We start from the raw sequence: 55986 nt of genomic DNA, 5'->3' as shown, positions 1-55986 counted from the left end.
GGCCGCCGTGGGGCTGACCGTGCACCGGGTCATCGGGCAGGCGATGGCCAACGCCGCCCAGCACGCCGCCGGGGCACCGGTGCGGGTCGACGTCGTCGAGGGCAGCGGCGTCGTCTGGCTGGACGTGGTCAACGGCCCGGGCGAGAGCCGCGGCACCGGCACCGGCACCGGCGTGCCGGGGATGCGCGAGCGGGTGGCCGTGCACGGCGGCGTGCTCTCCGCCGGCCCCACGGACGACGGTGGCTACGCGGTGCGCGCCGCCGTCCCGGCCGGTGCGCCGGCGGATGCACCGGTCGACCCGGCCGCCGGTGGGGCGCGGGGTGTCTGAGCCCACCGTCCGGGTGCTCGTCGTCGACGACCAGGCGATGGTGCGCGAGGGGTTCGCGGCGCTGCTGGCGGCCCAGCCGGACGTCGAGGTGGTGGGCACCGCGGCCGACGGGCAGGCCGCCGTCGAGGTCACCGCCGAGCTGACCGCCGCCGGTCGCCGTCCGGACGTCGTGCTGATGGACGTGCGGATGCCGCGGCGCAACGGCATCGAGGCGACCACCGACCTGCTCGGCGACGAGCGGTTCGCCGGGCTGCGGGTGCTGGTGCTCACCACCTTCGACCTCGACGACCACGTCTACGCCGCACTCCGGGCCGGGGCCAGCGGCTTCCTGCTCAAGCACGCCCCCGCCGCCGACCTGCTGCACGCGCTGCGGGTGGTCGCCCGCGGCGAGGCGCTGCTGGACCCGGAGATCACCCAGCGGCTGATCGACCACTTCGTCGCCGCCCGGCCCGCGGCGCTCACTGACGTCGCCCGCCCCGCCCGGCTGGCGGCGCTGACCCCGCGGGAGACCGAGGTGCTCGCCCTGGTCGCCCGCGGCTTCTCCAACGCCGAGATCGCCACCCAGGTGTACGTCGCCGAGCAGACCGTGAAGACCCACGTCAGCCGGGTGTTCACCAAGCTCGGGCTGCGCGACCGCGCCCAGGCCGTGGTGCTGGCCTACGAGACCGGACTGGTCACCCCCGGCGGCTGAGCGCAGCGAACGCGTCAAGGACCGGCACGGCACCGTCAGGACGGCGTCAGGACCCTCGTACCGGTGGCCGCGCGGGCGTCGGATGAGGGCGTGACCGAACTGATCGTCGTCCTCTGGGGAGTCCTGGCCATCGGCGTGAACACCGCCGTGGGCCGCTGGTGCCGCGCGCACCCGGGCCGGGGAGACACGCGGTGACCGCGGACGCGCGGTGGACGGGGCCCGGGGTCACCCGCCGGGGGGTGTCTTGACGCGATCCTGACGCGCGGCGGGCCCGAACCGTCCGCGACCGGGGTGATCATGGAGGACATGGCCCGCGGGACGCTGCGCATCTACCTGGGCGCCGCCCCCGGCGTCGGGAAGACCTTCGCCGTGCTCGGCGAGGCCCACCGGCGCCGCGAGCGGGGCTGCGACGTCGTCGTCGGTCTGGTCGAGACCCACGGCCGGCCGCGCACCATCGCCGCCCTGGAGGGGCTGGAGGTGCTGCCCCGCGCCCGGGTCACCCACCGTGGCGTCCCCCTCGACGAGCTCGACGTCGACGCGCTGCTCGCCCGCCGCCCCGAGTGGGTGGTCATCGACGAGCTGGCGCACACCAACGTGCCCGGCAGCCGGCACGAGAAGCGCTGGCAGGACGTCGAGCAGGTGCTCGACGCCGGCATCAGCGTGCTGACCACGGTGAACGTGCAGCACCTGGAGAGCCTCAACGACGTCGTCGAGCAGATCACCGGCGTCCCGCAGCAGGAGACCGTGCCCGACGCGGTCGTGCGCCGGGCCGACCAGATCGAGCTGGTCGACATGAGCCCGGAGGCGCTGCGCCGCCGGCTGGCGCACGGCAACGTCTACGCCACCGAGCGGGTCGACGCGGCGATGGGCAACTGGTTCCGGATCGGCAACCTGACCGCGCTGCGGGAGCTGGCGCTGCTGTGGCTGGCCGACCGGGTCGACGAGGGGCTGCGCAGGTACAAGGCCGAGCACGCCATCGACCACGTCTGGGAGGCCCGCGAGCGGGTGGTGGTCGCCCTCACCGGCGGCCCCGAGGGCGAGACGCTGGTCCGCCGCGCGTCCCGGGTGGCCCGGCGCAGCGGCAACGGCGTGCTGCTCGCGGTGCACGTGCTCTCCGGCGACGGGCTGGCCGGCGCCTCCTCCGGTGCGCTGCGCGCCCAGCGGGCGCTGGTGGAGAGCCTGGGCGGCAGCTACCACCAGGTCGTCGGGGACGACGTCGCCGAGGCGCTGCTGGAGTTCGCCCGCGGCGCCGACGCCACCCAGCTGGTCATCGGCACCAGCCGGCGCACCCGGTGGGCGCGGGCGCTGCGCGGCGGGATCGGCGGGCGGGTGATCGCCGGGTCCGGCGAGATCGACGTGCACATCGTCACCCACTCCGCCGCCGGCTCCCAGGGCTGGCGGCTGCCCCGCAGCCAGGGGGCGCTCACCGCGCGGCGCCGCGGGCTCGGGTGGCTGGTCGCCGCGATCGGCGTCCCGGTGCTCGCGCTCACCTGCATCGCCGCCCAGGCGGCACTGTCGCTGGCCAGCGTGCTGCTGGTCTTCGTCCTGCTGGTCACCGCGGTCGCCATCGTCGGCGGGCTGTGGCCGGCGCTGGCCGCCTCGCTCGCCGGCGGGCTGGTCGCCAACTGGTTCTTCACCGACCCCACCGGCCGGCTGACGGTCAGCCAGGTCGACGACGTCGTCTCGCTCTTCGGTGGGGTGGTCGTCGCCGTGGCGGTGGCCGCCGTCGTCGACCGGTCCGCGCGCCGGGCCACCGCCGCGGCCCGCTCCCGCGCGGAGACCGCGATGCTCGCCTCGCTGTCGCGCTCGGTGCTCGCCGGCGACCGCGGCCTGCCCAGCCTGCTGGAGCAGATCCGCGAGGCGTTCGGCCTGCGCTCGGTCACCATGGTGGAGAGCACCGAGGGCCGTGAGCACACCGTGGGCACCTGCGGCGAGCACGGCGCCGACGAGCAGGTCGACGACGTCGCGGTCACCGACACCCTCACGCTGCGGCTCTGCGGTCGGGCGCTCCCCGCCGGTGACCGCACGGTGCTGGTCTCCTTCGCCGAGCAGGCCGCCGTCGCCCTGCAGCAGGGCCGGCTCGCCGCCCAGGCCGCGGAGGCCGCCCGGCTGGCCGCCGGCAACAGCATGCGCAACGCCCTGCTGGCCGCGGTCAGCCACGACCTGCGCACCCCGCTGGCCGGGATCAAGGCCGCCGCCTCCGCGCTGCGCACCGAGGAGCTCGCGCTCAGCGACGAGGACCGCGCCGAGCTGGTCGCCACCGTCGACGAGTCCGCCGACCGGCTCACCGGCCTGGTCGACAACCTGCTGGACATGAGCCGGCTGCAGGCCGGCGTGGTCACCCCCGCTGCCGTCCCGGTCGACGTCGCCGCGGTGGTGGGCCGCGCGCTCACCTGGCTGGAGCCCACCGAACGGCGTCGGGTGACCCGGCCCGACTCCCCCGACCTGGCCCCGGCGCTGGCCGACCCCGGGCTGCTGGAGCGGGTGGTGGCCAACCTGCTGCTCAACGCCGCGGGCCACGCGTCCGGCGCCCTGCACGTCGACGCCGCCCGCGTCGAGGGCCGGGTCGAGCTGCGGGTGGTCGACCGCGGCCCGGGCGTGCCCGCGCGCGACCGGGCGCGGATGTTCGCCCCCTTCCAGCGGCTGGGCGACTCCCCCGCCGGGCAGGGCGTCGGCCTGGGCCTGGCCGTCGCGCGCGGGCTGACCGAGGCGATGGACGGCACGCTCACCGCCGAGGAGACCCCGGGCGGCGGGCTCACCATGGTCGTCTCGCTGCCGGCCGCCCCGGTCGCCACGAGCAGGCCCCGACTGACGGCGGCCGAGGCGTGAGCCGGGTGCTGGTCGTCGACGACGACCCGCAGCTGCGCCGCGCGCTGCGGATCACCCTGCGCGCCGCCGGCTTCGACGTCGTCACCGCCGAGGACGGGCGCACCGCGCTCGCCGAGGCCGCGTCCGCGCACCCGGACGTCGTCCTCCTGGACCTGGGGCTGCCCGACCTCGACGGCACCGAGGTGCTCGCCGGGCTGCGCCCCTGGTTCACCGGGCCGGTGGTGGTGCTGTCGGCCCGCGGCGACAGCTCCGACAAGGTGGGCGCGCTCGACGCCGGCGCCGACGACTACGTGACCAAGCCCTTCGACATGGCCGAACTGCTCGCCCGGCTGCGGGTCGCGCTGCGCCGGGGCACCGCCGAGCCGGGGCAGGCGCGGGTGGTCACCGACCACTTCACCGTCGACCTGGCCGCCAAGCAGGTGACCGTGGACGGCGTCCCGGTGCGGCTGACCCCCACCGAGTGGGCGCTGCTGTCGGAGCTGGTGCGCAGCCCCGGCCGGCTGGTCGGCCAGCGGGAGCTGCTGCAGGCGGTGTGGGGCCCGGCCTACGAGCGGGAGACGAACTACCTGCGGGTCTACCTGGCCCAGCTGCGTCGCAAGCTCGAGCCCGACCCCGCGCACCCCCGGTACCTGCACACCGAGCCCGGCATGGGCTACCGCTTCCTGAAGGACCCTCCTGCCCCCCACCCCTCGCAGGCTCGGGGCGGGCCCCTGCAGGAGGGCCACGAACCACCGGCCGCGGGGTAGCGCACAACGGATCGCGCGTAGTAAATTTGCTACATGCCACCGCGCAAACGCTCTGATGAGCCAGAGCTCTACAACAGGCTCGCCCTGCTGCGCACCGAACGCGGCATGTCCCGCCAGGAGCTGGCCGCCGCCGTCGGCGTGCACTACCAGACGATCGGCTACCTCGAACGCGGCGAGTACAGCCCCAGCGCGACCCTCGCGCTGCGGCTGGCCGCGGTCTTCGGCCTCCCGATGGAGGCGGTCTTCTCGCTCACCCCGTTCCGCACCCTGTCCGAGCAGGTCTACGGCACCCAGGAGTCCCGATGAGCACCCCCACCCGCACCCAGCGTCGCATCGAGCGCCTCGACGACCCGCGCTTCGAGCGCTTCCGCACCCCGCACGCCCGACGGCTGCTGGTCATCGCCCTCGGTGGCCTGCTGGTCGTCGAGGCAGCACTGTTCCTGCTGATCGAAGCGGCCCCGATCCCGGCGGTCGGCGCCCTGGCCGTCGTCCTCGTGGCGTTCGTCTTCTGCCTCGGCACGCTCAAGGCGGGCACCCGCGGCATCGAGGAGCTGCCCGCCGACGCCCTCGACGAGCGCCAGTGGCAGCTGCGCGGTGAGGCCTATGCCGCCGCCTACCGGATCGGGTTCGGCCTGCTGGTCCTCGAGCTCGCCGCCGTCGTCGTCTGGCTCGTCGCCGAGTGGAGCGCACCGGGCACCGGCGTCCTCACCGCCGCCGTGCTGCTGCCCTTCCACGTCGGCCTGGTGCTGCCGACCATGGTCGCCGCCTGGTCACCGCAGGCCTGAGGCCGGCCGCTCGCGCCGTCGCGTCCGGGGATGACCCCGGACGTGGCGGCGCGGACCGCTGGGGTCAGAGCTCGACGCCGCGGGCGCGCAGCCAGCCCACCGGGTCGACGCGCTTGCCGTCCATGCCGCCGGAGTGCACCTCGAAGTGCAGGTGCGGGCCGGTCGACTGGCCGCGGCTGCCGAGCAGCGCGATCTGGTCACCGGCGCTGACCACGTCACCGGCCTCGACCTGGATCTTCTCCATGTGCCCGTAGACGGTCACGTCGCCGCTGACGCCCAGGATGTACACCGCCAGGCCGTAGCCGCTGGCCGCACCGGCGCGCAGCACCACGCCGTCCTCGACCGCGTACTCGGGAGTGAGCATCGGAGCGGCGAGGTCGATGCCCCAGTGCATGGTGCCCCAGCGCTGGCAGAAGCAGCTGGTCAGCCGGGCTCCCTTGACGGGCGCGACCACCTTGGGCCGGGCGGCCTCCGCCGCTGCCTCCGCCGCCTCGGCGGCAGCCGCCTGCTCCTGGGCGACCCGCTCGGCCCGGGCGGCGCGCGAGGCCGCGACCTCGGCCAGCCGGGCGCGCGCCTCGACCTCGGTGATCGCCAGCTGCGGGCTCAGCTCGGTCTCCATCAGGCCCTCGGCGTCCGAGCCGAGCAGCTCGGCGGCCACGACCGACTCGCGGGCGTCGGCGGTCGGCAGGGTCTGCGACCCGATCAGCGCGACCGCGGCGCCCACCACCAGCGCCGCGAGCAGCGCCGCGGGACGACGGCGGGCGACGGCACGTGGGGCGGGCGGCAGCACGATCGGCCACGACCCGGACGACGGCGAGCCGGACGGCTGCGGACCGGAGGCCTGCGGACCCGCGGACTGCGCACCCGAGGTCAGCGGCCCCGCGGACGACGAACCCGGAGACGACCAGCCCGAGGGCAGCGAGCGGGGCGAGGTCAGCGAGCGGGGCGAGGTCAGCGAGCGGGGCGAGGTCAGCGAGCGGGGCGAGGGCGACCCGGTGGACCGGGAGCTCGAGGACGGTGCGACCGCACGTCCGCGGGTGCGGACGGTGGTGCCGGCGTGCCTCGAGCCCATCTGCCTGCCTCTCGTCACCTCCGGCGTCCCCCACGGCCCGGATCGGTTCGGCAGCCATCGAAACACCAAGTGACAGGCTTGTAATTCGTTGCTCGGCGTGTTCGCCGGGACACGCCGTGAAGTCGTTCGGCAGACGGTCAGAAACGGGTGGGATCGGGCTCGAACGGGAGTCCGTTCGGGTCCGGGTCGACTTCTCGACTCGTCGACAGGTCAGTGTGCGGCGGGCGCGACGGACACCGGCGCCCCGGCCCGGGCGTCGTCCCGGAACCGCCGGGCGGCACCGGCCCCACCGATCACCAGACCGAGGCCGACGGCCACCAGCACCGCCACCGCCGCGCGGGCCAGCAGCTGCGGCCCGGTGGCCAGGGCGTGCGCGGTCCAGAGGACGTCGACGTCGGGCAGGCCCTGCACCAGCAGCAGCCAGCCGACCACCACGGCCATCAGCCCGGCGAGCACACCACGCTCCCGCAGGGCGGCTCGCACCCCGATGACCGCGGCCAGCAGCACGAACAGCGCCGGCAGCAGCGCCGAGCCGATCGCCCCGGCGTGCGAGGAGACGGTCGCGGGCGGCACCGGCGTGGTCAGCGCGTGGTACAGCGAGGCGACCGCCGCCAGGGCCAGCACCCCGCCCAGCGGCCGGGCGGTGCGGGCCAGCCACCCGGCGGCCACGGTGCCGGCCAGCAGCAGGGCGTAGACCGGCCAGATCAGCCACCCCGGTGGCGGCGGGCTCCAGGTGAGCACCCCGCGCACGCTCACCTCGGTGCCGCCGAGGGCCATCGGCACCGTCCACTCGGCGACCGTGTGCGACCGGTCCGGTGCGGCGGCCACCAGCGGCGGCAGCTGCCCCTCGGTCATCCAGTGCGTGCGGTGGTCGTGCCAGGCGTACGCCGGCTCGGTCGACACCTGCTCCCAGCGCGGAGCCGCCACGATGTCGACGTCGTCGGGGATCGCGGTGCGGCCGTACCGGTCGAGGTTCAGGTACGTCGCCGGGCTCAGCGCGTTGCGCCAGACGCCGTCCGGGCCGATCCGCAGGTAGGGCTCACCGGAGTAGCCCGGCACGGTCAGCTCGGTGCCGGTGTCGTTGACCACCTCGAGCTCGTCACCGAACTGCAGCACCCGCACCGTCACCCCCGGCAGGTCCGGGGAGACGGAGCCGAGCGCGGCCGCGAAGTCGCTGCCCGCCGCGCCACCCCCCACGTGCGCCGACGCGGGCCCGGCGACGGCCAGGGTGGCGAGCAGGCCGAGCAGCACGACCGCTGCCCGGCCGGCCGCCGTCCGGAGCCGGGCGCCGGTCACTCCGCGGCGACGAGGGCCAGGTCGTGGGCGATGTCCTTGGCGGTGTTCCCCGCGTTGAACGCGACGTCGGCCTCGCCGTCGGTGCCGTAGAGCAGCAGCATCGTCGAGTGCTGCTCGCCGTTCGCCTCGGCCTGCGGGACCCCCGCCGCCAGCTGCGCCTGGTCGATCTGCGCCTGGTCACCGGTCAGCCCGACGAAGGAGGTCGGCAGGTCGGCGTCGAACCGGCCCAGGTACTCCCCCAGCACCTCGCCGGTGTCCCGCGCCGGGTCGGTGGTCACGAACACCACGTTGGTCTGCTCGGCGAGCGCCGGGTCGACGCTGCGCAGCGCCAGCGCCACGTCGGCCATCGTCGTCGGGCAGATGTCCGGGCAGTTCGTGTAGCCGAAGAACAGCAGGGTCGGCCCGTCCGCCGTCCGCGCGGCGAAGTCGAATGGCGCGCCGGTGCTGTCGGTGAGGGTGAACTCCGGCTTCTGGTACGGGTCGGCCAGGTGCAGCCCCTCGTAGCCGCCGTCGTCCTCGGCGAGGGTCGCGGGCGGGTCGCCGGAGTGGTCGTGCCCACCGGCGTCCGCCTCGGCGTCACCACCGCAGCCGGCCAGCAGCAGGCCGGCGGCGAGCAGGAGCGCGGGGACCCCGCGCCGGGCCGTACGGGTCGCAGAGCTCACGAGGACACGGTACGTCGGCGGGCGGCCAGACCGAGGAAGAGACCGCCCAGCCCGGCGAGCAGCCCGAGCACGGCGAGCACCAGCGCGGTGCCGTCGCCGTCCTCGTCCGCACCGTCGGCCGCCGCGGTGTCGGTCGCGCCGTCGGCGGCCGACGAGTGCGTGCCGCCGTGCGCGTCGGTGGCCCCCTCCTCCGCCAGGGTGAGCACCGGCTCGGGGTACGCCGGCTCCGCCTGGCCGTCGACGGTCGGTTCGATCCAGGCCGCCTCCGAGCCGTCGCTGTAGGTCTGGACGGCGTTGAAGGTCAGGCTCTCGGCCTCCGGGAACGGCCCGCCGGACAGCGCGAACTCCTGGAACTGCCCCGGCGCGATGCCGCCGCCGGCCTCGGCGCGGTACTCCACCACCGAGACGACCTGGTCGATGGTCCGCCCGTGCGACTCGACCGGCGGGTCGAGCCGGGCCTGGGTCAGCGACACCGTCCAGCCGGGCACCGGCTGGGCGCGCAGCGAGGTCAGGGGGGTGTCGGTGGGCACCTGGATGCGCAGCGCGACCGTGCTCGCCACGTCGCTCTCGTTGGGCACCCGGAAGGTGAGCTTGCCGTACCCGCCGGCGGCCGCGTCGGCCGAGGAGACCGTGACGTGGGCCGAGGCGACCCCGCCGCCGACGGCGAGCAGGCCGGTCAGCGCGACCGCGCCGGACAGCAGGACGACGGCCGGACGGCGGCCGGAGCGGGACAGGTGCAGGGACAACGGATCTCCTCGATCGGGGTTTCTCAGGGGGTTCAGCGCACCGGGAAGGCGGTGCTGGCGGTGACGGCGGTGAACTCGTCCAGCCGGACCGTGACCGCGAGGGTCCAGCTGCCGGCGGTGGGCAGCACCGGGTCGGCGACGTAGTGGCCGGGGCCGGCGGCGGCCAGCTCGACGTCCAGTGGGCCGATCTCCTGCGCCAGCTCGGTGAGGGTGACCGAGATCTGCTGCGGCTGGGTCAGCCGGCCCTCGGCGTCGTACAGGTAGACGTGCATCGAGGTGGGGCCCGGACGGGCCGGGTCCAGTGACACCTGCACGGTGCCGTTGCCCGCCGTGCCGGCCGAGGACTGCAGCGGCAGGGTGGCCTCGACCGGGACGGCCAGCGCGGCCGCGGCCGGCGGCTGGCTCACCAGCACCGCCGACAGCGCCAGGACGACGACCGCGCCGGCCAGCTCGACGAGCACCGAGCGGCGCAGCACCCCCAGGTGCGCGGGCTGCTCCTCGACCGGGGCGTCCGCGTCGGCGGCGAACGCCTGGGCGACCACCCGCCGGCCGGGGCGGCTGCGGGCGCCGAGCCGCTGCTGCACCCAGTCGCGGCTGACCAGGGCGGCGACGAACACGACGAGCACCACGGCGAGCTTGGCCAGCAGCACCCACCCGTAGGTGGTCTGCACCAGGCCGGCGAACGAGCCCACCTCGCGGACCGACTGCAGCACGCCGGTGACCACCAGTGCGCCGATCAGGCCGGCGGCCAGCTTCGACCAGCGCGGGAGCGCGGCGAGCAGCTCCGCGGCCGGGGTGCCCCCGCGCAGCGCGCCGCCGAAGAGCGCGGCCAGCCCGCCCAGCCAGCCGCTCATCGCCGCGACGTGCACGGCGGCCACGGCGACGGCGAGCACCGGCGTCGCACCGGCGACCGGGTGACCGACGGCCGCGACGGCGACCACCAGGCCGGCACCGAGCACACCGGCGGTGGCCAGCACGGGGACGCCGGGAGCACTCCGGCGCCGCCAGCCGAGCGCGAGGACGACGCCGAGCAGGGCCGCGAGAACCGCGCGCAGCAGCAGGGTGCGCCCGTACGTGCTGCCCAGCGTGGAGCCCAGCAGCTCGGGGTCGAGCACCGAGCCGATCCCGGCGCCAGCCGCGTAGGGCCCCTGCAGCAGCACCGACAGCGCCGCGCCGGCGACGACCGCGGCCGACCCGCCCAGGGTGGCCCGCCGCAGCAGCGGCACCCGCCAGCCGCCCGGCCAGCAGGTGGCCAGCGTCAGCGGCACGCCGAGCCCGAGCGCCAGCCCGAGGTAGCCCAGCCAGCGGGCGGTGGGCAGGGCCGCACCGATCACCGGGTCGACGTCGTCGGTGACGTCCACCGACCCGGCGGCGACCGGTTCGGCGTCCCCGACGACGAAGGAGAAGGCCCCGGAGACCGGGTGGGAGTCGGCGGAGACCACCCGGTAGGTGACCACGTAGCCGGCGTCGGGCAGGTCGTCGCGCAGCGGCACGGTGACCGTCGCGTCGCGCACCTGCGCGGCGCCGGTGTCGACCCGCTCGCCCGAACCGTCCAGCACCCGGGCGTAGCCGGCGCCCAGGGACACCGACTCGTCGAACGAGATGGTGACCTCGGCGGGCACCTCGTCCAGCCGGGCGCCGTCCGCCGGCGTGGTCGTCGTGACCGTCGCGTGCGCCGACGCCGGGCGGGCGGTGAGCACGTCGACCACCAGGCCTGCCGCGAGCAGCGAGAACAGCAGCAGGACGGCGGGCAGGAACCGCCTCACCCGGTCACCGGTCCCTGCTCGCATCGTCTGACGTGCACGCAGGGACAGTCGTCCGCCGACGCCGTCCAGTTCCCGGGACCGCCGAGGCGGGGAGTGACGAGCCCCTCGTCCTGCCCCCTCCCCGTCCGGGCAGACGTCGGCTAGGAAGGTCGGTGTGACCGAGCCCCCGCCTCCGCCGGCGGGAGCTCCCCCGGCGCGCCCCGCCGAGACGGTCGCCCTGGGCACCGCGCGCGGACGGTGGGTGGTGCTGGCCACGGTGCTCGCCTCCGGCGTCGCCTTCCTCGACGCGACCGCGGTCAACGTGGCCCTGCCGACGATCGGGGCCGACCTGGGGGCCTCGCTCGCCGCGCTGCAGTGGACCGTCAACGGCTACACGCTCACCCTGGCCGCGCTGATCCTGCTGGGCGGTGCGCTGGGTGACCGCTACGGACGCCGCCGGGTGTTCGTCGTCGGTGTGGTCTGGTTCGCCCTGGCGTCCCTGCTGTGCGGCCTCGCGCAGGACACCGCGCAGCTGGTGGCCGCCCGGGCGCTGCAGGGCGTGGGTGGCGCGCTGCTCACCCCGGGCAGCCTGGCGATCCTGCAGGCCTCCTTCCGCCCGCAGGACCGCGCCCGGGCCATCGGGCTGTGGTCCGCCCTCGGCGGCATCGCCGGCCTGGTCGGGCCCTTCGTCGGCGGGTTCCTGGTGGACGCGGTGAGCTGGCGCTGGGTGTTCGGCGTGAACGTGCCGCTGGCCGCCGCGGTGGCCGTCGTCGCCGTCCGGCACGTGCCGGAGAGCCGCGACCCGGACGCCCACGGGCGGTTCGACGTGCTGGGCTCGATCACCGGCGCCGTCGCGCTGGGTGGGGTGACGTACGCACTGATCGCGGCCGGGGACGACCCGGGCACCGCGGCGGTGTGGACGTCGGCGGTGATCGGTGTGGCCGCGGCGGCGGCGTTCGTCGTCCGGGAGCGGCGGGCCGCCGCCCCGATGCTGCCGCTGGGCGTCTTCGCCGACCGCCAGTTCACCGGCGCCAACCTGAGCACCCTGGCCGTCTACGGCGCGCTGGGCGGCTTCTCCTTCTTCCTGGTGCTGCAGCTGCAGACGGTGCTCGGCTACGGCGCCACCCTCGCCGGCGCGGCCAGCCTGCCGCCGAGCATCCTGCTCACCCTGCTCTCCGCCCGGGCCGGCGCGCTGGCCCAGCGGATCGGCCCTCGGCTGCCGATGACCGTGGGCCCGCTGGTGGCCGCCACGGGGCTGGCCTGGCTGTCGGCCGTGGACGCCGGCAGCGGTTACTGGTCGGCGGTGTTCCCGGGCTCGGTGCTCTTCGGGCTGGGGATGTCGCTGCTGGTGGCCCCGCTGACCGCGACCGTGCTGGCCGCCGCCCCCGACCACCTGGCCGGCGTGGCCAGCGGGGTGAACAACGCGGTGGCCCGCGCCGCGGGCCTGCTGGCGGTCGCCGCGCTCCCGGTGGCGGTGGGGCTGTCGGCCGGTGGGGAGCTCGCCGCGACCGACTTCAGCGCCGGCTACCAGCGCGCCCTGCTGATCTGCGCCGGGCTGATGGTCGCCGGCGCCGGAACCGCCTGGGCGACGATCCGGAACGACGTGCTGCAGGACTGATCCCACTGCGTGGGAGGTCATTCCACACAATCCCCACCAAAGTGGTAGACATGCCGTCGTGACGACGACGGCCCTCCTCGCGCCCGCCTCCCCGGGCGAGCTGCTGGTGAGCCGTCTGCACGTCGACCTGCTCCGGGTCGCCACCGCAACCTGTCCGGGCCGCTGACCCGAGCGCCGTTCGCGGCGCCCCTCGTCCAGCCAGCCTGACGCGCTCCGCCGCGCCCGGCGCCACGACCCCGGAGCACCCCCCTCGTGAAGACCTTGATCCTGCTCGCCCTCGCCGGCCTGGGCGCCCAGCTCGTCGACGGCAGCCTCGGCATGGGCTACGGCGTCACCTCGACGACCCTGCTGCTGGCCATCGGCACCAACCCGGCCGCCGCCTCGGCCACCGTGCACCTGGCCGAGATCGGCACCAACCTGGCCTCGGGCCTCTCGCACTGGAGGTTCGGCAACGTCGACTGGAAGGTCGTCGCCAAGATCGGCGTCCCCGGAGCGGTGGGCGCCTTCGTCGGGGCCACCGTGCTGTCGAACGTCTCCACCGCGATCGCCGGCCCGGTGATGTCGCTGATCCTGCTGGGCCTGGGCCTCTACCTGCTGGTCCGGTTCACCCTGCGCGGGCTGGACAAGCGCCAGCTCGGCAAGCCGATGCGCGCCCGGTTCCTCGCCCCGCTCGGCCTGACCGCCGGCTTCGTCGACGCCACCGGTGGCGGCGGCTGGGGGCCGGTCAGCACCCCGGCGATCCTGGCCAGCGGCCGGATGGAGCCGCGCAAGACGATCGGCTCGGTCGACACGTCCGAGTTCCTCGTCTCCCTGGCCGCCAGCCTGGGCTTCCTCTTCGCCCTCGGCAGCCAGGGCATCAACCTGTTCTGGGTGCTCGGCCTGCTCGCCGGCGGCCTGGTCGCCGCACCGCTGGCCGCCTGGCTGGTGCGCTTCGTCCCGCCGCGCCTGCTCGGTGCCGGGGTCGGCGGCATGATCGTGCTGACCAACACCACCAGCCTGCTGGGCAGCGACTGGATCGACGCGAGCGACCCCGTCCGCCGCGTCGTCCTGGCCGTGGTCTACCTGACCTGGGCGGCCGCGGTCGTCTGGTCGTTCCGGGAGCACCGCCGCGAGCGGGCGCAGGAGCGGGCCGAGGCGCTGGCCGCCGAGGCCCGGGCGCTCGCCGCGGACGCCGGGCCGGTCGCCGTCGGGGAGCGGGGGGCCTCCGCGAACGCCGTCGCGCCCCTCGACGACGGCGTCGCCGCCGGCCACCGCCGGGCCTGACCCCGGCCCACCGGCCGCCGGGCCCGCGAGTCCTGCACACGAACGGTCCCACCGCACCCAGCACGCTGCGGTGGGACCGTTCTGCGTCCGGGCCTCGTCGGGTGCGGACGGGTGGCCGACACCACCGCTTTGCCGCTTCGGCAATCTTCCTTGTCACTCGCGCACTCCCCGGCGCACTCTCGACACCAGCGGGCACCCACCGGTGGCCGCGGGGGCGAGGGCGAGGAGAGCAGCCGTGGACGAGCGGTACGACGTGGTGGTCATCGGCGGTGGGGCGGCCGGGCTGAGCGGGGCGCTGGCCCTGTCCCGGGCCCGCCGGTCGGTCCTGGTGGTGGACGGCGGCGCCCCGCGCAACGCCCCGGCCGCCGGGGCTCACAACTACCTGGGCCACGAGGGCATCGCGCCGCGGGAGCTGCTGGCGATCGGCCGCGGCGAGGTGGCCGGCTACGGCGGGCAGTTCGTCGACGGCGAGGCGGTCTCCGCCGCCGTGGTCGACGGCGGCTTCCGGGTGCAGCTGGCCGACGGGCGGTCGGTGCACGGACGGCGGCTGCTGGTCACCACCGGCCTGGTCGACGAGCTGCCCGAGGTCCCCGGCGTGCGCGAGCTCTGGGGCAGCTCCGTGCTGCACTGCCCCTACTGCCACGGCTGGGAGGTGCGCGACCAGGCCATCGGCGTCCTGGCGACCAGCCCGATGTCGGTGCACCAGGCGCTGATGTGGCGACAGTGGAGCGAGGACGTCACGCTCTTCCGGCACGCCCGGCTGGAACCCACCGACGAGGAGTGGGAGCAGCTGGCGGCCCGCGGTGTCTCGGTCGTCGACGGCCCCGTCGCGGCCATCGAGTCCGACGGGGACCGGCTGACCGGCGTCCGGCTGGCCTCCGGTCAGGTGGTGCCCCGCGACGCCCTGGTCGTCGCCCCGCGGTTCACCGCCCGGTCCGCCCTGCTGGAGTCGCTCGGCCTGCCGGTCGAGCCGCTGGAGGTGATGGGCCACGTCGTGGGCAGCGCCGTCCCCTCGACCCCGGTCGGCTCGACCGACGTCCCCGGCGTCTGGGTGGCCGGCAACGTCACCGACCTGATGGCCCAGGTGATCGGTGCGGCCGCCGCAGGGCTCAGGGCCGGCGCCGGGCTCAACGGCGACCTGATCGCCGAGGACACCCGGCTGGCCGTGGCGGCCCGGCGGGCGGCTCCGGCCCGGCCGGTGTTCTCCCCGGCCAGCGAGCGGGAGCTGTGCGACCAGGTGCTCGGCGACCGCCGGCACGGGATCTGAGGAGGAACGGTGCACGACCACGAGCACACCCAGCAGGCCGACGGCCACGACCTGGCCTCATGGGAGCAGCGCTACCGCGACTCCCCCGCGCTGTGGAGCGGCCGGGCCAACGCCGCGCTGGTCGCCGAGGCCGCCGACCTCCCGCCGGGCCGCGCGCTGGACGTCGGCTGCGGCGAGGGCGGTGACGCCCTCTGGCTCGCCGGCCGGGGGTGGCAGGTGACCGGGCTGGACTGGTCGGAGGTGGCCCTCGCCCGGGCGGCCGAGCACGCGGCCGCGGCGGGCGTGACCGACCGCGTCGAGTGGGTCCGCGGCGACGTCGTCACCTGGCGGCCGCCGGCGCAGGCCTACGACCTGGTCACCGCGCACTTCCTGCACCCGCAGGAGACCCTGCGACACGAGCTGGTCCCGCGGCTGGCGTCGGGCGTCGCCCCCGGCGGCACGCTGCTGTGGGTCGGCCACCCCTACGACGAGGAGCGGGCCGCGGTGTGGGGCGGGGACCGGTTCAGCACCGCCGCCCAGGTCGCCGCCGACCTCGACCCGGGGCAGTGGGAGGTGCTGACCGCCGAGTGCCGACCCCGGGCCGGCGACCAGAACAGCCACCACCACGCCGACGAGGTCCTGCGGGCCCGCCGCCGGGGTTGAGCCGCGCTCGGGAGGGTGGAGCCGCAGGCGCACGCGGCTCCACCCTGCTCCGGCCGGGTCAACCCGCGGCGGCGAGCAGCGCCTGCTCCAGCTCGGCGGGCAGGCCGGGGAGGCTGCGCCCGGCCGGCGGCTCGGGGCGCGCGGCGGTCTGCATCCACGCCCAGGTGTCGGCGACCGAGTCGCGCACCGGGCGGGAGGGCAGGCCGAGCTCGCGGGCGCGGGTGGTGTCGACCTCCCAGGCGGTTCGGGCGGTGCTCGCCTGCAGCCACAGCGGCAGGTGGGTCCACTCCTGGACGCCGGCCGCGAGCAGGTCGGCGTCGGCGACCGGCACCCACTCGGCGTCGCTGCCGGTGACCTCGCGGCAGGTCTCCAGCAGGCCGCCCAGCGTGGTCATGCCGGCCGGCCCGGTGGCGTTCACCGGCCCGCCCTGGCCGCGTTCGGCCATCTCCACCAGCCAGCCGGCCAGGTCCCGGGCGTCGACCAGCGCGATCGGCTGGGGCAACGAGTCGGCCGGGACGACGACCCGGCCACCGACGGCGATCCGGTCCAGCCACCAGCCCAGCCGGTACAGCGGGTCGTGCGGGCCGACGATCAGACCGGCCCGCGCGGTGAGCAACCGGTCGCCGAGGGCCGCGGCGAGCACCCGCTCGGCGTGCGCCTTGTCCGGTCCGTAGGCGTCCTCGTCGGTGTCCCAGGTCGGCTCGTGCTCACCGGCGATCGGCCCGGGCGGCCAGCTGCGGTAGGCGTTGAGGCTGCTGACGAAGGCGTATCCGGTGACCTCGGCGAGGGCGGAGGCGGCGTGCTCGGCGGCGGCCCGGGTCTGGCAGGAGGTGTCGACCACCAGCTCCGGGGCCCAGCCGTCGAGCGCGGCCGGCAGTGCGGCGGGGTCGTCGCGATCGCCGATCAGCACCCGGGCGCCCTCCGGCGGCGCACCGGAGACCCCGCGGGTGAACGTGGCCACCTCGTGACCGCGCGCCAGCGCCGCGGAGACGACGTGCCGGCCGAGGAAGTGCGTGCCGCCGAGCACCAGGAGTCGCATGCCCCGACCTCAGCGCAGCGGCATGGCCGCCGTCCAGCCGGTTCGCTCCCGGCGCAGCGTCCGGTTCCCGTGCGTCAGCCGGCGCGGACGCCGGTGAGCGGGACGACCTGCGGCCGTGAGCCCGTGGCGACGAGCCCGCGCTGCGGGTTGGTGTCCTCGCGCAGCCCGGCCAGGCGCAGCGCGCGGACGCCGGTCAGGGCGTCGGCCTCCGGCGGGACGACCAGCAGGTCGACCCGGCGCTCGCCGTCGACGGTGAGGGAGACCAGCTGCTGGTCCATGCTGGCGAAGCCGCCGGTGCGCACGGTGCGGCCGCCGATCAGCACCTTGCGGGCCGGCGCCTCGTCCCAGGCGCCCACGGCGTAGGTGAAGCGGTCGATGCGCACGCCGAGGCTGTCCAGCGCCGCCACCAGCTCCGGCAGCTCGACCGACAGCAGCCGGCTGCGCGGCCACCAGGCGCCGTCGAACGTGCCGTCGGTCGGGGCCGTCGCCGGGCGCAGCCGCACCCGCACGTCGATCCCGTTCCGGAAACCTGCTGCTCGCTGGACCGTCATCGGTTCCCCGACCACCTCTCGCGCCCGTCCCCCAGGTGCCCTCGGCCTTCCCCAGCCGAGCCCACCTCTCCGGACCGGAACGTACGACCGCGGGTGCGACACCCCGGCGCGCCACGAGGAAGCATCCGGCGACTCCTCGGTGCGCTCGGCCGGTCATCACGATGTGTGATCGAACGGCAACTGATGACACACGGGCCCCACCCGTCTCGTCAGTCCTCGTGCGCGCGTCGTCCCGAGACGACGAACGCCGCCGTCCCCGGCAGGGACAGCGGCGTCGTCAGTTCGCCTGGTCTCGGCCCGGCTGCAGGGGCTCACGCCGAGGCTGCGAGGCGTAAGGTGCAGCGGGGCCCTCCGTCAGGGCTTGGGCTTCCGGTTCTTGGCCCGCCCGCGGATCGTCTGGTCCAGCTCCACCTTGCGCACCCGCACAGCGCCCGGGGTGACCTCCACGCACTCGTCCTCGGCGCAGAACTCCAGCGCCTGCTCCAGGTTGAGCAGCTTCGGCGGGATGAGCCGCTCCAGCTCCTCGGAGGTGGACTTGCGCATGTTGGTGAGCTTCTTCTCCTTGGTGATGTTCACGTCCATGTCGTCCGGACGGGAGTTCTCACCGACGATCATGCCCTCGTAGACCTCGGTGCCCGGCTCGACCATCATCTGGCCGCGCTCCTGCAGCGAGAACATCGAGTACGTCGTCGCCACACCGCTGCGGTCGGCGACCAGCGAGCCGGTCGGGCGGGCGCGCATGTCACCCAGCCACGGCTCGTAGCCCTCGAGGTTGTGGTTCAGCACGCCGGTGCCGCGGGTCTCGGTGAGGAACTCGGTGCGGAACCCGATCAGGCCACGGGACGGGACGATGTACTCCATCCGCGCCCAGCCGGTGTCGTGGTGCACCAGGTTCTCCAGCCGCCCGCGCCGGGTGGCCAGGGCCTGGGTGAGCGTGCCGACGTACTCGCCGGGGGTGTCGATGGTGACCCGCTCGACCGGCTCGTGGAGCTTGCCGTCGATCTCCTTGGTGACCACCTGCGGGCGGCCGACGGTGAGCTCGAACTCCTCGCGGCGCAGCTGCTCGACGAGGATGGCCAGCGCCAGCTCACCGCGGCCCTGCATCTCCCAGGTGTCGGGGCGCTCGGTGTTGAGCATGCGCACCGACACGTTGCCGACCAGCTCCTGGTCGAGGCGGTTCTTGATCAGCCGGGCGGTGAGCTTCTTGCCGCTCTTGCCCGAGATCGGCGAGGTGTTGATGCCGATGGTGATCGAGATCGACGGCTCGTCGACGGTCAGCGGCGGCAGCGGGCGCGGGTCGTTCGGGTCGGCGAGGGTGTCGCCGATCATGATGTCCTCGATGCCGGCGATGGCGACCAGGTCGCCGGGGCCGGCGCTGTCGGCCGGGGTGCGGGTGAGGCCCTCGGTGACCAGCAGCTCGGTGATCTTGACCCGCTGGATGGTGCCGTCGACCTTGCACCAGGCGACCTGCTGACCGCGCTTCATCTCGCCGGAGTGGATGCGCAGCAGCGCGAGGCGGCCCAGGAACGGGGAGGCGTCGAGGTTGGTGACCTGCGCGCGCAGCGGCTCCTCGGCGTCGTACTCCGGCGCCGGGATGGTGTCCAGCAGCGTCTTGACCAGCGGCGCCAGGTCCGGGCTGTCCGGGACGGTGCCGTTCTCCGGCTTGTTCAGCGAGGCCTGGCCGGTGCGGCCGTTGCAGTAGACGATCGGGAACTCGAGCGCGTCGGCGTCCATCCCGGCGTCCTCGAGCAGCTCCAGGAACAGCTCGTAGCACTCGTCGACGACCTCTTCGATGCGGGCGTCGGCGCGGTCGGTCTTGTTGACCGCGAGGATGACCGGCATCCCCTTGCCCAGCGCCTTGCGGAGCACGAAGCGGGTCTGCGGCAGCGGGCCCTCGGAGGCGTCGACGAGCAGGACGACGCCGTCGACCATCGACAGGCCGCGCTCGACCTCACCGCCGAAGTCGGCGTGGCCGGGGGTGTCGACGATGTTGACGACGACGGGGTTGCCGGCCTCGTCGGCCAGCCGGATCGCGGTGTTCTTGGCGAGGATGGTGATCCCGCGCTCGCGCTCCAGGTCCATCGAGTCCATGACCCGGTCCTGGGTCGAGTCGTTGTCCGTGCCCTCGCCCTTGGCACGGCCCAGGGCACCCGCCTGCCGGAGCAGGGCGTCGACGAGGGTCGTCTTGCCGTGGTCGACGTGGGCGACGATCGCCACGTTGCGCAGGTCGTTGCGGGTGGGCATGCGGAGAGGCACCTCGGGGTCGCGTGGGGGGTCCGCGCGCTACGGCGCGCGACAGTCGTAACGGCCCAGGCGGCCGAGACCTTCCCATGGTAGGGGACGACTGGCCCCCGACCGGCCCGCTGTGACCGGTCCCCCACTCCGGAGGGACCTCGGCCCCCTCGTCCCCCGCAGGCCCGGGACGGACCTCTGGACCGAGCCGCAGGCCTGGGCCGGACCTCTGGACCGAGGCCTCAGGACACCCCGCGGTCGGCGACCGCCCAGGACAGCGCCGCGGCCAGCACGGTCACCAGCCCGACGGCCAGCCAGGCCGGCCAGCCGACGCCGAGGGCCAGCACGTGGGCGAGCACGAACGCGGCGACGTAGGCGACCGCCAGCCCGGCGGCGACGGCCAGACCGCGCCGGCGGTACCAGAGCCAGCCGGCCGCCAGGCCGCCCGCGGCGAAGACGACCCCTCCGAGGGCGCGGACGCCGGTGGCCTGGGCGACGCCGAAGCCTGCGGCCAGCCCCACGGCGACCGGGACCGCCGACGGGAGACGGGTCTGCACGCGGGCGAGGGTGGAGGTCGACATGCCGCCCAGTGTCCCAGCGCCCGGGGTCGCCGTCCGGGCGGTCGGGTCCTGGTCGGTCAGTTCCAGGGCGGGGCCCACGGGGCGATCGCCCAGGCACCGCCGTCGGCGATGTCGAACGGTGCCGCTCCCCCGCCGTCCAGCTCGGCGGCGACCAGCGTGCTCGACGCGTCCAGCGCGACGGTCACCGCCTGCGGGGTCTCCAGGTCGGCCCACCCGCCGTAGCTGCGCCAGGTGAGCAGCGCGATGGCCGTACCGCCCGGGGCGACACCGACCCGCTGCGCCTGGGCCGGTGCGCCCTCCGGGGTCTCTCCCGGGCCGACCTGCAGGGCGAGCGGCCGGCCACCCTGCAGCAGGACGACGACCGGCACGCCCTCCAGCCAGCACGCGGCCGAGCCGTCGTTGGTCGCCTCGACCGCGGCCGCCCGGGCGCCCATCGCCGCGTCGAACCCACCGACCCGGAAGGTGAGGTCGGACTGCGCGCACGGCTGCTCGGCCACCACCGGCTCGGGCGTCGGCTCCGGCTCGGGCGGCGGAGCCGGGGCCGGACTGGGCGTCGGCGGCGGGACCTCCTCGGCCGGCGGCGGCGACACCGTCGGGGCGACGGGCGCCGCCGGGGTCAGCAGCTCGACCAGCAGCAGCACCCCGGCGGCCAGGACGGCGCCCCCACCGGCCACCGACGGCCAGGCGGGACGCCGCCCGAGCCGGCGCAGGGCGCGCTGACCCAGCACGGCGAGCGCCACGACGACCGCGTCGACGACCGGCGGCACGGTGACCGACCCGGCGTCCGACAGCTGCCAGGTCAGCACGACCGCCCCGACACCGAGACCACTGACCAGCAGCGCGGCCAGCCAGTCCTGCCCGGGCACGGGCAGGAGCGAACGGGCCACCCGGCCGGCCAGCAGCACCGCGGCCGCCTGGGCCAGCCAGGCCACGGCGAGCGCGACGACCAGTGCGTGCGCCCCTCCGAAGGCGGCGATCAGCACCGGGAAGCCGGCCAGCAGTGCGGCGCCGAAGGCGATCAGGCCGGCGAGGAGCGCGTGCACCGGCGCGGGCAGCGGCGCCTGCTCTCCCCGGTGCGGGCGCGTCGGCGGGAGCGTCCAGGCGAGCAGCACCGCGGCCACCGCCAGGACCGCCAGCCCACCGGCGACCGGCCACCACAGCCACCGGAGGGCCCCCGCCACCTCGGCCGCCGTGCACTCCCCGGCCAGCTCGCACGGCGACCGGGACTCCAGCCAGACCGGGGTGTACCGGCCGGCCCGCAGCGCGGCGGCGCACGCGACCAGCCCGCCCAGCAGCCCGACCGCCAGGACGACGGTGCGCGCGCGGGTCACCGGGGCAGCCTGCCCCACCCGGCGGCACCCGTCGCGGCACCCCGCCGGGCACCACGACCGCCGGGCAGCGACCGCCCACGGGTGTCAGCCCTGGGCGGCGGCCTCCACCGCGGCGGTGATGCCCTCCGGGGTCAGCTGGGTGCTGTTGTCCAGCGGCTCCCCGTCGACGAGGACGGTCGGGGTGCCGGTCACGTCGGCCTGACTGGCCGCCTCGGTCACCTGGGCGACCCAGTCCTCGAACCGGAGGTCGGTGATCCCCTGTTCCACGGCCTCCCCGGTGGCACCGGCCTGTGCGGCGTACTCGATCAACCGGTCGTCGCCGAGCCCCTCGCCGCCCTCCTCGGGCTGGTTCGCGAACAGCAGGTCGGAGAACTGCTCGAACGCCTCGATCCCGGCCTCGTCGGCCACGACGGCGGCCGCGTTGAGCGCGCGGGTGGAGTAGTCGGTGGTCGAGAACCGGTCCAGGATCGCGATCGGCCGGTGCTCGAGGACGATCTGACCGTCGGCGACCAGCTGGTCGAGGGTGTCGCCGTTGGTCTCCTCGAAGCGCTGGCAGACCGGGCACTGGAAGTCGGCGTACACGCTCACCGTGACCGGGGCGTCGGCCCGGCCGACCGGGAACGCCGTCCCGTCCGCGACGGTCCCGGCCGGGGCGGCGGCGTCGGCGTCGGTCGACGTCCGGGAGGACTGGACGACGAAGACGACGACCAGGGCGATCACCAGCACCGCAGCGGCGGCCACCCCGCCGAGAACGGTGCGGCGGCGGCGCTCGGCCGCCGCCCGGGCGGCGGCCTCGGCGGCGCGCTTCTCCGCGATCCGCCTGCGGGCGGCCTCGCGCTTGGACTCACCGGACATCGGCGTGCTCCGTTCGATCGGGGGTGCCCAGCGCCAGCCGGGACGACGGCCAGCGGGCCAGGGCGAGGGCGATCAGCAGCAGGGCGGTGTCCCGGGCGATCTCGCCGGGGTAGCCGGTGTCCTCGGCGGCGACCTCCCCGCCACCGCCGAAGCAGCCGCAGTCGATCTGCAGTCCGCGGGCCCAGGCCGAGCCCACGCCGACGAGGAACACCACCATCAGCGCCGCGGAGGCGATCGCCGCCGTCCGGACGAACACCCCGGCGAGCAGGGCGAGGCCGACGGCGATCTCCAGCACCGGGAGGCCGAAGGCGACCGGGCTGACCAGCGCCTCGGGCAGCAGCCGGTAGGCGCGCACCGCCCGCTCGGCGGCCGCCGGGTCCGGGACCTTGAGCGCGCCGGCGACGACGAGCACGACGCCGAGCAGCAGTCGGGCGGCGGTCGCGGCCCACGGGCGGATGGTCTGCACGCCGTCACTGTCCTGCGCAGCGGCCCTGTGGTTCCCGCACGCCGGCTGTGAGTTCACTGGCAGTCCCCGGACGCACCGAGGGCCCCGGCGCGGTGCGCCGGGGCCCTTCGGCCCCCTCGCAGGGTCCCGCCACGCGCGGAGCGTGTGGCGGGGGGCGAGGGGGTCCTTCGTCAGGCAGCGCGGAGCACGGCCTCGATCTCGAGCTCGACGTCGATCTTGTCGCCGACGACGACGCCGCCGCCGTCCATCGGCATGTCGATGTCGACGCCGTACTCCTTGCGGGAGATGGAGGTCTTGCCGGAGAAGCCGGCGCGGGTGCCGCCGTAGGCGTCCGGCCCGAAGCCGTTCAGCTCCAGCTTCAGCGTGACGGGCTTGGTGATGCCCTTGATCGTCAGGTCGCCCTCGACGACCCAGTCCTCACCCTCGTTGCGCACGCCGGTGGAGCGGAACTCCATCTCGGTGTGGTTGCCCACGTCGAAGAAGTCGGCGGACTTGATGTGCGCGTCCCGCTGCTCCTGGCGCGTGTCGATCGAGTCCATGTTGATCTTGGCGTGCACGGTGGACAGCGCCGGGTCGGCGGCGGTGACGATCTCCCCGGAGAACTCACGGAAGTAGCCGCGGACCTTGCTGACCATCATGTGGCGGACGGAGAAGCCGACGGTCGAGTGCGACGCGTCGATGTCCCACGTGCCGACGACGTAGCCGGGGATCTGGGTGGTGCTGGCCATGGTGGACTCCAAGTGGTTGAGCGTTTGACTGCCTGCGTCGGGCAGTAGCGTAGTTGAAGACTTGAGTATTCCGCCAGTACCCTCGTCCACATGACGAGTGACGTGTCGTCCGCCGCACCGACGACGGGCGGCGACATCCCTGCGGTGCCCGCCGAGCCGCGCTGGCTCGACGCCGCCGAACAGCAGGCGTGGCGGGCCTGGCTCTACAGCTGGATGCTGCTCGACGACCGGCTCGACCGCGAGCTGACCCGGCAGACCGGCATCTCGCACGCCTACTACGAGATCCTCGTCCAGCTGTCGGAGACCGAGGGCCGGCAGCTGCGGATGAGCGAGCTCGCCGAGCGGTGCCTGTCCTCCCGCAGCCGCCTGTCGCACGCCGTCTCCCGGCTCGAGGAGCGCGGCTGGGTGCGCCGGCAGGTCTGCGCCGAGGACGGCCGCGGCCAGCTCGCCGTCCTCACCGACGAGGGCTTCGCCGCTCTGGAGGGCGCCGCGCCGGTGCACGTGGAGAGCGTGCGCACCCACCTGTTCGACCAGCTCAGCCCGGAGCAGGTCGCCGCGATGCGCGACATCGGCGAGACGCTGCTCCGCCACCTGAACGACCAGTGACAGCTCAGCGGGCTCACCGCCGGCGGAGAGCCCGCTGAGCTGTCACTCGCCGCACGGGAGGGGCGGGACGGCGTCCCGCCCCTCCCGGGGTCAGGCGGCGGGGGCCAGTGCCGGGTCCAGGAACAGCTCGCGGGTGAGGACGCCGGTGTCCGGGTTGTCGGTGAAGATGCCGTCCACCCCGGCCTCCCAGAAGCGCAGCTGCTCCTCGATCGCCCGGCCGTAGGCCGCCGGGTCGGTGCCCTCGTCGAGGTCGGCGGGCAGGAAGGCGTTCTCGTTGCGGAACGTGTACGGGTGCACCAGCAGGTCCACGGCGTGCGCGTCGGAGACGAAGGACGTCGGCTCACCCAGCGTGCCGTCGTCCTCCAGCGGGATGACCTGGGACTTCTCCGGGCCCACCCCGTCGGCGTACTCGGCGATCGCGGCCAGCCCGGCCGCGGTGGAGAGGTCGGCGTAGGTGCGCGGGTCACCGGCGGCGACCAGGTCGGCCGGCGCGCCGCTGGCCGACAGCAGCTGCACCAGCGGCACCCGCACCCGGGCGGCGTCCAGCTCGCGGAGGTTCGCCGTCTCGAACGACTGCAGGAACACCGGCGAGTTGCGCCGGTCCAGCCGCGCCTCCCGCAGGTCGGCCAGCAGCGGCTCCTCCAGCGACAGGCCCACCCCGTCGAAGTAGGTGGGGTGCTTGGTCTCGATGTAGACCCCGATGTCGCGGCGCAGCTCGCGGCTGAGGTCGGCGCGCAGCTCCAGGAACTCGTCCAGGGTCGGCACCGCGAACAGCCCGTCGTAGAGGGTGTTCTCCTCGCGCAGCTCCGGCAGCCGCTCGACCGCCCGCAGCGTCTTGAGCTCGGCCAGCGTGAAGTCCTCGGTGAACCAGCCGGTCAGCTCGACGCCGTCCACGGTCTTCGTCGTCCGCCGGTCGGCGAACTCCCGCCGGTCGGCCACGTCGGTGGTGCCGGAGATCTCGTTCTCGTGCCGGCAGACCAGCACGTGGTCGGCGGTGCTGACCACGTCGCACTCGATGTGGTCCGCGCCCATCCGGGCGGCCAGCTCGTAGGAGGCCAGCGTGTGCTCCGGGCGGTAGCCGGAGGCGCCGCGGTGCCCGATGACCAGGAGGTCCTCGGCGTCGGCGCCGTGGTGCCCCGCGCCGCCGCGCGACGGGGTGGCCGAGGACGCCGGGGCGACGACCAGGGACAGCAGGACGGCGAGCAGGGCTGTCAGCGCAGCGGCGGACAACCGGGACGTACGGCTCATCGGGACCCCCACGGGCTCGGACGGCGACCCTCGCCGACGGCCCGCCCACCCAGCACAGTGCGACCTCAGCCGGCGCACAGGCAAGGCCCGGCGAACAACGGGTGAAGCCGATCGCCGAGACCGGCGAGTCGCCCGGCGCGTCGCGGGCCCACGCCCACCGAGTGACGGCTCAGCGGGCTCCTCCGACCGGGCGAGCCCGCTGGGCTGTCACTCGCCGCGCCAGACCGGGGTGCGCTTCTCGGCGAAGGCGCGGGCGCCCTCCAGGGCGTCGGCCGAGGCGAACACCCGGTCGGCGAGCTCACGCTGCGCGTCCAGCGCGGCCCGGTCGGTCCAGCCGACGGAGCCGGCGATCAGCTGCTTGCTGGCCCGCACCCCCAGCGGCCCGTTGACCGCGATCCGCGCGGCCAGCTCACGCGCCCCGGCCAGCGCCCCACCGGGCTCGGTGAGCGTGTTGACCAGCCCGAACCGGTGCGCCTCCTCGGCGGTGAGCGGGTCACCGGTCAGCGCCATCTCCATCGCCCGCTGGTAGGGCAGCGCCTTGGCCAGCCGCAGCACCCCGCCGCCGGCGGCGAACAGCCCGCGCTTGACCTCGGGGATGCCGAACCGGGCGTCCCGGGCGGCCACCACCAGGTCGGCGGTGAGCGCGAGCTCGCAGCCCCCGGCCAGCGCCCAGCCCTCCACCGCGGCGATCAGCGGCTTCCCCGGCGGCGCCTCGGTGAGGCCGGCGAACCCGCGGCCCTCGATCCGCGGCCGCTCACCGCGGGCGAAGGCCTTGAGGTCCATGCCGGCGCAGAACGTGCCCCCGGCGCCGGTGAGCACCAGCACCGCGACGTCGTCCCGGGCGTCGAACTCGTCGACCGCGGCGGCCAGCGCCTGCGTGGTCGCCAGGTCGACGGCGTTCTTCGCCTCGGGGCGGTTGAGGGTCAGCACCCCCACCCCGTCGGTCACCTCGGTCAGCACGGGTGCGGTCATCCCACGTCCTCTCTCCGTCGAGTGGTGCGCTGTCGGTCAGCCCTGCCAGACCTCGGCGACCCGGGCGGCCACGCTCGCCGCCTGCGCCCGGCCGGCCCGGGCCGAGGGCTCGCGGGCGGCCGGGTCGAGCACGTTCTTGCCGATGGCGCGCAGGCTCGCCTGGTCCGGCGAGACGACGGCGACCCGGCTGACCAGCCCGGTGACCTGGGCGTCGACGCTGGTCATCGGCCCCATGCCGCGGGGCAGCGGGGCGATCACCACGATCCGGTCGGCGTCGGCGGCCAGGTCGGCGTTGGCCGGGGAGCGCATGCCGCCGTCCATGTAGCGGTGCCCGTCGATGGTCACCGGCGGGTAGACGCCGGGGACGGCGCAGCTGGCGCCCACCGCGGCCAGCAGGTCGACCCCCGACGACCGGGTGAAGGTGGTGAACTCCCCGCTGTCGGCGTCGACGGCGGTGACCACCAGCGGGCGGTCGGGCCACTGCGCGTCGGGCAGCCGGGAGGCGATGGCGGCCCGCCGCTCGTCCTCGGGAGGGGTCTTCCCGGTGTCGGCCGCGCGCCGGGCCAGCTCGCCGATGCGGCGGCGGAAGGCCGCGTCGTCCCGGCGGGCGAGCAGCATCGCCAGCCCGTAGCGGGCCAGCGTGCCGCGGCCCAGTCGTGCGACGCGCTCGGCGCCGGCGGGCTCGAGCTGCCGGGCGTAGAGCTGCTCGACGTCGGTGCCGCTGCGCAGCTGGGCGCCGACCACCGACCCGGCCGAGGTGCCGACGACGAGGTCGGCGGTGGACAGGTCGACGCCGGCCTCGGCGAGCCCGGCGATGAGCCCGATCTCCCAGGCGATGCCGGTGATGCCGCCGCCACCGAGGACCAGGGCCGTGCGCTGGGGGTTCATCCCGCCATCCTGGCGCACGCCCGATCACTCGACGCAGGGGGTGACGTGGGCCACGCTGGGGGCTCGGCAACGACGCCGGACGAGAGGACGACGATGACCGCGACGCAGGCGCCCGGCTCCACCCAGCCCTCCGCGTGGCCGCCGAGCCTCCCCCGCTCGCTGGAGTACCCGGACGTGCCGGTCGGGTCGGTGCTGCGGGCCGCGGTGCGCCGCTGGGGTGACCGCACCGCGTTCGTGCACCACGACGTGGAGCTGTCCTTCACCGAGCTGGGCCGCCGGGCGCACGCGATCGCCGCGGGGCTGGCCGCGCGCGGCATCGGCCGGGGTGACGTGGTGGCCGTGCACCTGCCCAACTGCCTGCAGTACCCGGCCGTCTACTACGGGGTGCTGCTGGCCGGGGCCACCTTCTCCCCCACCAACCCGCTGCTGCCGCCGGCCGCGCTGGCGCACCAGCTGGCCGACGCCGGCGCCCGCGCGCTGGTCACCTGGGAGCCGGTGCTGCCCGCCGTCCGGGTGGCGCTGCCGGCCACCGGCGTGCAGACCGTGGTGGTCACCGGGCCGCAGCAGATCGCCGACCCCGCCGCCGCGGTCGAGCTGACCGACCTGCCCGGCGCCGCCTCCCTGGCCGACCTGCTGGCCGCCGATCCCGCCGACGCGCACCGGGACGCCGACCTCCACCCGGCCGACGACCTGGCCCACCTGGCCTACACCGGCGGCACGACCGGGGTGAGCAAGGGCGTCGAGCTGCCGCACCGGGCGGTGGTCACCAACGTGCTGCAGGCGGCGTGCTTCAGCTCCGGCTCGGTGCCGGTGCTCGACGAGGCGGGCGACGTCACCCTCGACCAGGTGGGCAGCGTCGCGGAGCACCCGACCCGGCTGGGCACCGCCACGCTGATCAACCTGACCCCGTGGTTCCACGCCATGGGGGTGATCGGCTACCTCAACGGCCAGGTGATGGCCGGGGCGACCGTGGTGGTGCACGACCGGTTCGACCCGGCGCACTACCTGGCCGACGCCGTCCGGTACCGGGTGACCAGCATCGGCGGCGCCCCGCCGGTGTTCGTCGCACTGCTGCAGGTGCCCGGGATCGCCGAGGCCGACCTGTCGAGCGTGCGCGGCTTCGCCAGCGGCGCCGCCCCGCTGCCGGTGCCGCTGATCGAGCGGATGCGGGCGCTGGCGCCGGGTGCGGTGATCGCCGAGGGCTACGGCCTCACCGAGGTGACCATGCAGGCCACCGGCAACCCGCCGCACACCTCCGGGCTGCGCAAGCCCGGCACGGTCGGCGTCCCGCTGCCGGACACGGAGGTGTCCATCCGGCCGCTCGGCGGCGGTGACCCGCTACCGGCGGGCGAGCGCGGCGAGGTCTGCATCCGCGGGCCGCAGGTGATGCGCGGCTACGCCCGGCGGCCGGACGCCACCGCGGAGGCGATCGACCCCGACGGCTGGTTCCACACCGGAGACGTCGGGGTGCTCGACGCCGACGGCTACCTGGCCATCGTCGACCGCACCAAGGACATGCTGCTCTACAAGGGCTACAACGTGTTCCCCCGCGAGCTGGAGGAGCTGCTGTTCGGCACCGCGGGAGTGGCGGCCGCGGCGGTGGTCGGCCGCCCCGACCCGGAGGCCGGTGAGCTGCCGGTCGCCTACGTGGTGCGCCGGGCCGACGACGCCGGCGCCGCGCTGACCGCCGAGACGGTCATGGCCGGGGTGAACCAGCAGGTCACCCCGTACCAGCGGCTGCGGGACGTCGTCTTCGTCGACGCCCTCCCGGTGTCACCGGCCGGCAAGGTGCTCAAGCGGGAGTTGAGCGCCCGCGAGCGAGCCGGCGCGGCCACCACCAGTTGACGTCGCCGAGCAGCGCGACCAGCGCCGGGGTGAGCACCCCGCGGACGACGGTGGCGTCGAGCAGGATGCCCAGCGCCAGCGTGGTGGCGAAGATCTTCACGTCGACCACCGGCACCGTGGAGAGCGCCACGAAGGCCAGGAAGAGGATCAGCGCCGCCGAGGTGACCAGCCGGCCGGTGTACCCGACGCCGTGCACGGTGGCCTCGTCGGTGGTCATGCCGGCGTCCCGGCCCTCCCGGATCCGGGACAGGATGAACACCTCGTAGTCCATCGACAGCCCGAACAGGAACGAGAAGGCGGCCACCGGCACCCAGAAGGTGAGCGTGCCGGTGGCGGTGGCGCCGAACAGCAGGTCGGTCAGGTGCCCCTCCTGCCAGATCCACACGGTCATGCCGTAGGCGGCGGCGATGGACACCACGTTGAGCAGCAGCGCCTTCACCGGCAGCCAGATCGACCGCAGGGCCGGCGCGAGCAGCGCGAAGGTGACCACGACGACCAGCGGCAGCACCCACCAGGCGTTGCCGTAGATCGCCTCCACCGAGTCCGCGTCGCCGGCCGCCGTGCCACCGACCCGCGCGCCGTCCAGCCCGTCGGCGGCCCCGCGCACCGCGGTGAGCGCCTCCCGGCCGGCAGTGGACGACGGGTCGTCGGCCAGGACGACGTCGACCACCCCGGCGCCGCTGCCCTGCCACGCCTCCCCCTCGGGGGCCAGCACCCCGGCCACCCCCTCGACCGCCGCCAGCTGCTCGACCGCGGCGGCCCGGTCGTCGGTGAGCACCTCGACCGGGCGGGCCAGCCCGGCGGGCAGGCCGTCGCCGGTGAGCTCCTGGAACGCGGTCGCCGCCGGGGACGACCCGGTGGCGGTCGCCGACACCTCGGGGCTGCCCAGCCGGATGCCCAGCACCGGAGAGGCGAGCAGCAGGAGCAGCACCGTGGCGAGCGCTGCCGCGACCCAGCGGTGCCGCACCACCGTCGTGCCGATGCGGTGCCAGGTGGGGCTCTCCGCGCCGCGGAGGCGGCGGCGGGGCCACTCGAGCCGGCGTCCGGCCGAGGCCAGCACCACCGGCAGCAGGGTGAGCGCGACGAGCACGCTGACCAGCGGGATGAAGAGCCCGCCGAAGCCCACGGCGCGCAGGAACGGCAGCGGCAGCACCACCAGCGACAGCAGGGAGATCGCCACGGTGACCCCGCTGAACACGACCGCGCGGCCGGCGGTGGTCATCGCGGTGCGCACCGCGGCCAGGTCGTCGGCGCCGGCGGCGCGCTCCTCGCGCCAGCGCATCACCACCAGCAGCGAGTAGTCGATCGCCACGCCCAGGCCGATCAGCCCGACCAGGTACTGCACGATGAAGCTGACGTCGGTGAGCGTGGTGAGCCCGAGCACCAGCAGGAACGTGGTGGTGATCGCGACCGCGGCGATCAGCAGCGGCACCAGCGCGAGCAGCGAGCCGAACACCAGCGCCAGGACGACGATCGCGCCACCGGCGCCGAGGGCGATCTCCACGATGATCGGCCGCTCGTCGCCGCCGCCCTCGGCCAGCACCGGCGTGCCGGTGACCACCGGCTCGACGCCGGCCACGGTCACGCCCTGCAGCGCACCCTCCAGCTGGGGCAGCGCGGCGGCGTAGGGCGCGGGGCCCTCGACGGCCGGGGGCCAGACCAGCGCGACCGCGGTGCCCTCGGCGGCGAGCACGCCGGTGCCGGGTGCGTCGTCGTCGGGGGTGGCGACCCGCCAGCCCGGCTGGCGGAGCCGCTCGAAGGCGGCGGTGAGCTCGGGACGGGCCTCGTCGACCGTGGTGCCCTCCGGCAGCGCGACGGTCACCACCAGCGGGTCGACGCCCCCGCCGGTGCCCACCTCCTCGACGATCGCCTGGTTCGCCTCGTAGGCGGGCTGGCCGGGGGTGGAGAAGTCGAAGCCCAGCCGGTCGATCGTGGTGGGGGCCAGCACCCCGCCGACGACCGCGACCGCCAGCCAGCCCAGCACCACGAACCGGCGGTGTGCGAGCACCCAGTCGGTCAGCCGCCCCATGTCCGTCCCCCTCCAGCAAGAGCATCAGGAGACTGATGCTCGATGGGCACCCTACGGTGTCCCTTCGTGGAGCACCCATCGGACGGAGGCGGGCAGGAACCGCCGCTGCCCGCCTGGCTGGCCACGGGCCCGACCGGGATCACCGCCTACGCCCTGGCCCGGGCCGGGGCGGAGATGAACGCCGCCTTCGCCCGGCGGCTGGCCACCGTGGGGCTGCGCCCGCACACCTTCTTCGTGCTGGTGCACCTGGCCCGGGAGCCCGCGCTGACCTCCGCGGAGCTGGCCCGCCGGCTGTCGATGACGCCGCAGAGCATGTCCGCCCTGCTGCACGGCCTCGCCGACGCCGGCTGGGTCGACCGGCCGGGGGGTGCGCGCCGCGGTCAGCGGATCGACGTCCGGCTCACCGCGGCCGGCCGGCAGGCCCTGGAGGCCGCCGGGCCGGTGCTGGCCGAGCTCGGCCGCCCCGAGGCGATCGGCCTGACCGCCGAGGAGGGCGCCACCCTGCACGCCCTGCTCGACCGCGTGCTCGACGCCCTCGCCGCAGCACCCGAGGACAGGTGAGGCGGCCGGTCGGGCCGCGCCGCCCGACCCGGACGGCTATCGTCCCGCCGGTGACGGGAGACCGGCCGGGCCGATGAACGACGACCACAGCGGCGTCCACCTGCCGCACACCGAGGAGTCCCCCGCGCGCCAGGTCTGGCGGCGGGTGGTGATCGCCGCCCTGGTGCTCGTCGCCACCGTGCTGATCGTCTACCTCGACCGGGACGGCTACCGGGACGCCAACGGCGGCGGCGAGATCAGCCTGCTGGACGCGACGTACTACGCCACCGTCACCCTCTCCACCACCGGCTACGGCGACATCGTGCCGGTGGACCCGGGGGCCCGGCTGGTCAACATCCTGGTGATCACGCCGCTGCGGGTCACCTTCCTGCTCATCCTCATCGGGACGACCCTGGAGGCGCTCACTGCGCGCTCCCGGGAGGAGTTCCGGATCCGACGCTGGAGGTCTCGCGTGCGCCAGCACGTCGTCGTGTGCGGTTACGGCACCAAGGGCCGCAGCGCGATCCGCGCCCTGCTCAGCACCGGCACCGACGCCGAGCACATCCTCGTCGTCGACCCGGACCCGCGGGCCATCGAGGAGGCCACCTCGGCCGGGTTCACCGGGGTGCTCGGCGACGCCGGGCGCACCGACGTGCTGCGCCGCACCTCGGTCGAGAAGGCCCGGGCCGTGGTGGTCGCCGCCGACCGCGACGACGCCGCGGTGCTGATCACCCTCACCGTGCGGCAGCTCAACCCGACCGTGCCGATCACCGCGAGCGTCCGGGAGGAGGAGAACGCCAGCCTGCTGCGCCAGTCCGGCGCCGACTCGGTGATCACCTCCTCGGCGACGTCAGGGCGACTGCTCGGCCTGTCCACCGACCAGCCCGGCGTGGTCGCCGTCGTGGAGGACCTGCTGACCAGCGGGCGGGGCCTGGACCTGCAGCAGCGCACGGTCACCCCCTCGGAGGTGGGGCTGGGGCCGCGTCAGCTGCGCGACGTGGTGCTCTCCGTGGCCCGCGGCGGGCGCACGCTGCGCTTCGACGACCCGCTCATCGGCACGCTGCAGAGCGAGGACGTGCTCGTCGTCGTCAAGGCGCACCGCTCCGCCGTCGAGCAGGGCTGAGCCGGCCGGCCCCGCTCAGGCGTCGCGGATCGCCGCGGCCACCGCGACGTCCACCGCCGGCATGTCCGGCTCGGCCTTGTCGTGCGCGTGCGCGGCGTGCACCCGGCCGTGCGCGAGCAGCTCCGCGACCGTGGGCGCGCGGAAGCTCGCCCCGCAGCCGGGGACGACGTCGGCGCAGTCGAACTCCTTCACGCCGCGGCCGCCGGGGCGACGTCCCGGATGAGCGACCGGGTGGCCGCCTCGATCTCCGGGGTGTAGTCCTCGCCGTGCACACCGTGGTGGACAGCGGCGTGCACCCGGCCGAGGGCGATGATCTCGTCGGCCGTGGCGGCGCGGAAGCCCGCCCCGCAACCGGGGACGAGGTCGGCGCAGTCGAACTGCTTCATCGGGACGCTCCTGAGGTCAGTGCCGGCACGGCGGGTACCGGGCCGGGGGTCGGGTGGGAGGCGGTGAGCTCGGTGCCCGCGCCGCTGTAGAGCTCGGCCAGGCGCAGGGTCATCCGCTCGGGACGCACCAGCCCGAGCAGCCGGCCGGTCTCGTCGACGCACAGCACCGGGTCGAACCGGCGGGCGGCGACCCGGGTCATCGCCCGGGTGATCACCTCCACCAGCTGGGCGGCGGGCCGCACCCGCAGGCTCACCGGCACCAGCTGCACGTCGGTGCCGGCCTCGGTGTCGCGCTGGCCGGGGCGCACCAGGTGCACCGGGCAGCCGAGGTCGTCGACGGCGACCACCAGGCCCAGACCGGGGTCGGCGGCGAGCAGTCGGGCGGCCTCGGTCAGCGCCGCGGGGTCGCCGGCCGGGTCGCCGGAGCGCACCGTGGGCACGGCCTCGACCAGCGCGGCCACCTGGTCGGCGGCGGCGCTGCGGGCGGCCATCGCCTGCAGCTGGGCGGACACCCCGGGGCGCAGCGCGGGCCAGCCCGGCCCGGGCTCGGCCAGCAGGTAGCCCTGGGCCAGCGGGACGCCGAGTCGGACGAAGGCCTCCAGCTCCTCGACCCGCTCGATGCCCTCCACCAGCAGCCAGGCGTCCAGCCGGCCCGCGTAGGTGCCCAGCAGCTCGGCCAGGGCGAGCTTCGCCTCGTCGCGGTCGGCGTGGTCGACCAGCGCGCGGTCCAGCTTCACGAAGTCGGGGCGCAGCCGGGCCAGCTGCTGCAGCCCTGAGTAGCCGGAGCCGGCGTCGTCCAGGGCGACCGCCGCGCCGACGCTGCGCAGCCGGTCGAGCAGGGCGACCAGCGGCTCGGCGTCCTCGACGGGGACGTGCTCGGTGAGCTCGAGCACCAGCCCGGTGAGGTCGTCGGCGGCCAGCAGGACGCCGGCCAGCTCGGGCTCGGTGAGCAGGTGCGGGCTGACGTTGACGCTGAGGAAGCAGTGCTGCGGCAGCTCGGCTCGCACGGCGAGCGCCGCGGTGACCACCCGGGCCTCCAGCCGGGCGCCGAGGCCGAGCTCGTCGGCCGCGGCGAACCAGCGGTCCGGACCGCAGCCGGCGGGGCCGTCGAAGCGGGACAGCGCCTCGTACCCGGCGATGAGACCGCGGCGCAGGTCGACGATCGGCTGGAAGACCAGCCGTGGCCGGGCGGGGTCGGCGAGCACGGCGTCGAGCGCGGCGGCCCAGCCACCGTCCGGCTCCGTGGCCGGGCGTGCGTGGACGACGTCGTCGGCTCCTGCCCGCACGTCGGTCACCTCCTGCTGTCGCACGCCCGCTGCGCCCGTCCGTGGACGCGCGGTCGTGGTGCTCACCTTGTCGATCACCCATCGGCAACGGGAGGTGGTCGGTTGAGCAGGTCACCCAGGAGGGGCACGTCGCGCGCTGCGGTTGCCGCGCCCGGGACCCCACCTGAGACTCGGCCGGTGGACCAGCATGATCAGCGAACCGGCTCGCCCGCGGGCGAGGACACCGCACTGCGACGGGCGGTGAGCGGCAAGCTGCTCTACCTGTTCATCCTCGGCGACGTGCTGGGCGCGGGCATCTACGCCCTGGTCGGCGAGATCGCCGGCGAGGTCGGTGGCGCGCTGTGGGTGCCGCTGCTGGTCGCCCTCGGGCTGGCCATGCTCACCGCGGTCTCCTACGCCGAGCTGGTCACCAAGTACCCGCGGGCGGGTGGCTCGGCGGTCTTCGCCGAGCGGGCGTTCCGGCGTCCGGTGCTGTCGTTCCTGGTCGGGTACTGCATGCTCGCCGCCGGCGTGACCAGCGCCGCGGGCCTGGCGCTGGCCTTCGCCGGCGACTACCTCGGCGTGTTCCTCGACGTGCCGGCCGTGCCGGCCGCGCTGGTCTTCCTGCTGCTGGTGGCGCTGCTGAACGCCCGCGGCATCCAGGAGTCGGTGCGGGCCAACGTGGTGATGACCGTGGTCGAGGTGTCCGGGCTGCTGCTGGTCGTCGTGCTGGGGGCGATCGTGTTCGGCCGCGGCGACGGCGACCCCGGCCGGGTGGTCGAGTTCCCCGAGGGCGTCTCGGCCGGCTCGGCGGTGCTGGCGGCGGCGATCCTGGCCTACTACTCGTTCGTCGGGTTCGAGACCTCGGCCAACGTCGCCGAGGAGGTGCGCGACGTGCGCCGGGTGTACCCCCGGGCCCTGTTCGGCGCGCTCGTGACCGCCGGCGTGGTCTACGTGCTGGTGGGCCTGGTGGCCTCGGTCGTGCTGCCCGCCGACGAGCTGGCCGCCTCCTCCGGCCCGCTGCTGGCCGTCGTGCAGGCCACCGGGATCGGCGTCCCCGACCAGCTGTTCAGCGCCATCGCGCTGGTCGCCGTGGCCAACGGGGCGCTGCTCACGATGATCATGGCCAGCCGGATGGTGTTCGGGCTGGCCGAGCAGCGGCTGCTCCCGCCGGTGCTGGGCCGGGTGCTGCCGGGGCGGCGGACGCCGTGGGTCGCGATCGTGGTGACCACCGCGGTGGCGATGGGGCTCACCCTGATCGGCGACCTGGGCGCGCTGGCGAACATCGTGGTCCTGCTGCTCCTGCTGGTGTTCCTGAGCACCAACGTCGCGGTGCTGGTGCTGCGCCGCGACCGGGTGGCCCAGGAGCACTTCACCGCCCCCGTCGTGCTGCCGGTGCTGGCGATCGCCTCCCGCCTGCTGCTGCTCTGGCAGCAGGAGGCCACGACCTGGCTGCGGGCCGGGCTGATGCTGGCCGTCGGGGTGCTGCTGTACCTGCTCGCACAGGCGCCGTGGTGGGGTGGGGCACGCACCCGGGAGAGCGAGCCGGCACCGCGGGGGTGACACTCGGGAGCGGGTCGACCCCCGGGGCGTGACGTTCTGGTGAACTCCGCCCGTCACCCCCGGGTCCCGGGTGAGGATGCCGACGACCGGCGAGAGGAACGGACCTGCAGATGACCGTGTCCCAACCGAGCGCGGTGGAGATCGGGCTGATGTCCGGCCGCGCCGGCTACGTGCTCCGGGCCAACGACCGGGGTGCGTTCACCGTCGCCTCACCCACGCTCTACCCGCACATGTGGAGCTGGGACGCCGGCTTCGTCGCCCTGGGCATCGCGACGGTGTCGGTGCCCCGCGCGCTGGCCGAGCTGCGCAGCCTGCTGTCCGGGCAGTGGGCGACCGGGATGATCCCGCACATCCTGTTCCACTCCCCCAGCGACTACTTCCCCGGGCCGGAGCGGTGGCGCACCCAGGTGGCGGCGGCCCGCCCGGCCGGGGTGGCCACGTCGGGCATCTGCCAGCCGCCGATCCACGTCATCGCGCTGTCCCGGATCCTGCACGACGCCCGGCGCAAGGGCGGTGCCGACCAGGAGCTGGCCGAGGAGTTCGTGCGGGAGACCTTCGACCAGTGGCTGGCCTGGCACCAGTACCTGGCCACCGCCCGCGACCCCTACTCCTACGGCCTGGTGGAGATCCACCACGGCTGGGAGTCGGGGATGGACGACTCGCCGCGCTGGGACGAGCCCTACGCCAACGTGCACCCGCAGCCGGACATGCCGCCGTTCGTCCGGGCCGACCTCGCACACGTCGCCGACCCCTCGCAGCGGCCCACCGACGCCGAGTACGCCCGCTACCTGTGGCTGCTCGAGCAGAAGGTCCGGGTGCGCTACGACGACGCGGCCTACCGGGCCAGCGGTGACTTCGTGGTCGGCGACGTCCTGGTCTCCGCGCTGCTGGCCGCGGCCAGCGACCTGCTCGCCGACATGGGCGAGGAGCTGGGCATCGGCGGGGGCACCGCCGGGGGCGTGGAGCAGTCCCGGGCGATCGCGCGGCGGTTCCGCACCGGCGTGCTGCGCTCGGTGGACCCCGGGACCGGGCTGGCGCGCGACCTCGACCTGCGCACCGGCCGGTGGCTGGACGTGGAGAGCGCCGCCGGGTTCGCCCCGCTGCTGTGCGGTGGGGACGACGCCCTGACCCGCCGGCAGCGCGACCTGCTGCTGGGCCCGCGCTGGTGCGGCCACTCCCGGCTGCGCTGGCCTGTCGTCCCCTCGGTGTCCCCGGCGTCCCCGAGCTTCCGGGAGCAGACCTACTGGCGCGGCCCGCAGTGGCCGGTGCTGAACTGGCTGATGGCCTGGGCGTTGAACCGGTCGGGTGAGCCGGAGGCGGCCAACCAGCTGCGGCTGGCGGGGCTCTCGCAGCTGATCGACTGCGACTTCGCCGAGTACTACCAGCCGATGACCGGAGAGACCCTCGGCAGCCGCGACCAGTCCTGGACGGCGGCGATCGCGCTGGACTTCCTCGCCGCCCGGCGGCCCGCCCAGCGGCGGCCGGTGCGCTGGCTGACCAGCGAGCTGCCGCGGATCACCCCGGCGCAGGCGCAGCGGCACGCCGGGCAGGCCGCCCACCGCCCGCCGCCCACCCGCGGGCCGGCGACCCGGCCGGAGAACCGCATCCCCTGACCGCTGCCGACCTGCCGGGATGACGGGTTGGTGACGTCCGGCGCCCGCCCGGTGTCACCGCCGGTCCGCCGGGAACCACGACGCGGACCGGACACGACCCGTCGAGGAGCACCCCGTGAAGCGTTCCCCCGTCCTGCCCGCCGCTGCCCTGCTGCTCGCGCTCGCCGCGTGCGGCGACGACCCAACCGGCGCGGGCGGCAACTTCACCGCGGACGAGCCCGAGATCACCGAGCAGCCGGAGGTGCCGGTCGAGGAGACGGTCGACCTGCTCGACCCCGAGGGCACCCGGGTGGGCAACGTGACCTTCACCGACACCGGGACCGGCGCCGAGGTCGCCGTGCGGGCCAACGGCCTGCCGCCGGGCGACCACCCGCTCGAGCTGTACGGCACGGCCTCCTGCGAGGCGCCGGCCACCTCGGCCGACCCGACCGACGTCGGCACGTGGAGCGGGCTGGGCGACCCGCTGCCCGACACCGACCTGCCCGACCTGGTGGTCACCGACGACGGCGTCGGTGAGGTCAGCTCGCTGGTCGGCTCGCTGGAGCTCGACGCCATCCTGGACGAGGACGGCACCACGCTCATCGTCAGCGCGACCTCGGCCGACCCGTCCGCGACGGCCGAGGCCGGCGCAGGCGAGGTCACCGGCATCGCCTGCGCCGCCGTCACCGGCTGACCCGGAGCCGGGGTGGGGCCGGTCGGCCCCACCCCGGCCAGCCGGTCAGGGGCGCGGGTTCGGGCTCTTCGTCAGCGCCGGATCGGTGTTGGCGACAGGGGCGAGCACCTCGTCGATCCGCCGCTTGACGTCCTCGTCGAGCCGGACGCCGGAGGCCTTGACGTTGTCGGTCACCTGCTCGGGCCGGCTGGCGCCGATGATCGCGGCGGCCACGTTCTCCTCCTGGAGCACCCAGGCCACCGCCAGCGCGGCCATGGACAGCCCGAGGTCGTCGGCGATCGGCTTGAGCTCCTGCACCCGGGCCAGCACGTCGTCGTCCATCCAGCGGGCGATCATGCCCGCGCCACCGCCCTTCTGGTCGGTCGCCCGCGAGCCCGCCGGGGGCTCGGCGCCGGGCTGGTACTTGCCGGTCAGCACCCCCTGCGCGATCGGGGAGAAGACGATCTGGCTGATGCCCAGCTCGCGGGAGGTCGGGATGACCTCGGCCTCGGGCACCCGGTGCAGCGCGGAGTACTGCGGCTGGTTGGACACCAGCGGGACCTTCAGCTCGTCGGCCAGCGCCTTGCCCGCGCGGATCTCCTCCGCCCGCCACTCCGAGACGCCGATGTAGAGCGCCTTGCCGCTGCGGACGACGTCGGCGAAGGCCTGCATCGTCTCCTCCAGCGGCGTCTCGTAGTCGAACCGGTGCGCCTGGTAGAGGTCGAGGTAGTCGGTGCCCAGCCGCTCCAGCGACCCGTCGATCGACTCCAGCACGTGCTTGCGGGACAGGCCGCGGTCGTTGGCGCCGGGGCCGGTCGGCCAGTAGACCTTGCTGAAGATCTCGATGCCGCTGCGCCGTTCGCCGGCCAGGGCCTTGCCCAGCACCGTCTCGGCGCGGCCCTCGGCGTAGACGTCGGCGGTGTCGAAGGTGGTGATGCCGGCGTCCAGCGCCGCCCGCACGCAGGCGGTGGCGGCGTCGGCCTCCACCTGACCCCCGTGGGTGATCCAGTTGCCGTAGGTGATCTCGCTGATCTTCAGGCCGCTGCGGCCGAGGTGTCGGAACTCCATGGCCTGTTCCTACCGTCCCGGGAGCGCTCCCACGCCTGCGGGGAGGTACAGCCTGCGCCACCACCGTTCGGCCTGCCTGCAGGATCGGTCCGGGAGCCGGGCCGGATGAGGCTGGGGTGGTCCGAACGACCGCCTGGCCCGAGGAGCTCCCCGTGTCCGTTCCCCCCGAGACCGTGCCCGCCCGTTCGACCACCTCGCTCTCCCGCCGCACCTGGGCGACGCTGCTGGTCGCCGCGGCCGCGGTGACCACCGTCGGCACCACCGGCCTGCTGAGCCCCGACGCCGCCGAGGCCGGCGGCGGTCCCCGTCCGGCGCACGCGGTGCAGGACGAGCTCGACGCGCTGGTGGCCGAGGACGGCTTCCCCGCCGCGCTGGCCGCCGTCCGCGGTGCCGACGGGCGGGTGCACGACCTCACCGCCGGGGTCGGCGACCTGGCGACCGGCGAGCCGGTGCCGGTCGACGGCGAGGTGCGGATCGCCAGCAACACCAAGACCTTCGTGGCGACCGTCGTCCTGCAGCTGGTCGAGGAGGGCCTGGTCGACCTGGACGCCCCCGTCGAGAGCTACTTGCCCGGCCTGGTGCGCGGCGAGGGGATCGACCCGAACGCGATCACCGTGCGCCACCTGCTGCAGCACACCAGCGGGCTGCCGGAGTACACCGACGTCGTGGTCGCCGACTACCTCGCGGTGCAGCACCGCTACGTGGAGCCGCACCAGCTGCTGGACATCGCCTTCGCCCGCCCGGCCGTGTTCGCGCCGGGCACCAGCTGGGGGTACAGCAACACCAACTACGTGCTGGCCGGGCTGCTGGTCCAGGAGGTCACCGGCCGGCCGGTCGGTGAGGAGATCACCACCCGGGTGATCGAGCCGCTGGGGCTGGAGGACACCTACTGGCCGCACGAGGGCGAGCAGGAGCTGCGCGGCGACCACCCGCACGGCTACCACGCCACCGCCCCGGGCGCGGAGTACGTGGACGTCGACGTGCAGGACCCGGCGTTCGGCTGGGCCGCCGGTCAGCTCGTCGCCACCCCCTCCGACCTGCTGGAGTTCTTCACCGCGCTGGTCGACGGGGAGCTGCTGAGCCCGGAGATGCTCGCCGAGATGCAGACCACCGTCCCCGCACCCACGTCCTCGCTCAACGGCATCGAGTCCTACGGCCTGGGGCTGCAGACCTTCACGCTCAGCTGCGGCGGCACCGCCTGGACCCACGGCGGTGACATCCCCGGCTACGAGACCCGCGGCGCGGTGACCGAGGACGGGCGCGGCGCGATGGTCGCCGTCACCGCCCTGCCCACCGAGGAGGAGGCGGCTGCGAACGTCGAGGCCACCGTCGACGCCGCGATCTGCGGCTGACGAAGGACCCCGCTGCCCCCCACGACTCGCACGCTCGCCGTGGACCCCTGCAGCGGGGCCGAAGTCGCGACTTCGGCCCTGAGATGGCCATCTCAGCGGAGGGGCGCGTGGCCCTGGCCCTGCTGACGCAGGGTCGGGGCCGCGTCACGTCCGGCGGCGGACGTCGTCCAGGTAGCGGAGGACGGCGGTGACCCGGCGGTCGGCGCGGTCGTCGGGCGGCAGGTCGAGCTTGGCGAAGATGCTGCGGATGTGCTTGTGCACCGCCCCGTCGGTGACCACCAGCCGCTCGCCGATCGCGGTGTTGCCCAGCCCCTCGGCCATCAGCGCCAGCACCTCGCGCTCCCGCGGGCTGAGCCGCTCCAGCCGGGTGTCGGTGCGGGTGCGGGCGAACAGCTGGGCGACCACCTCCGGGTCGATCGCCGTCCCGCCGTCGGCCACCCGGTGCAGCGCGCCGAGGAACTCCGTCACTCGGCCGACCCGCTCCTTGAGCAGGTAGCCGAGCCCCGCGGCGCCGCCGGCGAGCAGCTCGGTGGCGAAGGACTGCTCGACGTAGGCCGACAGCACGAGCACCGCCAGCTCGGGCTGCCGCCGCCGGGCCTCGACGGCGGCGACGATGCCCTCGTCGGTGTGCGTGGGCGGCATCCGGACGTCGACGATGGCCACGTCGGGCCGGTGTTCGTCCAGCGCGGTCAGGAACTCCGCCGGGGTGCCGGCGGTGGCGACGACGTCGAGCTGCTCGGCCCGCAGCAGCAGCGCCAGGCCCTCCCGCAGCAGGGCGTCGTCCTCGGCGATCACGATCCGCACGGCAGCTCCGCGGTCAGGGTGGTCGGGCCACCGGGTGGGCTGGTCAGGGTGAGCGTGCCGTCGTGCGCCTCGACCCGCCGGCGGATGCCGACGAGCCCGGAGCCGCGCCCCTCGACCGCACCGCCGGTGCCGTCGTCGGTGACGGTGACGTACAGCCGCCCGTCGCGGGCGTGCACGGTGACGTCGACCCGGCCGGCGCCGCTGTGCCGGGCGGTGTTGGTGAGCGCCTCGGCGACCAGGAAGTAGGCGGTCGCCTCCACCGAGGCCGCGCAGCGCACCGGGACGTCGACGTCCACCCGGCAGGGCACCGCCGAGGTGGCGGCCAGCCCGCTCAGCGCGCCGGCCAGGCCGCGGTCGGCGAGCACCGGGGGCAGGATGCCGCGGGCCACCGTGCGCAGCTCGGCCAGCGCCTGCTCGGCGGCGGCCTGCGCCTTCTCCAGGATCTCCTCGGCGGCGGCCGGGTCGCGGGGCACCGCCCGGCGGGCCGCGCCGAGCAGCACGGTCACCGCCACCAGCCGGTTCTGCGTGCCGTCGTGCAGCGAGCGCTCGATCCGGCGCAGCTCGGTGGCGTGCGCGTCGAGGGCGGCGGCGCGGGTGGCGGTCAGCTGGGTGACCCGCAGCGACAGGTCCGACGGGGCGGTGTCCAGCAGCCGCCGGCCGCGGGTGGCCAGGTACCGGGCGATCGGCCGGATGAGCAGCGCGCCGAGCGCCGTCCACAGCAGCCCGAGCAGGACGACGAGCCCGACCCCGCCCCAGTCGTCGACGTACCAGAAGGCCAGCGAGTCGGTGGCGGCCTCGCGCGGGACGGCCCACCACCACAGCGGGAAGCTGAGGTCGCGGAAGGCGTACAGCGGCAGCAGCACGCCGAGTGCTGCCAGCAGCAGGCCGACGGTCGCGTGCCCGGCCAGCCAGCGGACCTCCCGGCGCAGCGCCGGGTCGGCGAGTGCGGCGCGCAGCGGTTCGGGCAGCGGGCCGGGGCCGACCAGCTCCGGCCCCCAGCGCGCCAGCCGGCCGCGCTCCCGGTCGGCCACGGCGCGCACGCCGCGCAGCGCGGTCGGCAGCGCGAGCAGCCCGACCCCGACCAGGCTGGTGGCGGCGACGACGACCAGGAACACCAGGGCGCCGAGGGCGAGCAGGCCAGTGCCCAGCGCACCCGGCAGCTGCTCGAGGGAGGCGAGGGTCGCGGCCGCGGCGCGGGCCACGGCGCCCCGCTCCCGCGTCGTCCCCTGCTGCCCCGTCGTCCGCACGGCTGCCGACGGTAGGGCGCGGGAGCGGCCGGGGACAGTGAACCGGCCCAGGAGTACAGCCTGCTGTACCCCGGAAGGGGTCAGACCAGCCGCAGCGTCATCCGCTTCAGCCGCACGATCAACCGCATCGCACCGGACCGGTACAGCTCCTCCTGCCGCTCCTGCAGCTGCCGGCCGAGCTGCTCGAGCCGCTCGGCACCCAGCGCGTGCGACTGGGGGAACATCCGCTCCTCCTCCTCGAAGGTGTGGTGGTGCAGCGTCGCGGACAGCATCCGCACCTCGGTGCCGAACTCCGGGTCGTCCACCGGCGTGCGCATCACGGTGGCCAGCTGGTCGTCGATCTGCCGGTGCTCGGCGTGCGCCAGCGAGAGCAGCGGCGACACGTCCCGCACCGCGGGGTAGAACAGCTCGTCCTCGATCTGGGTGTGCACCTCCAGCTCGCGCAGCAGCTCGTCGCGCAGCCGGCTGCGTTCCGCGGTCTGGTCGTCGGTCGTCTCGGTGAGCTGCCGCAGCAGCCCTCGCAGCACGTCGTGGTGGGCGATCAGCACCTGGTCGGCCCTCATCGGGACGCCTCCTCGATCGTCGTGGTGGCGGTGGGGCCCCGCCAGTTCCCCCGCCGGCGCACCTCGACCCGGCCGTCGCGCCGCCGCACGTCGAAGCACGGCAGCGGCGCGGTGGACGGGCCCTGCGCCGGTTCCCCGGTGGCCAGGTCGAACCGCGATCCGTGCCACGGGCAGACCAGCTCCCCGCGGTGCAGCCACCCCTCCCCCAGCGGCCCACCCAGGTGCGGGCAGGTGCCGCCCACGGCGTGCACCTCACCGTCCTGCGCGACCAGCACCACCGGGACGCCGTCCACGGTCGCCCCGACCGGCTCGCCGTCGACGAGCTCGGACTCGGCCAGCACGGGGGTGAACCGGCGCGGCGCCGGGCTGCGGTCGGCGTGGTCGGTGCCCAGCCCGTGCCGGTAGGACAGCGCCCCGCCCAGCCAGCTGCTGGCCAGCGTCAGCGCGAAGCCGGCCGCCGCGGTGACCCGGGCCCGCCCCGGCCGGCGCCGCCCCCGGTCGGCGAAGGACCAGACGTAGAGCGCCAGCGCGGTGCTGTTCAGCCCGGCATGCACCAGGCCGACCCGGCGGGCGCCGTCGTGCGCGTGCTGCCAGTCGGTCAGCCCGCTCGCCGCGGACGCCACCGCCCCGACCACGCCGACGCCGACCGCCGTGCGGGCCGCCGCGCCGGGGCCGGGGCCGCCGCGGCCGGTCGCGTCCAGGCCGTCGAGCACCAGCGCCGCCGTCCAGGACCCCACCGGCACGGTGACCAGCGCGGGGTGCAGCGGGTGGCCCAGCCACACCCCGTGCAGCAGGTCCTGCAGCGGCCGGGCGTACCGGCCGGTGAGCAGGTAGGTGAGGGCGACGCCGTGCTCCAGTTGGTAGCCGGGGCCGTCCAGCACCTGCAGCCGCTCGACGGCCCCCAGGGTGCGTTCCAGTCGGCTCCGCACGCTCATCGAGCAGCTCCGGTCATGGTCGTCCGGTGCCCGGGCTCCGAGGGTCGAAACGGCGTCCCGGACCAGCGGCTCAGAGGTCCCGGCGGACGTTCTCGGCGCGGTCCTCGACGGCCCCGTGCCGGAGCAGGCTGACCACGGCCAGGGCCAGCCCGCCCCAGATCACGGTCATCGCCACCACCATCATCACGATCGCCGCGGTGCTCATCGGGGTCCTCCCTCGTCGTGCCCGGTGGTGGTCGCGCCCAGCGGGGTCGCCGGGTCGGAGCCGGGTGGCGGCCCGTCCAGGTGGGTGCCGGCGCGCCACGGCAGCCGGGCGACCAGGAAGCCGACCAGCGGCAGGGCCACCACCATCGCCCAGCCGAAGACGAGCAGCAGCCAGGTCGGGTAGCCCTCGTAGGCGGCGGCGATGTCCTCGCGCAGCGACAGCACGAGGACGACGGCGAGGGCCGCCGGGGCCACGATGCTGGTCAGCACCCGCCAGCCGGAGCCGACCCGGGGCCGGCCGTGCACGTTGAGGTGGTCGCCGAGCCCGGTCAGGGCCCGCAGCGCCCAGGCGACGGCCAGCATGCTCACCAGCGCGACGACGAGGATCCCGTACTGGTTGACGAAGTGGTCGACGACGTCGAGCACGTAGATGCCACTGGTGGTGCTGAACAGCACCAGGCTGAGCACCGCGGCGGGCACGCCGACCAGCAGGGTCGCGGTGAGCCGGCCGGTGTCGAGCTTGTCGCGGACGGCGGAGATGACCACCTCGATCACGCTGACCAGCGAGGTGATGCCGGCGAGCACCAGGCAGCCGAAGAACAGCACGCCGAGCAGCGCCCCGGCCGGGGCCTCGCTGATGATCGCCGGGAAGGCGACGAAGGCCAGGCCGATCCCGTCGCTGGCCACCTCGTCGACGGCCACCCCGTTCGCCTGCGCCATGAAGCCCAGCGCGGCGAAGACGCCGATCCCGGCGAGCAGCTCGAAGCCGGAGTTGGCGAAGCCGACGACCAGGCCCGAGCCGATCATGTCCTCACGCCGGCCCACGTAGGAGGCGTAGGTGATCATGATGCCGAAGCCGATCGACAGCGAGAAGAAGATCTGACCGAACGCGGCGGCCCACACCGGTGCCGAGCTGAGCGCCGACCAGTCCGGGGTGAACAGCGCGTCGAGGCCGGCCCCGGCGCCGGGCAGCAGCAGCGCCTGCACCACGAGGGCGGCGAAGGCGAGCACCAGCACCGGGATGAACACCAGCGAGGTCGCCCCGATCCCGCGCTGCACGCCCAGCGCCATGATCACCAGGACGGCCAGCCAGACCAGCACCAGCGGCACGAGCACCCCGGGGACGACGTCCGCGGTGACCCGCACGTCGCCGGCCTGCAGGAACTCACCGAAGAAGAAGCCCTCGGGGTCGGCGCCCCAGGCCTCGTCCAGGGAGAAGAAGGTGTAGCGCAGCGCCCAGGCGATGACCGCGGCGTAGTAGACCGCGATGACGAAGCAGATGCCGACCTGCCACCAGCCGAGCCCCTCCGCCCCGCGGCGCAGCCGGGCGAACGACAACGGCGCGGAGCCGCGGTTGCGGTGGCCGATCGCGTAGTCCAGCAGCAGGAACGGGATGCCGGCGGTCAGCAGCGCGACCAGGTAGGGCAGCACGAAGGCGCCGCCGCCGTTCTCGTAGGCGACGTAGGGGAAGCGCCAGATGTTGCCCAGCCCCACCGCCGACCCGATCGCCGCCAGGATGAACACCCGCCGGGAGCTGAACCCGCCCCGGCGCCGCTCCTGGTCGGGCTGCCCGGTGGCCCGCCCGTCCGTCGTGCTCATGCGACCTCCCGCGTCGTGGACCACCGGACCGGCGCACCGGTCGGCGTCCTGCCGTCGAGGAGAGGATGCCAGCACCGTGCCCGCGCCGGTCCCGCACCAGGCCCGGTCGTGGTCGGGACGGGGACGCACGAAGGGCCCGGTCAGCTGACCGGGCCCTTCGTGGTGGAACGGGGGCATCACCTTCGGGTGCACCGGACAGCCGTCCGAGGACCAGCTCTCCGGGGAGCACCCCGCGGTGGAGGCGGCGGGAATCGAACCCGCGTCCTGCGACGCATCACCAGGGCTTCTCCGAGCGCAGTTCGCTCTGCCTCTGCTCGGCCCTCCCGATCTCACGAACGAGTCGGGATGACGGGCCCAGTCGCTGTTTGGTGTCCCGCACGCAACCGCGACCGATGCGTGCGGTGAGTCATCTAGCTGATGCCAGGATCCGGGCCGATGACGAACCCGGGCTGACAGACTCGCCTAGCTGCCGTCAGGCAGCGAGAGCGAAGTCGCGCTGATTGGAATCGGCGCTTGTGTTTTTGCAACGCATGGTTAACGAGGTCATCGTTGCCTTCCTCGGCTCGCTTCCCCTGGTCAGACGACCGCAGTCGAGACCAATCGCCCCCCTGTGTAGTTGTCCGGCCAGTCTAACCGGATCAGCGTCCCCGGTGTTCCCCAGCGCGCCCGGCCCGCGGCCGGGCTCCCCCTAGATCCAGTCGCGGCGCTTGAAGACGACGTACAGGGTCACGCTGACCATGGCCATCAGCACCAGCGCCATCGGGTAGCCGTACTGCCACTCCAGCTCGGGCATCGTCGCGAAGTTCATCCCGTACACCCCGCCCACCAGCGACGGGGCGAACAGGATGGCGGCCCAGGCGGAGATCTTCTTGACCTCCTCACCCTGCGCCAGGCTGGTCACGGTCAGCTCGCGGATCTCCTCGTTCTGCCGCTGGGCGACCAGCGTGGCGTTCACGGTGAGGATGTCGCGCAGCTGCAGCCGGAAGCCCTCCACCCGCTCGGTCACCGAGGTGACGTGGTCGGCGACGTCGCGCAGGTAGCTGCGCAGCTCCTCGTCGACCCCGTACTTCTCGAAGCCGGCGGTGATCGCGGCCAGGATCCCGCTGAGCGGCTGCACCGCCCGCTGGAAGTCCACGACCTCCTGGGACAGCTCGTAGATGCGCCGCGACACCTGCGGGTCGCCGCGGAAGACCTCGACCTCGATCTCGTCGATGTCCTTGTCCAGCCCGGCGACGACCGGTGCGTACCCGTCGACGACCGCGTCCAGGATCGCGTAGAGCACCGCCTCGCTGCCGCGGGCCAGCAGCTCCGGTGAGCTCTCCAGCCGGCGGCGCACCCGCGACAGGTCCGGGGACTCGCTGTGCCGCACGGTGATGGCGAAGTCCTTGCCCAGGAACAGGTGCAGCTCGCCGAACTCCACCTCCTCGGCGGCGTCCAGGTACCGGGCGGCCTTGAGGACGACGAACAGCGTGTCGCCGTAGCGCTCGAACTTCGGCCGCTGGTGGGCGTGGATCGCGTCCTCGACGGCGAGGTCGGGCAGGTCGTACTGCTCGGCCAGCTCACCCAGCTCGGCGGGCTCCGGGCGGTACAGCCCCAGCCAGACCATCCGGTCGTCGAAGCCCTCGGTCAGCCACTCGTGGCTCTCCGCGGCCGACGCCGGCGTGGCGATCCGCCGCCCGGCGGAGTAGACCGCGTTGTCCACCATCCGCGACTGGCGGGCCGGCACGACCTCGACCGGCACCTGCTCGACCGATCGCGGGACCGCCGGCCGCGGGCGCGGACGGAGGGTCAGGGTGGACAGGGCGGTACGGCGACGGTCGGACACGACGGACTCCCGGGAACAGCAGGGCTGAGGGCACCGGAGAGGTCCCCGCGCGCCGCACCCACCCCGGTCAGGGGCGGACCGGGGGGCGTCAGCGGGAGGGGACCTCGGGACTGTGACTGGGGGGCTCGCTGCGCATCTGCCCGGTCACCTCCCACCGTCCGTCGACGGCCCGCGGCGCTCCGCAGGCCGTCGTCCATCGTGACACGCCGGAGGCCGGGTCGGCACCCCTGCCGCCCCGACCGGGTGGTGAACAACGCGTGGCCGGCTCAGCCGGCGACCTCAGCCGCCCCCGACAGCTCTCCCCCGCGCCGGGGGTGCAGCACCTCCGCGGCCGGCCCGTCCTCGTCGACGTCCGGCAGCCGGTCACGCCCGGGCGAGGACGCCGGGTGGGAACGCGCCAGCGGCCAGCAGCCGACCGGTCAGCGCACCGCCGAGCTCGGCGACCCGCTCGGTGCGGGCCACGCCCAGGTGCACGAACGGCGCCGCGGAGAGCGCGTCGGTCTCCTGCTCAAGCGCGGTGCGCAGCTGCTCGCCGGCCGCGGTGAGCGCACCGTCGGCGACCAGCCCGCGGTCGGTGAGCCCGGCCAGCGCCGCCGCCCACTCCTCGTCCGACCAGCCGCGGGACAGCTGCGCCGACTCCTGGGTGAACCCGCGGCCGGTGAGCGTGTGGGTGACCAGCGCCTCCAGACCGGTCAGCCCGTGCCGCACCACGCTGAGCACGTGCCCGTCGCCGCGGTGCTCGCGCAGCAGGGTGACCGCGTGCCAGACCTGCAGCACCGGCTCGTCGGGCCAGGGCAGGTCGGCGTGCGCGGCGTAGAGCGGTCGCCCCTCCGGGGTCAGCGCGGTGCACGCCTCCCGCAGCAGCTCGGCGAGCTCGGCCAGCTCCGGGCCGTCGACCCCGCCCAGCAGCCGGGTGAGCGAGGCGCGGGTGGCCACGGTGCGGGCGGTGAGCACCTGCTCGGGCGAGGCGAGCGTCCAGGCCCGCGGCAGGTGCCGGGCCACGATGGCGGGGGCGAAGTTGGCGAAGGTCGCCGTCACGACGCCGGGGCCGACCGCGCCCATCGCGGCCGTACGGCCGGCGAAGTACACCATCCGGCCCGGCCGGATGCCGATCGCGGTGAGCTGCTCGTCGGTCTCCGGCGCGAAGTAGACGTGCGAGTGCAGTGGCTCCAGGCGCCGGTGGGCCCGGCTGACCAGTCGCAGGTCGGGGGCGTGCGGGACGGCGGGGTGATCGACACTGACCATGCCGGGCACCCTAGCCAGTCAGCGCGGCGCCCCCGGGGTCCACGGTGCCGCACCGTCGTCCTGCGGCAGCGCGCACGAGTGGTCGTGGTCCAGGTCGTCGACGACGTACTGGGTGAGCACCACCTGGCCACCGCCGACCAGCGGTTCGTCGCGGCAGTTCTCCACCGCGCCCACCCAGCTCTGCGCGCCGGCCAGCCAGCTGTCGAGGTCGTAGAGGCTGCTCCACCGCGGCACGTCGCCGACGATCCGGCCCCACTGCCAGCCGGTCGAGTACAGCCCGACCTCACCACCGGTCGAGGTCAGGTGGTCGGCCATGCCCTCGAGGGTGGCCCGGTTGTTGCGCCGGGCCTGGGCGCCGTCGGTCTGCCAGGTGTTCATCGTCTCGACGTCCAGCCACCAGCGCAGGCCCTCGAGGCCGGCCTCGGTGACGGCCGCGTCGCCGGGGAGGTCGCCGAGGGTGTCGAGCACCATCGCGACGTCGTCCTCGGCCCGGTCGAGGCCGTACTCGTAGGAGCAGGCGGCACTGTTCCCCCCGTCGCACACGCCGTACCGGTTGACCCCCGACCGCGGCCAGGTGCTCACCTGCTCGCGCACCTCGCCGGGGTTGGCGGTGTTGACGTACAGCTGCGCGCGCGGCTGGGCCGAGACCGCACCGGAGGAGCTGGTGGCCCACTCCCACTGGTCGGCCAGGCAGGGGTTCTCGGTGGTCGCGATGCCCCCGTTGACCCCGATGACGGCGTAGGCGGCGTCGTCGGGCAGCTCGGTGTCGCACTGCGGGTACGAGACGTCGTAGCCGACCGTGGAGGGCGCGGTCTCCTCGGCGGCGCCGGCCGGCGACGCGACGGCGAGCACGCCGAGCGCAGCCGCCACCGTGAGGGCCGCCCGCCGTGTGCTCCGCATCACGACCACGGTACGCGCCCATCCCTCCCCTGCGGCCATGTCGGCCACCACGGCCGCGGGCGCGGCGCGTCGTCCGGGGCGGCGGACCGACTCGTCACCCGGTCAGGGGACGGAACGAAGTCGGACGCAGTGCGAACTTGTACTCAGTTCAGTTTTCGGTCTACGTTCTCCCCATGGCGAGGTCGGCGAAGGCAGCGAGCGCACCGCGCTGCCCCGTGGACGTCGTCATGGGGCTGCGGGAGCGCAAGAAGCTCGCGGCCTGGCGCACCATCCGCTCCACCGCGCTGCGCCTGATCAGCGAACGCGGGTTCGACGCCGTCAGCGTGGAGGACATCGCCGCCGAGGCCGGCGTCTCACGCACCACCTTCTTCAGCTACTTCCCCAGCAAGGAGGCCGTCGCCTTCGAGTTCGACCCGCTGGAACTGCAGCGGTGGCGCACGCTCCTCGAGGACGACGCCGACGACGACCGCCCGCTGTGGGAGGCGCTGACCGACCTGTTCGTCGACGTCGCCCGGATGCTCCCCGACTGGCTGCCCGTGCAGAAGCAGGTGGTCGCGGACTGTCCGAGCCTGGCGAACTCCGCGCGCGGCAGCTGCGACAGCTTCGCGCCCGACCTCCGCGCCTGGATCTCCCGCCGCCTGCCCGACGGCGACGAGCTCCGGACCGCCCTGGTCTTCAACACCGCCCTGGCCGCGTTCATGACCGCGGTCGAGGCCTGGGACCCCGACGACCCCTTCGACGAGCTCCTGGAGCTGGTGCGGACCTGCCTGCGCTGGGCCGGCGCAGGACTCGCCCACCCCGTGAGCTGACCGCTCCCCCGGCCGGCACCGACGCCGGCCACCTGCCCCGACACGACCGTGACCGCACGGTCGTGCGACCTGACTCGTCATGACGTCGACACGACTGCGCACCGGTGCCGGTCGCGCCGCTCCTCCCACCCCTCTCCTCTACGCACTGCGCAGGAAGGACGGCTCCGCCATGCCCACAGACAGCACCCTGACCCCGCCGGGGGCCGGCGTCCCCGACCTCCCGCCACCGGCGGCCGCGGCACCCGCCGCACCGATCACCTCGGTCGTGCCGTCGACCACCCCGCACGTCGGCCCCGACCCCCGGCGCTGGCTCGCCCTCGCCGTGATCGCCGTCGCCCAGCTGATGGTCGTGCTGGACGCCTCGATCGTGAACATCGCCCTCCCCGACGCCGGCATCGACCTGGGCATCACCGCCGCCGACATCCAGTGGGTGGTCACCGCGTACACGCTCGCCTTCGGTGGCCTGCTGCTGCTGGGCGGGCGGATCGCCGACTTCATCGGCCGCAAGCGCGCCTTCCTCATCGGCCTGGCCGGCTTCGCCGGCGCCTCCGCGCTGGGCGGCCTGGCCCCCAACCAGGAGCTGCTGTTCGCCGCCCGCGCCCTGCAGGGCGGGTTCGCGGCCCTGCTCGCCCCGGCCGCCCTCTCGCTGCTGGCCGTGACCTTCACCGACCCCAAGGAGCGGGCCCGCGCCTTCGGTGTCTTCGGCGCGATCTCCGGCGGTGGCGCCGCCATCGGCCTGATCCTCGGCGGCGTGCTCACCGAGTACGCCTCGTGGCGCTGGACGCTGGGCGTCAACGTGCCGATCGCCCTGGTCACCGCCGTCTTCGCGATCGGCCTGGTGCGCGAGAGCCGGGCCGAGGGCGACCGCCGCTACGACGTCCCCGGCGTGCTGCTGTCGACCGCCGGGCTGGTCAGCCTGGTCTACGGCTTCAGCAAGGCCGCCGAGGAGGGCGTGGGCTGGACCGACCCGGTCACCCTGGCCCTGCTGGCCGCCGCCGCCGTCCTGCTGGTGTCGTTCGTGCTCTACGAGCGGCGCGCCAGCCACCCGCTGCTGCCGCTGCGCGTGGTCCTGGACCGCAACCGCGGCGGGTCGTACCTGGTGTTCCTGCTGGTCGGCGCCGGGATCTTCGCGATCTTCCTGTTCCTGACCTTCTACTTCCAGCAGACCCTGGGCTACAGCCCGCTGGAGTCCGGGTTCGCCTTCCTGCCCTTCAGCGGCGGCATCATCCTGGGCGCCGGCATCGTCTCCCAGGTGCTCCCCCGGGTCGGGCCGCGGCCGCTGATCATCGGTGGTCTGCTGCTCGCCGCGGTCGGCATGTTGTGGCTGACCGGGATCGGTGAGACCAGCTCCTACGTCACCGAGGTGCTCCCCGCCGAGCTGGCGATCAGCCTCGGCATGGCCGCGGTGTTCGTGCCGGCGTCCAGCACCGCGCTGGTCGGCGTGGAGAGCCACGACGCCGGCATCGCCTCGGCGGTGCTGAACACCAGCCAGCAGGTCGGTGGCTCCCTGGGCCTGGCCCTGCTGAACACCTTCTACGCCTCGGCCGTCACCGGGTACCTCGCCGACAACCCGGGCTCGGCCCCGGGCGCGGCGTTCGTGCACGGCTACCACGTGGCCTTCATCTGGGCCGCGGTCTTCCTGGCCGTCGCCCTGGTGATCAGCATCGTGCTGATCCGGGCCAGGAAGGACGACCTGCCCGCCGAGGCAGCGATGGCGGTCTGACCGCAGCAGTTCCGGTGCGGCGGCGCCGGTGGTCCACCCGGACCACCGGCGCCGTCGTGCGTCCGGGGTCAGCGCAGCGGCGCGAGGTGCCGCGACCAGGAGACCTCGGTGCGGCTGGTGGTGAAGCCCAGGCTCTCGTAGAGCCCCAGCGCACCGGTGACGTTCTCGCTGTCGACCTGCAGCCCGGCCGTCGCGCAGTCGTGCTCGGCAGCCACCCGGAGCGCCTGCACGATCGCCGCCTTCGACAGCCCGCGCCCGCGGGCGCTCGGCAGCACCCCGATCTGGCCGAAGTAGCTCTCCCGGTGCCCGGTCGCGGCGGTGTTCGCCTCGTACACGTAGGCCAGCACGTAGGCGACCACCGCGCCGCCCTCGACGGCGAGCACCGACAGGTCGGGCCGGAAGCCGCGCTGCCCGGTGAACATCACCTGCCAGGACGTCGTGTCCCGCTCGCTGGAGCCGTAGTGCTCGGTGAACGCGGCGTTGTGCGCGCGGCGCACCTCGTCGTCCCGCTCCCAGGTGAACGGCACCAGCTCGACCCCCGGCACGGCGCGCGGCTCGGGCAGGTCGGTGAGCGGGCGCTCCATGTGGGAGAAGAAGCGCGCCTCGACCAGGCCGGCCCGGCGCAGCAGCGCGGTGAGGTCGGCCATCGAGGTGTAGGCGGTAACCGTCAGCCGGGCCGGCGCCTCCGGGTGCCGCTCGGCGTGCAGCTGCTCACCCCGGGCCAGCTGCCAGTCCAGCAGCGCCCGGCCGATGCCGCGGCCCCGCCACTGCGGGTGCACCCGGCCCTCCAGGTGCACCCCGTAGGCGTCCCGGAACGTGGGCGGGGCGATCGCCGTCGCCCAGCCGACCACCTCGCCGTCCGCGGTGGTGACCAGCCGGCTGTCCCGCTCCAGGTCGACCAGCTCGTTGACCCAGAAGCCGGTCAGGTCCTCCGGGGACTCGTGCGCGCCGGTGTCGTCGACCGCCTCGGCGGCGGTGAGCAGCTCGGCCACGGCGACGACGTCGTCCGGGCGGATCGGGCGGGCGGTGAGCCCCTCGGGCAGGGCGAGCGGAGCGGGGTGCACAAGATCCAGGCTAGGGGGTGAGCCCGAACAGCCGCGCGCCGTTGCCCCACAGCACCGCCCGCAGCCACTCCTCCCCCAGCTCCAGCCGGTGCAGGGCGGCCAGCTGGTGCGCGTAGGGGTAGGGGATCGACGGGAAGTCGCTGCCCAGCAGCACCTTGTCCCGCAGCGCACCCAACCGGGGCAGCAGCGCGCGGTCGAACGGCATCCGGCGCTCGGTGAAGTCGGTGGCGAACATCGTGGTGTCCAGGTGCACCCGCTCGTACCGCTCGGCCAGGTCGAGGAACGCCGCGTACTCGGGCATGCCGAGGTGGGCGATCACCAGCTGCAGCCGCGGGTGGCGCTGCAGCAGCCCGGCCATCGGCGCCGGCCCGGTGTGCTCCCCCACCAGCGGACCCGAGCCGCAGTGGATGACGACCGGGGTGCCGGCCTCGGCCAGCTGCGCCCACACCGGTTCCAGCAGCGGGTCGCGGGGGTCGAACCGGCCGATCTGCACGTGCACCTTGACCACCCGCGCCCCGGCGTCCAGCGCCTGCGCCACGTACCGCGGCGCCTCCGGCTCGGGGAAGAAGGTCGCCGACTGCAGCACCTGCGGGTGCTCGGCCGCGAACGCGGCGGCCTCCTGGTTCAGCCACGCCGCCATCCCCGGCTTGTGCGGGTACGGCAGCGTCGGGAACGCCCGGACGCCCAGCCGCTCGAGGACGGCGAGCCGCTCGGCGACGGGCAGGGCGTAGGTGACCGGCCACGGCGAGCCGTAGTGCGCCTCCGCCTCGGCGAAGTACTGCCACACCTTGGCCTGCACCCGCTCGGGCAGGAAGTGCACGTGCACGTCGACCAGGCCCGGCAGCCCCAGCTCCCGCCAGTACCGCGGGACGTCGGCGTCATCGACCGGGAGAGCGACCACGGGCCGACCCTAGGCCCGCCCCGCGCTCAGTCGAGCGTGACGACGACCTTGCCGCGCACGTGGCCCTCGGCCACCAGCCGCTGGGCGTCGGCGGTCTGCGCCAGCGGGAAGGTGCGGGCGATGTGCACCCGCAGCTGACCGGCGTCGGCCATCCGGCCGAGCTCCTCGAGGTCGTGCTGCTCGGGGCGGACGAAGACGTAGCGGCCGCCCAGGTCGCGCACCACCGGGTCGACGACGCTGGCAATTCGCGACGGCGTCTTCACCTGGTCGGGGGCGTCGCCCAGCGCCGGCCCGCCGATCAGGTCGAGCACCGCGTCGACCGGCTCGGACAGCTGCCCGGAGATCGGCCCGGCGGAGTGGTCGAGCACCTCGGCGCAGCCGGCGTCGCGGAGGAAGCCGTGGTTGCGCGGGCTGGCCGTGCCGATCACGTGCGCGCCGAGCGCGGCGGCGATCTGCACCGCGAAGAAGCCGACCCCGCCGGCGGCCCGGTGAACCAGCACCCGGTCACCCTCGCCGACGTCGAGCGCCTCGGTCAGCGCCTGGTAGGCGGTCAGCCCGGCCAGCGGCAGTGCGGCGGCCTCGGTGAAGCCCAGCGAGTCGGGCTTGTGCGCCAGGCAGCGCTGCGGTGCGGGCACGAGCTCGGCCGCCGTCCCCCACTGGACGTCGTCCCGGCGGAGGTAGCCGAACACCTCGTCGCCGGGGGCGAAGTCGACGACCGCGGGGCCGACCTGCTCGACGACGCCGGCGAGGTCCCAGCCCGGCACGATCGGGAAGTGGTGCGGGAAGAAGCCGGCGAGGTGGCCCTCCCGGATGCCCATGTCGACCGGGTTGACGCCGGTCGCCCGGGTGCGGACCAGCACCGTGTCCGGCCCGACCGGGGGCTCGGCCAGGTCGTCCCGCAGCTGCAGGACCGACTCGTCGCCGAACCGGTCGTAGGCGATGCCCCTCATCTGCGGCCCTTCACGTAGCGGCCGAAGGCGCGTTCCATCTCCCGGCGGGAGTCACGCTCGGCGAGGTCCTGGCGCTTGTCGTAGCTCTTCTTGCCCTTCGCCAGCGCGAGGGTGGCCTTGACCTTGCCGTCCTTGAAGTACAGGTCGAGCGGGACGAGCGAGAGCCCGCCCTCCTTGGTCTTGCCGATCAGCTTCTCGATCTCGGCGCGGTGCATGAGGATCTTCCGCTTGCGCCGCGGGGCGTGGTTGGTCCAGGTGCCCTCGGCGTACTCGGGGATGTGCACGTGCTGCAGCCAGACCTCGCCCTGGTCGACCGTGGCGAAGCCGTCGACCAGCGAGGCACGACCGGCGCGCAGGCTCTTCACCTCGGTGCCGGTGAGCACCAGGCCCACCTCGTAGGTGTCGAGGATCGAGTAGTCGTGCCGCGCCTTCTTGTTCTGGGCGATGAGCTTCCGCCCCTGTTCACGCGGCATGTCCCCAGGTTACCGGGCCGGTGCCACCGGCCTCCCGGTGACGACGACCTCCCCGCGGACGACGACGGCGGCGGGCCCCGCGAGGGTGCCCGCGGCCGCCCGGTGGAGGTTGGTCCTCGGG

General features: G+C 75.0%; 55 protein-coding genes and 1 other RNA gene (1 of these 56 only partly in view). 21 read left to right on the top strand and 35 right to left on the bottom strand.

Annotation, left to right across the window (positions count from 1 at the left end; translation table 11 throughout):
• From ACJTNH_RS16695 to ACJTNH_RS16670, 6 genes are all read left to right on the top strand, one after another.
• Positions 1-328, top strand: partial view of a sensor histidine kinase gene (locus ACJTNH_RS16695; protein WP_458177643.1) — the 3' end only. The gene continues 977 nt to the left of window position 1, outside the view; 328 of the gene's 1305 nt are visible here — the last part of the coding sequence; the start codon falls outside the window, past its left edge; its stop codon occupies positions 326-328.
• Positions 321-1019 (top strand): response regulator, encoded by a 699-nt coding sequence (locus ACJTNH_RS16690; RefSeq protein ID WP_458177641.1) that lies wholly within the window; start codon positions 321-323, stop codon positions 1017-1019. The genes ACJTNH_RS16695 and ACJTNH_RS16690 overlap by 8 nt, the downstream gene beginning before the upstream one ends.
• Before the next feature lie 306 nt (positions 1020-1325).
• The gene (locus tag ACJTNH_RS16685) at positions 1326-3848 is read left to right on the top strand and encodes an ATP-binding protein (RefSeq protein ID WP_458177639.1); all 2523 of its coding nucleotides are present in this window, start codon (positions 1326-1328) and stop codon (positions 3846-3848) included.
• Positions 3845-4594: a response regulator gene (locus tag ACJTNH_RS16680; protein ID WP_458177637.1), complete on the top strand. Its 750-nt coding sequence runs from the start codon at positions 3845-3847 to the stop codon at positions 4592-4594. Before ACJTNH_RS16685 ends, ACJTNH_RS16680 begins: the two co-directional genes overlap by 4 nt.
• Before the next feature lie 33 nt (positions 4595-4627).
• Positions 4628-4900, top strand: coding sequence for a helix-turn-helix transcriptional regulator (locus ACJTNH_RS16675; protein WP_458177635.1), 273 nt, complete (start codon positions 4628-4630; stop codon positions 4898-4900).
• The gene (locus ACJTNH_RS16670) at positions 4897-5379 is read left to right on the top strand and encodes a hypothetical protein (protein WP_458177633.1); all 483 of its coding nucleotides are present in this window, start codon (positions 4897-4899) and stop codon (positions 5377-5379) included. Before ACJTNH_RS16675 ends, ACJTNH_RS16670 begins: the two co-directional genes overlap by 4 nt.
• A 64-nt stretch (positions 5380-5443) precedes the next feature.
• Here the strand turns inward: ACJTNH_RS16670 and ACJTNH_RS16665 are convergent, their stop codons facing one another.
• The 5 genes from ACJTNH_RS16665 to ACJTNH_RS16645 form a co-directional block, all read right to left on the bottom strand.
• Complete coding sequence (locus ACJTNH_RS16665) at positions 5444-6169, bottom strand: M23 family metallopeptidase (protein WP_458177631.1); 726 nt, start codon at positions 6167-6169, stop codon at positions 5444-5446.
• 492 nt (positions 6170-6661) lie between these two features.
• Positions 6662-7702, bottom strand: coding sequence for a hypothetical protein (locus ACJTNH_RS16660; RefSeq protein ID WP_458177629.1), 1041 nt, complete (start codon positions 7700-7702; stop codon positions 6662-6664).
• Positions 7703-7743: 41 nt separating this feature from the next.
• Positions 7744-8409 carry an SCO family protein gene (locus tag ACJTNH_RS16655; RefSeq protein WP_458177627.1) on the bottom strand — a complete coding sequence of 222 codons (666 nt, stop codon included), beginning with the start codon at positions 8407-8409 and terminating at the stop codon, positions 7744-7746.
• On the bottom strand, positions 8406-9155 hold the full coding sequence (locus ACJTNH_RS16650) for a YcnI family copper-binding membrane protein (RefSeq protein WP_458177625.1): 750 nt from the start codon (positions 9153-9155) through the stop codon (positions 8406-8408). Before ACJTNH_RS16650 ends, ACJTNH_RS16655 begins: the two co-directional genes overlap by 4 nt.
• A 32-nt stretch (positions 9156-9187) precedes the next feature.
• The gene (locus ACJTNH_RS16645; protein WP_458177623.1) at positions 9188-10921 is read right to left on the bottom strand and encodes a copper resistance CopC/CopD family protein; all 1734 of its coding nucleotides are present in this window, start codon (positions 10919-10921) and stop codon (positions 9188-9190) included.
• 154 nt (positions 10922-11075) lie between these two features.
• Between ACJTNH_RS16645 and ACJTNH_RS16640 the strand changes: the two genes are divergently transcribed.
• The 5 genes from ACJTNH_RS16640 to ACJTNH_RS16620 all read left to right on the top strand — a co-directional run bounded on the left by ACJTNH_RS16640 (position 11076) and on the right by ACJTNH_RS16620 (position 15690).
• Positions 11076-12518 (top strand): MFS transporter, encoded by a 1443-nt coding sequence (locus ACJTNH_RS16640; protein ID WP_458177621.1) that lies wholly within the window; start codon positions 11076-11078, stop codon positions 12516-12518.
• Positions 12519-12576: 58 nt separating this feature from the next.
• Positions 12577-12684: a putative leader peptide gene (locus ACJTNH_RS16635; RefSeq protein ID WP_366139770.1), complete on the top strand. Its 108-nt coding sequence runs from the start codon at positions 12577-12579 to the stop codon at positions 12682-12684.
• A gap of 86 nt (positions 12685-12770) precedes the next feature.
• Positions 12771-13781, top strand: coding sequence for a sulfite exporter TauE/SafE family protein (locus ACJTNH_RS16630; RefSeq protein WP_458177619.1), 1011 nt, complete (start codon positions 12771-12773; stop codon positions 13779-13781).
• Positions 13782-14016: 235 nt separating this feature from the next.
• Entirely contained in the window at positions 14017-15048 is a 1032-nt protein-coding gene (locus ACJTNH_RS16625; RefSeq protein ID WP_458177617.1) for an NAD(P)/FAD-dependent oxidoreductase, read from the top strand.
• A gap of 9 nt (positions 15049-15057) precedes the next feature.
• Positions 15058-15690 carry a class I SAM-dependent methyltransferase gene (locus tag ACJTNH_RS16620; RefSeq protein ID WP_458177615.1) on the top strand — a complete coding sequence of 211 codons (633 nt, stop codon included), beginning with the start codon at positions 15058-15060 and terminating at the stop codon, positions 15688-15690.
• Positions 15691-15748: 58 nt separating this feature from the next.
• Here ACJTNH_RS16620 and ACJTNH_RS16615 read toward each other — a convergent pair whose 3' ends face one another.
• From ACJTNH_RS16615 to ACJTNH_RS16580, 8 genes are all read right to left on the bottom strand, one after another.
• On the bottom strand, positions 15749-16729 hold the full coding sequence (locus ACJTNH_RS16615) for an NAD-dependent epimerase/dehydratase family protein (RefSeq protein WP_458177613.1): 981 nt from the start codon (positions 16727-16729) through the stop codon (positions 15749-15751).
• A 74-nt stretch (positions 16730-16803) separates the two neighbouring features.
• Complete coding sequence (locus ACJTNH_RS16610; RefSeq protein ID WP_458177610.1) at positions 16804-17280, bottom strand: DUF5994 family protein; 477 nt, start codon at positions 17278-17280, stop codon at positions 16804-16806.
• 354 nt (positions 17281-17634) lie between these two features.
• Positions 17635-19524, bottom strand: coding sequence for a translational GTPase TypA (gene typA, locus ACJTNH_RS16605; protein WP_458177608.1), 1890 nt, complete (start codon positions 19522-19524; stop codon positions 17635-17637).
• A 230-nt stretch (positions 19525-19754) separates the two neighbouring features.
• Positions 19755-20093, bottom strand: a complete 339-nt coding sequence (locus ACJTNH_RS16600; protein WP_458177606.1) for a hypothetical protein — start codon at positions 20091-20093, stop codon at positions 19755-19757.
• Between the two features lie 56 nt (positions 20094-20149).
• Positions 20150-21424, bottom strand: coding sequence for a DUF4232 domain-containing protein (locus tag ACJTNH_RS16595; RefSeq protein WP_458177604.1), 1275 nt, complete (start codon positions 21422-21424; stop codon positions 20150-20152).
• 84 nt (positions 21425-21508) lie between these two features.
• Complete coding sequence (locus tag ACJTNH_RS16590) at positions 21509-22279, bottom strand: DsbA family protein (protein WP_458177602.1); 771 nt, start codon at positions 22277-22279, stop codon at positions 21509-21511.
• Positions 22269-22745: a MauE/DoxX family redox-associated membrane protein gene (locus ACJTNH_RS16585; protein WP_458177600.1), complete on the bottom strand. Its 477-nt coding sequence runs from the start codon at positions 22743-22745 to the stop codon at positions 22269-22271. Before ACJTNH_RS16585 ends, ACJTNH_RS16590 begins: the two co-directional genes overlap by 11 nt.
• Before the next feature lie 170 nt (positions 22746-22915).
• Complete coding sequence (locus tag ACJTNH_RS16580; protein ID WP_458177598.1) at positions 22916-23473, bottom strand: YceI family protein; 558 nt, start codon at positions 23471-23473, stop codon at positions 22916-22918.
• A gap of 90 nt (positions 23474-23563) precedes the next feature.
• On the opposite strand from ACJTNH_RS16580, the gene ACJTNH_RS16575 reads away from it, so the two are divergent.
• Positions 23564-24079 carry a MarR family winged helix-turn-helix transcriptional regulator gene (locus ACJTNH_RS16575; RefSeq protein ID WP_458177596.1) on the top strand — a complete coding sequence of 172 codons (516 nt, stop codon included), beginning with the start codon at positions 23564-23566 and terminating at the stop codon, positions 24077-24079.
• Positions 24080-24169: 90 nt separating this feature from the next.
• Here the strand turns inward: ACJTNH_RS16575 and ACJTNH_RS16570 are convergent, their stop codons facing one another.
• The 3 genes from ACJTNH_RS16570 to ACJTNH_RS16560 all read right to left on the bottom strand — a co-directional run bounded on the left by ACJTNH_RS16570 (position 24170) and on the right by ACJTNH_RS16560 (position 27187).
• A complete protein-coding gene (locus ACJTNH_RS16570) occupies positions 24170-25327 on the bottom strand; it encodes a glycerophosphodiester phosphodiesterase (protein WP_458177594.1) in 1158 nt (385 codons plus the stop codon).
• A 207-nt stretch (positions 25328-25534) separates the two neighbouring features.
• The gene (locus ACJTNH_RS16565) at positions 25535-26299 is read right to left on the bottom strand and encodes a crotonase/enoyl-CoA hydratase family protein (RefSeq protein WP_458177592.1); all 765 of its coding nucleotides are present in this window, start codon (positions 26297-26299) and stop codon (positions 25535-25537) included.
• Between the two features lie 36 nt (positions 26300-26335).
• Entirely contained in the window at positions 26336-27187 is an 852-nt protein-coding gene (locus ACJTNH_RS16560) for a patatin-like phospholipase family protein (protein ID WP_458177590.1), read from the bottom strand.
• A gap of 93 nt (positions 27188-27280) precedes the next feature.
• Between ACJTNH_RS16560 and ACJTNH_RS16555 the strand changes: the two genes are divergently transcribed.
• Complete coding sequence (locus tag ACJTNH_RS16555) at positions 27281-29032, top strand: class I adenylate-forming enzyme family protein (protein WP_458177588.1); 1752 nt, start codon at positions 27281-27283, stop codon at positions 29030-29032.
• Here ACJTNH_RS16555 and ACJTNH_RS16550 read toward each other — a convergent pair.
• Positions 28980-31061 (bottom strand): MMPL family transporter, encoded by a 2082-nt coding sequence (locus ACJTNH_RS16550; protein ID WP_458177586.1) that lies wholly within the window; start codon positions 31059-31061, stop codon positions 28980-28982. The genes ACJTNH_RS16555 and ACJTNH_RS16550 overlap by 53 nt on opposite strands.
• 66 nt (positions 31062-31127) lie before the next feature.
• Here ACJTNH_RS16550 and ACJTNH_RS16545 point away from each other — a divergent pair, with 66 nt between their 5' ends.
• Both ACJTNH_RS16545 and ACJTNH_RS16540 read left to right on the top strand, forming a co-directional pair.
• Positions 31128-31622, top strand: coding sequence for a MarR family winged helix-turn-helix transcriptional regulator (locus ACJTNH_RS16545; protein ID WP_458177584.1), 495 nt, complete (start codon positions 31128-31130; stop codon positions 31620-31622).
• 73 nt (positions 31623-31695) lie between these two features.
• On the top strand, positions 31696-32724 hold the full coding sequence (locus tag ACJTNH_RS16540) for a potassium channel family protein (RefSeq protein ID WP_458177582.1): 1029 nt from the start codon (positions 31696-31698) through the stop codon (positions 32722-32724).
• A gap of 15 nt (positions 32725-32739) precedes the next feature.
• On the opposite strand, the gene ACJTNH_RS16535 is transcribed toward ACJTNH_RS16540, so the two are convergent.
• From ACJTNH_RS16535 to ACJTNH_RS16525, 3 genes are read right to left on the bottom strand one after another with little or no spacing between them, the layout of a single operon-like run.
• Positions 32740-32916 (bottom strand): DUF1059 domain-containing protein, encoded by a 177-nt coding sequence (locus ACJTNH_RS16535; RefSeq protein ID WP_458177580.1) that lies wholly within the window; start codon positions 32914-32916, stop codon positions 32740-32742.
• The gene (locus ACJTNH_RS16530; protein WP_458177578.1) at positions 32913-33110 is read right to left on the bottom strand and encodes a DUF1059 domain-containing protein; all 198 of its coding nucleotides are present in this window, start codon (positions 33108-33110) and stop codon (positions 32913-32915) included. The genes ACJTNH_RS16535 and ACJTNH_RS16530 overlap by 4 nt, the downstream gene beginning before the upstream one ends.
• Complete coding sequence (locus ACJTNH_RS16525) at positions 33107-34420, bottom strand: EAL domain-containing protein (protein WP_458177576.1); 1314 nt, start codon at positions 34418-34420, stop codon at positions 33107-33109. Before ACJTNH_RS16525 ends, ACJTNH_RS16530 begins: the two co-directional genes overlap by 4 nt.
• A 153-nt stretch (positions 34421-34573) precedes the next feature.
• On the opposite strand from ACJTNH_RS16525, the gene ACJTNH_RS16520 reads away from it, so the two are divergent.
• The 3 genes from ACJTNH_RS16520 to ACJTNH_RS16510 all read left to right on the top strand — a co-directional run bounded on the left by ACJTNH_RS16520 (position 34574) and on the right by ACJTNH_RS16510 (position 38224).
• Complete coding sequence (locus tag ACJTNH_RS16520) at positions 34574-35938, top strand: APC family permease (protein ID WP_458177574.1); 1365 nt, start codon at positions 34574-34576, stop codon at positions 35936-35938.
• Positions 35939-36048: 110 nt separating this feature from the next.
• Complete coding sequence (ggh, locus tag ACJTNH_RS16515) at positions 36049-37551, top strand: glucosylglycerate hydrolase (protein WP_458177572.1); 1503 nt, start codon at positions 36049-36051, stop codon at positions 37549-37551.
• Between the two features lie 115 nt (positions 37552-37666).
• Positions 37667-38224, top strand: a complete 558-nt coding sequence (locus ACJTNH_RS16510; protein ID WP_458177570.1) for a superoxide dismutase family protein — start codon at positions 37667-37669, stop codon at positions 38222-38224.
• Between the two features lie 45 nt (positions 38225-38269).
• On the opposite strand, the gene ACJTNH_RS16505 is transcribed toward ACJTNH_RS16510, so the two are convergent.
• Positions 38270-39271, bottom strand: coding sequence for an aldo/keto reductase family protein (locus ACJTNH_RS16505; protein ID WP_458177568.1), 1002 nt, complete (start codon positions 39269-39271; stop codon positions 38270-38272).
• 152 nt (positions 39272-39423) lie between these two features.
• Here ACJTNH_RS16505 and ACJTNH_RS16500 point away from each other — a divergent pair, with 152 nt between their 5' ends.
• On the top strand, positions 39424-40623 hold the full coding sequence (locus tag ACJTNH_RS16500; RefSeq protein WP_458177566.1) for a serine hydrolase domain-containing protein: 1200 nt from the start codon (positions 39424-39426) through the stop codon (positions 40621-40623).
• A 144-nt stretch (positions 40624-40767) separates the two neighbouring features.
• Here ACJTNH_RS16500 and ACJTNH_RS16495 read toward each other — a convergent pair whose 3' ends face one another.
• From ACJTNH_RS16495 to ACJTNH_RS16450, 10 genes are all read right to left on the bottom strand, one after another.
• On the bottom strand, positions 40768-41427 hold the full coding sequence (locus ACJTNH_RS16495; protein WP_458177564.1) for a response regulator transcription factor: 660 nt from the start codon (positions 41425-41427) through the stop codon (positions 40768-40770).
• Complete coding sequence (locus ACJTNH_RS16490; protein ID WP_458177562.1) at positions 41415-42674, bottom strand: sensor histidine kinase; 1260 nt, start codon at positions 42672-42674, stop codon at positions 41415-41417. The genes ACJTNH_RS16495 and ACJTNH_RS16490 overlap by 13 nt, the downstream gene beginning before the upstream one ends.
• 80 nt (positions 42675-42754) lie before the next feature.
• A complete protein-coding gene (locus ACJTNH_RS16485) occupies positions 42755-43237 on the bottom strand; it encodes a hemerythrin domain-containing protein (protein WP_458177560.1) in 483 nt (160 codons plus the stop codon).
• Positions 43234-44172: a Rieske 2Fe-2S domain-containing protein gene (locus ACJTNH_RS16480; RefSeq protein WP_458177558.1), complete on the bottom strand. Its 939-nt coding sequence runs from the start codon at positions 44170-44172 to the stop codon at positions 43234-43236. Before ACJTNH_RS16480 ends, ACJTNH_RS16485 begins: the two co-directional genes overlap by 4 nt.
• A 70-nt stretch (positions 44173-44242) precedes the next feature.
• Positions 44243-44377: a methionine/alanine import family NSS transporter small subunit gene (locus ACJTNH_RS16475; RefSeq protein WP_458177556.1), complete on the bottom strand. Its 135-nt coding sequence runs from the start codon at positions 44375-44377 to the stop codon at positions 44243-44245.
• On the bottom strand, positions 44374-45975 hold the full coding sequence (locus tag ACJTNH_RS16470; RefSeq protein WP_458177554.1) for a sodium-dependent transporter: 1602 nt from the start codon (positions 45973-45975) through the stop codon (positions 44374-44376). The genes ACJTNH_RS16475 and ACJTNH_RS16470 overlap by 4 nt, the downstream gene beginning before the upstream one ends.
• A 233-nt stretch (positions 45976-46208) precedes the next feature.
• Positions 46209-46583: a transfer-messenger RNA gene (ssrA, locus tag ACJTNH_RS16465) on the bottom strand.
• 80 nt (positions 46584-46663) lie between these two features.
• Positions 46664-47800 (bottom strand): magnesium/cobalt transporter CorA, encoded by a 1137-nt coding sequence (gene corA / locus ACJTNH_RS16460; protein ID WP_458177552.1) that lies wholly within the window; start codon positions 47798-47800, stop codon positions 46664-46666.
• 363 nt (positions 47801-48163) lie between these two features.
• Positions 48164-49045 (bottom strand): SCO6745 family protein, encoded by an 882-nt coding sequence (locus ACJTNH_RS16455; RefSeq protein WP_458177550.1) that lies wholly within the window; start codon positions 49043-49045, stop codon positions 48164-48166.
• A gap of 18 nt (positions 49046-49063) precedes the next feature.
• Entirely contained in the window at positions 49064-49945 is an 882-nt protein-coding gene (locus ACJTNH_RS16450; protein ID WP_458177548.1) for a hypothetical protein, read from the bottom strand.
• Between the two features lie 173 nt (positions 49946-50118).
• Here ACJTNH_RS16450 and ACJTNH_RS16445 point away from each other — a divergent pair, with 173 nt between their 5' ends.
• Complete coding sequence (locus tag ACJTNH_RS16445) at positions 50119-50754, top strand: TetR family transcriptional regulator (protein WP_458177546.1); 636 nt, start codon at positions 50119-50121, stop codon at positions 50752-50754.
• 169 nt (positions 50755-50923) lie between these two features.
• On the top strand, positions 50924-52477 hold the full coding sequence (locus tag ACJTNH_RS16440) for an MFS transporter (RefSeq protein ID WP_458177544.1): 1554 nt from the start codon (positions 50924-50926) through the stop codon (positions 52475-52477).
• A 68-nt stretch (positions 52478-52545) separates the two neighbouring features.
• On the opposite strand, the gene ACJTNH_RS16435 is transcribed toward ACJTNH_RS16440, so the two are convergent.
• Genes ACJTNH_RS16435 through smpB form a run of 4 tightly spaced genes read right to left on the bottom strand, consistent with a single transcriptional unit; the run spans position 52546 to position 55865 of the window.
• Positions 52546-53541, bottom strand: a complete 996-nt coding sequence (locus ACJTNH_RS16435) for a GNAT family N-acetyltransferase (RefSeq protein WP_458177542.1) — start codon at positions 53539-53541, stop codon at positions 52546-52548.
• A 10-nt stretch (positions 53542-53551) separates the two neighbouring features.
• A complete protein-coding gene (locus ACJTNH_RS16430; protein ID WP_458177540.1) occupies positions 53552-54442 on the bottom strand; it encodes an amidohydrolase family protein in 891 nt (296 codons plus the stop codon).
• 26 nt (positions 54443-54468) lie between these two features.
• Entirely contained in the window at positions 54469-55392 is a 924-nt protein-coding gene (locus ACJTNH_RS16425) for an NADP-dependent oxidoreductase (protein WP_458177538.1), read from the bottom strand.
• Positions 55389-55865 (bottom strand): SsrA-binding protein SmpB, encoded by a 477-nt coding sequence (gene smpB, locus ACJTNH_RS16420; protein WP_458177536.1) that lies wholly within the window; start codon positions 55863-55865, stop codon positions 55389-55391. The genes ACJTNH_RS16425 and smpB overlap by 4 nt, the downstream gene beginning before the upstream one ends.
• Positions 55866-55986: the final 121 nt, after the last annotated feature.

The organism is Modestobacter lacusdianchii (assembly GCF_054177765.1).
The sequence above is the reverse complement of the archived record's forward strand: the minus strand, read 5'-3'. Positions and strand labels throughout refer to the sequence as shown.

Excerpts from the sequence above, each read along its gene's own strand:
- ACJTNH_RS16675 (WP_458177635.1), top strand. The coding sequence starts at position 4,628 with ATGCCACCGCGCAAACGCTCTGATGAGCCAGAGCTCTACAACAGGCTC.
- ACJTNH_RS16560 (WP_458177590.1), bottom strand. The coding sequence starts at position 27,187 with ATGAACCCCCAGCGCACGGCCCTGGTCCTCGGTGGCGGCGGCATCACC.
- smpB (WP_458177536.1), bottom strand. The coding sequence starts at position 55,865 with ATGCCGCGTGAACAGGGGCGGAAGCTCATCGCCCAGAACAAGAAGGCG.
- typA (WP_458177608.1), bottom strand. The coding sequence starts at position 19,524 with ATGCCCACCCGCAACGACCTGCGCAACGTGGCGATCGTCGCCCACGTC.
- ACJTNH_RS16425 (WP_458177538.1), bottom strand. The coding sequence starts at position 55,392 with ATGAGGGGCATCGCCTACGACCGGTTCGGCGACGAGTCGGTCCTGCAG.
- ACJTNH_RS16470 (WP_458177554.1), bottom strand. The coding sequence starts at position 45,975 with ATGAGCACGACGGACGGGCGGGCCACCGGGCAGCCCGACCAGGAGCGG.
- ACJTNH_RS16455 (WP_458177550.1), bottom strand. The coding sequence starts at position 49,045 with ATGGTCAGTGTCGATCACCCCGCCGTCCCGCACGCCCCCGACCTGCGA.
- ACJTNH_RS16615 (WP_458177613.1), bottom strand. The coding sequence starts at position 16,729 with ATGCGACTCCTGGTGCTCGGCGGCACGCACTTCCTCGGCCGGCACGTC.
- ACJTNH_RS16440 (WP_458177544.1), top strand. The coding sequence starts at position 50,924 with ATGCCCACAGACAGCACCCTGACCCCGCCGGGGGCCGGCGTCCCCGAC.
- ACJTNH_RS16575 (WP_458177596.1), top strand. The coding sequence starts at position 23,564 with ATGACGAGTGACGTGTCGTCCGCCGCACCGACGACGGGCGGCGACATC.
- ACJTNH_RS16480 (WP_458177558.1), bottom strand. The coding sequence starts at position 44,172 with ATGAGCGTGCGGAGCCGACTGGAACGCACCCTGGGGGCCGTCGAGCGG.
- ACJTNH_RS16530 (WP_458177578.1), bottom strand. The coding sequence starts at position 33,110 with ATGAAGCAGTTCGACTGCGCCGACCTCGTCCCCGGTTGCGGGGCGGGC.
- ACJTNH_RS16600 (WP_458177606.1), bottom strand. The coding sequence starts at position 20,093 with ATGTCGACCTCCACCCTCGCCCGCGTGCAGACCCGTCTCCCGTCGGCG.
- ACJTNH_RS16580 (WP_458177598.1), bottom strand. The coding sequence starts at position 23,473 with ATGGCCAGCACCACCCAGATCCCCGGCTACGTCGTCGGCACGTGGGAC.
- ACJTNH_RS16485 (WP_458177560.1), bottom strand. The coding sequence starts at position 43,237 with ATGAGGGCCGACCAGGTGCTGATCGCCCACCACGACGTGCTGCGAGGG.
- ggh (WP_458177572.1), top strand. The coding sequence starts at position 36,049 with ATGACCGTGTCCCAACCGAGCGCGGTGGAGATCGGGCTGATGTCCGGC.
- ACJTNH_RS16505 (WP_458177568.1), bottom strand. The coding sequence starts at position 39,271 with ATGGAGTTCCGACACCTCGGCCGCAGCGGCCTGAAGATCAGCGAGATC.
- ACJTNH_RS16540 (WP_458177582.1), top strand. The coding sequence starts at position 31,696 with ATGAACGACGACCACAGCGGCGTCCACCTGCCGCACACCGAGGAGTCC.
- ACJTNH_RS16445 (WP_458177546.1), top strand. The coding sequence starts at position 50,119 with ATGGCGAGGTCGGCGAAGGCAGCGAGCGCACCGCGCTGCCCCGTGGAC.
- ACJTNH_RS16685 (WP_458177639.1), top strand. The coding sequence starts at position 1,326 with ATGGCCCGCGGGACGCTGCGCATCTACCTGGGCGCCGCCCCCGGCGTC.
- ACJTNH_RS16475 (WP_458177556.1), bottom strand. The coding sequence starts at position 44,377 with ATGAGCACCGCGGCGATCGTGATGATGGTGGTGGCGATGACCGTGATC.
- ACJTNH_RS16610 (WP_458177610.1), bottom strand. The coding sequence starts at position 17,280 with ATGACGGTCCAGCGAGCAGCAGGTTTCCGGAACGGGATCGACGTGCGG.
- ACJTNH_RS16590 (WP_458177602.1), bottom strand. The coding sequence starts at position 22,279 with ATGTCCGGTGAGTCCAAGCGCGAGGCCGCCCGCAGGCGGATCGCGGAG.
- ACJTNH_RS16570 (WP_458177594.1), bottom strand. The coding sequence starts at position 25,327 with ATGAGCCGTACGTCCCGGTTGTCCGCCGCTGCGCTGACAGCCCTGCTC.
- ACJTNH_RS16450 (WP_458177548.1), bottom strand. The coding sequence starts at position 49,945 with ATGCGGAGCACACGGCGGGCGGCCCTCACGGTGGCGGCTGCGCTCGGC.
- ACJTNH_RS16550 (WP_458177586.1), bottom strand. The coding sequence starts at position 31,061 with ATGGGGCGGCTGACCGACTGGGTGCTCGCACACCGCCGGTTCGTGGTG.
- ACJTNH_RS16555 (WP_458177588.1), top strand. The coding sequence starts at position 27,281 with ATGACCGCGACGCAGGCGCCCGGCTCCACCCAGCCCTCCGCGTGGCCG.
- ACJTNH_RS16670 (WP_458177633.1), top strand. The coding sequence starts at position 4,897 with ATGAGCACCCCCACCCGCACCCAGCGTCGCATCGAGCGCCTCGACGAC.
- ACJTNH_RS16565 (WP_458177592.1), bottom strand. The coding sequence starts at position 26,299 with ATGACCGCACCCGTGCTGACCGAGGTGACCGACGGGGTGGGGGTGCTG.